Here is a 55735-nt window from a genome sequence, read left to right as displayed (position 1 = left end):
CGGGCCACCCGGCGAGGTCACTCCCCCAGCCTGATCCGGATGCCCACGGTCCGGTGCCCGGCCCCCCTCAGCCGGCCGCCCAGCAGACCGACCCGCGCGACGAGACCGTATTTGCGCTTCATCAGGTCGAGATAGTGGACGGTGTCCTGCTCGGCGGGCAGCTCGGCGACGCCCGGCACGGCCTCGCCCTTCGGGGTCCCCCGCCAGTCGCAGGGAGCGACGGTCACCCGGCCGCCGTTGCGGATCCGTTTGACCTTGCCGGCGTCGGCCGCGCTCCACACGGCCAGGCAGTCCCCGTCCCTCATCACCCACACCGGAGTGGGCACGGCCCGCCCGTCCCGGCGGAACGTCGTGAGAAGTACGTACCTGGAGGCCGCCAGTCGCTCAAGTGGGCTGCCCGGTAAGGACGCCGACCCGGAGTATGGGATGCTCATCACGCTAGACTAACTGGTTAGTTACCTCATCTGCATCACCCCCGCCGCGAACCGTCGCGGCGTCCGTCCCGACGACGAGGAGCGCCACGTGCTGAAGTTCGCCTGGGCCGTGCTCGCCGGATTCGCCCTGGGCACCCCGGCCGTGCCCTTCGGCCTCTCGCTCTCCCTCGCCCCTCCCCTCGCCCTCACCGCCGTGCTCCTCGGCGCCGCCGGGTGCCTGCTGTCCGCCGTCCTCGCGACCGACTGGCTGCGTACGCGATGGTCGGCCCGGCGCGCCGAGCGACGCCCCGTCACCGCCGTTCCGCCACGCGGGAATCGCCGCAACCGCCTCGACGGCGCCACCGGTCGGCGGGCCCGGCGCGTGGTGGACCGGTACGGCGTGATCGGCTTCGGCATCATCGGGCCGGCGCTCTTCGGCACCTGGGGATCGGCCCTGCTGGGCACGGCGCTGGGCCTGCCCCGGTGGCGGCTGATCGGCTGGCTCATGGCGGGCGTCACCCTGTGGTGCACGGTCCTGCTGCTCGCCTCGGAGGCGCTGATCGAGGCCCTCGGACTGTGGTGACGAGTCCGCGCACACCCCGCTCCTGACCTGCCACGACCATGATCCCCGCACCCCGGTGAGGCCCTTGGGCCGCCTGTAGCATGACGCCCATGTCCCGAGCCGAGGCCACGAAGGCGCGCATCCTCCACGCGGCGACCGAGGAGTTCGCGGCGTACGGGATCGCGGGAGCGCGCGTCGACCGGATCGCCAAGGCCGCCTCGGCGAACAAGAACCTCATCTACGTCTACTTCTGCAACAAGGACGGGCTCTTCGACGCCGTCTTCGACGCGCATGTCGGACGGGGCCTGGAGAGGGTGCCCTTCACGCCGGACGACCTGCCGGACTACGCCGGGCGCCTGTTCGACTTCTACCAGGAGCACCCCGAGGTGCTCCGCCTCGCCACCTGGCACCGACTGGAACGCGGCGCCGCCGCGGAACGGGAACCCGCCGTCGCCGAGTCGGCGCGCGGCGACAAGCTCGCCTCGCTGGAGGCGGCGCAGCAGGCCCGAGGGGGCACCCCGGCCTTCACCCCGGCCACCCTCCTCCCCCTCGTCCTGGCCCTCGCCTCGGCCTGGAGCCCGACGAACGCCGCGAACCCGCCGACGACGGCCACCCCGTCACCGAACACGACGGAATGCCGCACCGCGATCATGGAAGCCGTACGCCGCCTCCTGTGAGGCGCCGCCCCCGTCCGCCGTCACTCGCCCGCCCCGCGACCGGGGGGGGACAGGCAACCACCGCTCCCACCGGAGGGGCGTCCGTGAACCGCGGATCGGGATCACGGCTGCGCCAAGGGCGTGAACCGTCCAGGTGACGCGGGCGTGTCGCTGCGGGATCCCGGAGCAGGAAAGTGCACCGTGGGAACGAAGAAGCCCGCAGTCACAGGAAAATCCTTCCTGCGGCCACGGGCCGGGGTGGGGCGGGTGGGACTCGAACCCACGGCCGACGGATTATGAGTCCGCTGCTCTAACCGGCTGAGCTACCGCCCCCGACGTTGACGCGCGTACAAGTGTGCGCGCCGTCTGCCGCAGCATAGCCGCTCATACGATCTCCTGCTCCCGAAGATCGGGACGAACGGTGCTGCTCGACCATGAAGACCGCGGAGCGGAACGTATGGTTCCCGGGAACGCGAAAAAGGACCCCTGAGGGTCCTTTTTCGCTCTGCTCCCCCGACTGGACTCGAACCAGTAACCCTCCGGTTAACAGCCGAATGCTCTGCCAATTGAGCTACAGGGGATCGCGCTCCCCCGACTGGACTCGAACCAGTAACCTGCCGGTTAACAGCCGGCTGCTCTGCCAATTGAGCTACAGGGGATTGCTGCGGTGCATCGAACGGTCCTGCCCGGGGCCTCCCGGGCGGCGGTCGCTCGCTGCGAGACATACATTAGCGCAAGCAGGGGGGTGCTCCGCCAATCGGTTCCCCAGGGCATCCCCAGGACCCTCCAGGGAAGGATCGCAGCGTGCGGTACAAGCTGACGTTCGCCGCGGGTCTCGCGCTCGGTTACGTGATCGGTACGCGGGCGGGACGCGAGCGGTACGAACGGATGAAGAAGGCGGCGAAGGACTTCGCGCGGAACCCGGCCGTGCGGAACGCCGCCGAGTCGGCCGCGCAGACCGGCCGGCAGTACGCCGGGAAGGCGGCGCACGTGGTGGGCGACAAGGTGGGCGACCGCCTGCCGTCCTCCGTCACCGACCGGGTGTCCGCCCTGCGCGGACGCGCTCACGTCAACGGGCAGGTCACCGAGAACGACGAGTGGGGCGGCACCAGCAACACCTGACCCGTAACCGCCCCGCGTGCGGCAGAATCGGGTGTCATGGGGATAGTCGCCGGACTCGACAGTTCTTCGGACGCCACGCGCATCGTCGTCTGTGACACCGACACGGGAGCCGTACTGCGGCAGGGGCATGCCCCGCACCCGGTCGACGCCAAGGCCACCGACGTCGACCCGCAGGCCTGGCTGCTCTCGCTCGGGGAGGCCGCGACCGGCGGCCTCCTCGAGGGGGTGGAGGCCATCGGCGTCTCCGCGCAGGCGCACGGCGTCGTGCCGCTCGACGACCGGGGCGGCCTGGTGCGGCCCGCGCTGGTCGGCAACGACAAGCGGGCCCAGGTCGCCGCCGCCGACCTCGTCGAGGCGCTCGGCGGGCGCGACGCGTGGGCCGAGGCCGTCGGCACGGTTCCGCAGGCCGGGCTGCCGGTCGCGAAGCTGCGCTGGCTGGCCCGTGCCGAACCCGAGCAGGCGCGGCGGATCGCCGCCGTCCTCCAGCCGCACGACTGGCTGGTCTGGCAGCTCCTCGGCCGCCCCGCCCGCCGCACCACCGACCGCGGCGCCGCCTCCGGCACCGGCTACTGGTCCGCCCGCACCGGCGCCTACCGCCCCGACCTCGTCGAGCTGGCGCTCGGGCACACCGTCGCCCTGCCCGAGGTGCTGGGCCCCGCCGAGCCGGCCGGCACCACCCCCGAGGGGCTGCTGATCTCCGCCGGCACCGGCGAGACCATGGCCGCCGCCTTCGGGCTCGGGCTCGGCGCCGGCGACGCCGTCGTCTCGCTCGGTGCCTCCGGCTCCGTCATGGCCGTCCACCACGAGGCGCTGGACCGGCCGGGCGCCGCCGTCACCTCGTACGCCGACGCCACCGGCATGCACCTGCCGGTCGTCTCGGTCACCAACGCCGTCCGGACCCTGCGCGGCACCGCCGAGATGCTGGGCGCGGAGTCGCTGGACGAACTCTCCGCACTCGCGCTGAAGTCCACACCGGGCGCCTCCGGCCTGGTGCTCCTCCCCTACCTGGAGGGCGAGCGCACCCCGAACCTGCCGCACACCGCCGGCACCCTCACGGGGCTGCGCCGCGAGTCGATGAAGCCCGAGCACCTGGCGCGGGCCGCCTTCGAGGGCATGCTGTGCGGGCTCGCCGACGCCCTGGACGTGGTGCGCGGCCGCGGGGTCGAGGTCCGGCGGATCTTCCTGCTCGGTGCCGCCGCCTCGCTGCCCGCCGTCCAGGCCCTGGCGCCCGCGCTCTTCGGCGCGCAGGTCGTCGTCCCCCAGCCGGCCGAGTACGCGGCGCTGGGCGCCGCCCGCCAGGCCGCCTGGGCGCTGGGCGTGGCCCGCGGCACCCTCGGCCCGTCCGCTCCCCCGGCCTGGCAGGGCGCCGCCGCCCAGATCCTGGAGCCGGGCGAGGAGCGGCCGGCGGGCCGGGCGGTGCGCCAGCAGTTCGCGGCGGCGCGGGACCAGATCCACCCGGGCGCCTTCGACGCCTGACGGCACGGGGCGAGGGTCGAGGGGCGCGGGGCGGGGGTCGCGGAGCGGTTCGTAAAGTCTTGGCCAGGGCTTGGGCGAGGGCCCGGAACGGAGTCGTAACGGTTCGCGCCCTCGGGCGATAGTGGGAACCGTGCTCATAAGACTTCTCCGAACCCACCTGCGACCGTATCGAAAACCCATCGCCCTGCTCGTCCTGCTCCAGTTCCTCGCGACCTGCGCGAGCCTCTATCTGCCGACCCTGAACGCCGACATCATCGACAAGGGCGTCGTCAACGGGGACACCGGCTACATCCTGCGGTTCGGCGCGCTGATGATCGGCGTCTCCGTGATCCAGGTGCTGTGCAACATCGGCGCCGTCTACCACGGCGCGCGCACCGCGTCCGCCGTCGGGCGGGACGTGCGCGGCGCGATCTACGACCGGGTGCAGTCCTTCTCCGCGCGGGAGCTGGGGCAGTTCGGCGCGCCGTCGCTGATCACCCGGACGACCAACGACGTCCAGCAGGTCCAGATGCTGGTGCTGATGGCGTTCACCCTGATGGTCTCCGCGCCCATCATGTGTGTCGGCGGCATCGTGATGGCCCTCGGCCAGGACGTTCCGCTCTCGGGCGTGCTGCTCGCGGTGGTGCCGGTGCTCGGCATCGCGGTGTCGCTGATCGTGAAGCGGATGCGGCCGCTGTTCCGGACCATGCAGGACCGCCTCGACACGGTGAACCGGGTGCTGCGCGAGCAGATCACCGGCAACCGGGTGATCCGCGCGTTCGTGAAGGACGGGTACGAGGAGGAGCGTTTCCGCGGCGCCAACCACGAGCTCACCGACGTGTCGATGGCGACCGGCCGGCTGATGGCGCTGATGTTCCCGACCGTGATGACCGTCGTGAACGTGTCCAGCGTGGCCGTGGTGTGGTTCGGCGCCCACCGCATCGACAGCGGCGGGATGGAGATCGGCGCGCTGACCGCCTTCCTCGCCTATCTGATGCAGATCGTGATGGCGGTCATGATGGCCACCTTCATGTTCATGATGGTGCCGCGCGCCGAGGTCTGCGCCGAGCGGATCGAGGAGGTCCTGGGCACGTCGACGAGCGTGGTGCCGCCGGCCGAGCCGGTGACGGCGCTGGACCGGCGCGGGCACCTGGAGGTCAGGGCGGCCGACTTCCGCTACCCGGGCGCCGAGGAGTCGGTGCTCCAGGACGTGGAGCTGGTGGCGCGGCCGGGCGAGACCACGGCGATCATCGGCTCGACCGGCTCCGGCAAGTCGACCCTGCTGGGCCTGGTGCCGCGGCTGTTCGACGTGACCGGCGGCGAGGTGCTGGTCGACGGCGTCGACGTGCGGCGGCTCGACCAGGCGCTGATGGCGCGGACGGTCGGGCTCGTGCCGCAGAAGCCGTACCTGTTCTCGGGGACGGTGGCGTCGAACCTGCGGTACGGCAACCCGGACGCGACCGACGAGGAGCTGTGGCACGCGCTGGAGGTGGCGCAGGCGGCCGACTTCGTACGGAGTCTGGAGCACGGCCTGGACGCCCCGGTGGCGCAGGGCGGCACCAATGTGTCCGGCGGCCAGCGGCAGCGGCTCGCGATCGCGCGGACGCTGGTCCAGCGGCCGGAGATCTACCTCTTCGACGACTCGTTCTCGGCGCTCGACTACGAGACGGACGCCCGGCTGAGGGCGGCGCTCTCCGAGGAGACGGCGGACGCGACCGTGGTGATCGTCGCGCAGCGGGTGTCGACCATCCGGGACGCCGACCGGATCGTGGTCCTCGACGAGGGCCGGGTCGTGGGCACCGGGCGGCACCACGAGCTGATGGCGGGGAACGAGACGTACCGGGAGATCGTGCTCTCCCAGCTGACCGAGGCGGAGGCGGCCTGATGGCGGGTCCTGGCGGACGCATGATGGCGGGCGGCACCCCCGGTGAGCGCTCCATGGACTTCAAGGGCTCCTCGAAGCGGCTGCTGCGGCAGCTCGCGCCGGAGCGCGCCGCGCTGTGGGTGATGCTGGTCGCCGGTGTGCTCTCGGTGGCCGGAGCGGTGGTCGGGCCGAAGGTGCTGGGCATGGCCACCGACCTGGTCTTCGCGGGCGTGGTCGGCCGGCGGATGCCCGAGGGCGTGACCAAGGCCGAGGCGCTGGCGAAGCTGCGCGCGGACGGCGACGGCGGCATGGCCGACATGCTCTCCGGGGTCGACTTCACGCCCGGGCGTGGCATCGACTTCGGCGCGGTCGGCGGGGTGCTGCTCGTCGCGCTCGGAGTGTACGTGGTGGCGGGGCTGCTGATGCTGGTCTCCACCCGGCTGTCGATCAAGGTGATCAACCGGACCGTGTACCGGATGCGGGAGGACGTGCAGACGAAGCTGTCGCGGCTGCCGCTGTCGTACTTCGACCGGGCGAAGCGCGGCGAGGTGCTGTCGCGGGCGACCAACGACCTCGACAACGTCGGGCAGACGCTCCAGCAGTCGATGGGGCAGCTCATCAACTCGCTGCTCACGATCGTCGGCGTGCTGGCGATGATGTTCTGGATCTCGCCGCTGCTCGCGCTGGTGGCGCTGGTGACGGTACCGGTGTCGGTGGTGGTGGCGGCGCGGATCGGCAAGCGCTCGCAGCCGCACTTCGTGCAGCAGTGGAAGTCCACGGGCGCGCTCAACGCGCACGTGGAGGAGATGTACACCGGGCACACCCTGGTGAAGGTCTTCGGCCGGCAGGACGAGGCGGCTAAGGGCTTCCGGGAGCAGAACGAGGCGCTGTACGAGGCCGGGTTCAGGGCGCAGTTCACCAGCGGCATGATGCAGCCGGTGATGTTCTTCGTCTCGAACATCAACTACGTGCTGGTGGCGGTGGTCGGCGGTCTGCGGGTGGCGAGCGGCACGCTCTCCATCGGTGACGTGCAGGCCTTCATCCAGTACTCGCGCCAGTTCTCGATGCCGCTGACGCAGGTGGCGTCGATGGCGAACCTGGTGCAGTCGGGCGTCGCCTCGGCGGAGCGGATCTTCGAGCTGCTCGACGCCGAGGAGCAGGAGCCGGACGCGCCGCTGTCGGAGCGGCCGCATGACTTCAAGGGCAAGGTCGCCCTGGAGCACGTCTCCTTCCGCTACGAGGCCGACAAGCCGCTCATCGAGGACCTGTCGCTCACGGTGGAGCCGGGGCAGACGGTCGCGATCGTCGGCCCGACGGGGGCCGGCAAGACGACGCTGGTCAACCTCCTCATGCGGTTCTACGAGGTGACCGGCGGCCGGATCACGCTGGACGGCACGGACATCGCGTCGGTGTCCCGGGCGGAGCTGCGCGCCGGGATCGGCATGGTCCTCCAGGACACCTGGCTCTTCGGCGGGACGATCGCCGAGAACATCGCCTACGGCGCGCCCCGCGAGGTGACCCGGGCGGAGGTCGAGCGGGCGGCGCGGGCGGCCCACGCCGACCGTTTCGTCCGGACCCTGCCGGAGGGGTACGACACGGTGGTGGACGACGACGGCGCGGGGGTCAGCGCGGGCGAGAAGCAGCTGATCACCATCGCCCGGGCGTTCCTGTCGGACCCGGTGATCCTGGTCCTCGACGAGGCGACGAGCTCGGTCGACACCCGGACCGAGGTGCTGATCCAGAAGGCGATGGCCCGGCTGGCCCAGGGCCGGACGTCCTTCGTGATCGCGCACCGGCTCTCCACGATCCGGGACGCGGACGTGATCCTGGTGATGGAGAACGGGTCGATCGTGGAGCAGGGCACCCACGACGAGCTGCTGGTCTCGGGCGGCGCCTACGCCCGCCTGTACGCGGCGCAGTTCGCGGAGGCGGTCGCGGAGGTCGACTGACCAGGTGTCCGTCCGGTCCGCGGAGGGCCCGTGCCGGAGGCGGCGCGGGCCCTTCGCGCGTCCTCAGTCGAGGTAGCCGCGGAGCTGGTCGGCGTAGGTGTGGTCGCGGAGCTTGCCGAGGGTCTTGGACTCGATCTGGCGGATGCGCTCGCGGGTGACGCCGAACAGCTGCCCTATCTCCTCCAGGGTGCGGGGGCGGCCGTCGTCGAGGCCGTAGCGGAGCTGGACGACCTTGCGTTCGCGCTCGCCGAGGGTGGAGAGGACGTCCTCCAGGTGCCGGCGGAGCAGCAGGAAGGCGGCGGACTCGACGGGCGAGGCGGCGTCGCCGTCCTCGATGAGGTCGCCGAGGTCGACGTCCTCCTCCTCGCCGACGGGGGTGTGCAGGGAGACGGGCTCCTGGGCGAGCCGCAGGACCTCGACGACCCGCTCCGGGGTGAGGTCGAGGTGGGCGGCGACCTCCTCGGGGGTGGGCTCGTGGCCGCGCTCCTGGAGCAGGTGGCGCTGGACCCGGATGACCCGGTTGATCAGTTCGACGACGTGGACGGGGACGCGGATGGTCCGGGCCTGGTCGGCGAGGGCCCGGGACATCGCCTGGCGGATCCACCAGGTGGCGTAGGTGGAGAACTTGTAGCCGCGGGCGTAGTCGAACTTCTCGACGGCCCGGATGAGGCCGAGATTGCCCTCCTGGACGAGGTCGAGCATGGTCAGGCCGCGGCCGACGTACCGCTTGGCGACGGAGACGACGAGGCGGAGGTTGGCCTCGATGATCTTCCGTTTCGCGATCCGGCCGAGGACGACGAGCCGGTCGAGGTCGTACGCGAGCTGGGAGTCGAGGTCGGGGGTGCGGGCCAGTTTCTCCTCGGCGAAGAGACCGGCCTCGACGCGGCGGGCCAGTTCGACCTCCTCCTCCGCGGTGAGGAGCGGGATGCGGCCGATCTCGCGGAGGTACTGGCGGAAGAGGTCGGCGGAGGGGCTGTTGCCGCCGGGGTCACTGGTGCGGCGCCGCTGGGCGGGGACCTCGTGGAGCGGGGGCAGTTCGTCCGGTTCGGTGGTCTGGATCTCGGTCTGCACGGGGGGCGACCTCCAGGAGGGGGCGGAACGACACCGTCACCCAGCCCAGTGTGGGGTACGACACATCGCCGCCACGAGGGGCGTGCGATGACTTTTTGGATCCGCGCGGTGACCGAGCGTGGGTCAGAGGGCGGCGGCGCCGTGGTTGCGGAGGGACTGTCCGTACTGGGTGAGGACCCAGAGCTCGTTCTGGACGGCGGCGGCCTTCTCGGGGTCGCCGTGGGCGCCGAGGCGGGCGAGGGAGCCCTGGACGTCGCGGATGCGCCGGTCGACGGCGCGGAGGCGGACCTGGACGAGCTGGGCGCCGGCGTACACCTCGTCGACGGTCTTGGCGAAGACCGTCTCGACGGCGAGTTCGGTGACGAGGGCGCGGACCGTGTCGTTCGGCGCGGCCTCGCGGACGGCGTCGAGGTAGTCGGCGGGGGCCCCGTCGGCGCCGCCGGCGTCCTGGACGCACTGGCGGACGGCGGCGTAGGGCGGGGCGGTGAATTCGTCGATCCCGTAGGCGTCGAAGGCCGGGGAGACGAGGGCCGGGTACTGGAGGGCGAGCTTGAGGAGTTCGCGCTCGGTGCGGTGGGCGGGGCTGCGCAGGTTGAGCGCGGGTCCGGCGGGGCCGCTGGGGGCCTGGACGTCGTGGTACGAGCGCTGCTGCCGGCCGTCGCCGCGCTGGTGGCCGCCGCCCTGCTCCTTGCCGCCGCCGCGCTGCCAGCGGGCGATCTGGGCGACCCGGCGGACGACGAACTGGGTGTCGAGGATGCCGACGAGGCCGGCGAGCTGGACGGCGACCTCGTGCTGCGAGGCGACGTTCTTGATCTTGGCGACGACGGGGGCGGCCTCGTCCAGGGCGGCGGCCCGGCCCGCCGGGGTGTCCAGGTCGTACCGGTTCACGATCTGGCGGAGGGCGAACTCGAAGAGGGGGGTGCGGGGCTCGACGAGGTCGGCGACGGCGTCGTCGCCCTTGGCGAGGCGCAGTTCGCAGGGGTCCATGCCGTCGGGGGCGATGGCGATGTACGTCTCGGCGGCGAACTTCTGGTCGTCCTCGAAGGCCCGTAGGGCGGCCTTCTGGCCGGCCGCGTCGCCGTCGAAGGTGAAGATCACGCGGGCGGAGCCGTTGTCCATGAGGAGCCGGCGGAGGATCTTGATGTGGTCGCCGCCGAAGGCGGTGCCGCAGGTGGCGATGGCGGTGGTGACGCCGGCCAGGTGGCAGGCCATGACGTCGGTGTAGCCCTCGACGACGACGGCCCTGCTGGTCTTGGCGATCTCCTTCTTGGCGAGGTCGATGCCGTAGAGGACCTGGGACTTCTTGTAGACCGGGGTCTCGGGGGTGTTGAGGTACTTGGGGCCGTTGTCGTCCTCGCGCAGGCGGCGGGCGCCGAAGCCGACGATCTCGCCGCCGACGTCCCGGATGGGCCACATGAGGCGGCCGCGGAAGCGGTCGATGGGGCCGCGGCGGCCTTCCTGGGAGAGGCCGGAGACGATCAGCTCCTTGTCGGAGAAGCCCTTGCCGCGGAGGAAGCGGGTGAGGTGGTCCCAGCCGGCCGGGGAGTAGCCGACGCCGAAGTGTTCGGCGGCGGCCTGGTCGAAGCCGCGCTCGGCGAGGAACTTGCGGCCGATCTCGGCCTCGGGGGAGGCGAGTTGGCCGGCGTAGAACTCCGCGGCGATCTTGTGGGCCTCGATCAGGCGGATGCGTTCGCCGCGCTGGTGGCCGGGGTTGTAGCCGCCCTCCTCGTAGCGGAGGGTGATGCCCGCCTTGGCGGCGAGGCGCTCGACCGTCTCCGAGAAGGAGAGGTGGTCGATCTTCATCACGAAGGCGATGGTGTCGCCGCCCTCCTGGCAGCCGAAGCAGTGGAAGAGTCCCTTGCTGGGGCTGACCTGGAAGGAGGGCGACTTCTCGTCGTGGAAGGGGCAGAGTCCCTTGAGGTTCCCGCCGCCTGCGTTGCGGAGCTGGAGGTACTCGGACACCACGGAGTCGATCGGGACCGCGTCCCGGACCGCCTTCACGTCGTCATCGTTGATCCTGCCTGCCACGCAGGCAAGTGTACGGGGGTCCGGGGGTCACCCCCCGGGAGTGTCGCCGCCGGGGTCAGAGGAGGGTTTCCAGGGCCACCGAGGGGTCGCTGAGGGCGTCCGGGTCGACGGTGGCGCGGGAGCGGATGAGCTTCTGGATCGGGTCCGTGACGTCCCACACGTTCACGTTCATGCCGGCGATCACCCGGCCCTCGCTCAGCCAGAAGGCGATGAACTCGCGCTTGCCGGTGTCGCCGCGGACCACGACCTGGTCGTAGGAGCCGGGCGGGGCCCAGCCGGAGTACTCCATGCCGAGGTCGTACTGGTCGGTGAAGAAGTACGGAACCCGGTCGTAGGAGACGTCCTGGCCGAGCATGGCGCGGGCGGCGGCGGGGCCGCCGTTGAGCGCGTTGGCCCAGTGCTCGACGCGGATCCGGTGGTGGAGCGAGGGGTGCTCGAAGGCGGCGACGTCGCCGGCGGCGTAGATGTCGGGGTCGGAGCTGCGCAGCGAGGCGTCGACGGCGATGCCGCCGCCGTCGGCGCGGTCGACGAGGGCGAGGCCGGCGTTCTCGGCGAGGACGGCGCGGGGGGAGGCGCCGATGGCGACGAGGACGGCGTGGGCGGGGTGCTCCTCGCCGTCGTCGGTGCGGACGGCGAGGACCATGCCGTCCTGGCCGGTGATCTCGGTGATGCGGGCGCCGAAGTGGAAGCGGACGCCGTGCTCGGTGTGGAGGTCGGCGAAGAGCTGGCCGAGCTCGGGGCCGAGGACGCGGTGGAGCGGGGTGGGGTCGGCCTCGACGACGGTGACCTCGGCGCCGTAGGTGCGGGCGGCGGCGGCGACCTCCAGGCCGATCCAGCCGGCGCCGGCGATCACCAGGTGGCCGTTGTCCCGGCCGAGGGCCTTGAGCTCGTCGCGGAGCCGCTCGGAGTGGGAGAGCCGGCGCAGGTGGTGGACGCCGGCGAGGCCGGTGCCGGGGATGTCGAGGCGGCGGGGCTCGGAGCCGGTGGCCAGGAGCAGCTTGTCGTAGCGGATGACGGTGCCGTCGCCGAGGCGGACGGTGCGGGCGTCCCGATCGATGGCGGTGACGGTCTGCCCGAGGTGGAGCTCCACGTCGTGGGCGGCGTACCAGGCGGGTTCGTGGACGAGGGCGGAGTCCCGGTCCTTCTTGCCGAGGAGGTGGCCCTTGGAGAGCGGGGGGCGTTCGTAGGGGTGGTCGCGTTCGTCACCGATGAGGATCACCCGGCCGTTGAAGCCCTCCGCGCGGAGCGTCTCCGCCGCCTTGGCACCGGCCAGGCCCCCGCCGACGATGACAAAGGTCTGATCTGCGTCGACCACGTTGATTCCTCCTCGTTGCGACCGGTTCTCTACGCTACGCCTCCGGGCCGGGCCCGGGTGGCACCGCCCCTGGACGTGCATGCGAGGGTCCCGCACGGCGCCGGAAGGCGAAAGGGGGCCCGCGAGCCCTAGGTTCGCGGGGTACGGAGGCGGGCGTGGAGGGCTCGGGCGGAGGCGTCGGTGAGGGAGGCGATCTGGTCGACGATCACCCGCTTGCGGGAACGGTCGTCGGGCGCGGCGGCGAAGAGGGAGCGGAACTGCGGTTCGAGTCCGTCGGGGGCGCGGGCGACGAGCGCCTCGGCGAGCTCCCAGACGACGACGCGCTGGTCGGCGCGGAGCGCTTCCTGCTCGGCGCGCTGGATGACGTACCGGTCGGCGACGGCCTTGAGGACGGCGCACTCGTTGCGCGTGGCGCGGGGGACGACGAGTTCGGCGCCGTAGCGGGTGAGGCGGCCGGTGCCGTACGCCTCGCGGGTGGCGCCCTCGGCGGCGAGGCAGAAGCGGCCGATGAGCTGGCTGGTGGCGTCCTTGAGGCGGGCCTGGGCGGTGGCGGAGCCGTCGTAGGCGTGCGGCCACCACTCCTGGTCGACGAGCCGGTCGAGGGCCTCGGCGAGTTCGGCGGGGTCGGTGTCCTCGGGGACGTAGCGGCCGAGGGCGACGGCGAAGACGTCGGCGCGCTCGGGCTCGGCGTGGAGGAGGTTGGGGTCGATGTGGCCGGCGTGCAGGCCGTCCTCGAAGTCGTGGACGGAGTAGGCGACGTCGTCGGACCAGTCCATGACCTGGGCCTCGAAGCACTTGCGGTGGGCGGGGGCGCCCTGCCGGATCCAGGCGAAGACGGGCAGGTCGTCCTCGTACACGCCGAACTTCGGCGAGCCGGGGTCGGTGGGGTGCCCGCCGCGCGCCCACGGGTACTTGGTGGCGGCGTCGAGGGTGGCGCGGGTCAGGTTGAGGCCGACGCTGACGAGCTCGCCGTCGGCGTCCTTCACGAAGCGCTTGGGCTCGATGCGGGTGAGGAGGCGGAGCGACTGGGCGTTGCCCTCGAAGCCGCCGCAGTCCTTGGCGACGTCGTTGAGCGCCTGTTCGCCGTTGTGCCCGAAGGGCGGGTGGCCCATGTCGTGGGAGAGGCAGGCGGCTTCGACGAGGTCGGGGTCGCAGCCGAGGGCGGCGCCGAGCTCGCGGCCGACCTGGGCGCACTCCAGGGAGTGGGTGAGCCGGGTGCGGGGGCTGGCGTCCCAGGCGTGCCCCCTGGTGCCGGGGGTGACGACCTGGGTCTTCCCGGCGAGGCGGCGCAGGGCGGCGGAGTGCAGCACGCGGGCGCGGTCGCGCTGGAACGCGGTGCGACCGGGTAGTTTGTCGGGCTCCGTCACCCAGCGCTCGGTGGCGTCGGGGTCGTACCCGGGGGTCTCGCTGGTGCCGTCGTAGCCTGCCATGCCTCGACGGTAACCGGAGGGACCGACAAAGGGGTTCAGATGGCCGCGAGTTCCCGCGCGGGGGTGGCGGGGCGGGTGGTGCGGGCACCGTCGTAGCGACGCAGGACGAGGCGGGCGAGGGCGGGGTGGGCGCCGAGCGGGTCGGCGGCGATCCAGGGGGCGTGGGCGGCGGCGCGGGCGGCGAAGAGGCCGGGGGCGGTGAAGCAGGAGGCGACGGCGATCCGGTGGCGGCCGCGGGCGGTGAGGGCGGCGACGGCCTCGGGGACGGTGGGGGCGGCGGCGGAGGCGTACGCGGCGACGACGGGCACCCCGCCGAGGCGTTCGCCGAGGGCGGCGCCGATCCGGCGGAGGGTGGCGGCGGAGCGGGGGTCGCGGGAGCCGGCGGAGGCGAGGACGACGCCGGTGGCGGCGGAGGCGGAGTCGGCGGGGGTCCAGCCGGCCTCGGCGAGCCGGTCGGCGAGGGCCTCGACGAGGAGCGGGTGCGGGCCGAGCGGTTCGGCGGCGCGGGCGCGCAGGCCGGGGACGGCGGCGAGGGCGGCGGGCAGGTCGTGGGTGACGTGGTGCCCGGGGGCCAGGAGCAGCGGTACGAGGACGGCCTCGCGGCCCTCGGCGGCGAGCGCCGCGAGGGTGTCGTCGAGGAGCGGCGCGTTCAGCTCGATGTGGGCGAGGCGGACGTCGAGGCCGGGGCGGAGCTCGCGGACCCGGGTGAGGAGGCGGGCGAGGGTGGCACGCGCGCGGGGATCGCGGCTGCCGTGCCCGACGGCCACGAGGGCGGGGGCGGGGCGGCGACCGGGGGGCTGTGCGGACGAGTGCATGGGCGGCGGACCTCCTGCTCGGGGTTCCCCGCCGGGGCGTCGAACGGACGCACCCGGCGGAGCTGGAGTCCGAGCTGCTGCGCGATCCGCCCCAGCAGGGCGGCGGCGTCCGCGAACGTGCTGTCCGGCTCCGTCATGGACCGATCCTGACGCCAGCACGTTGCCTCCCCGTTGCGCGCCGGTCACGGCTCTTCTCCAGGAGCGCGCGGTGACCGCACACGGGTGTTTCGCCGCCCTCACGCGCGCGTGGGGCGGGATGTCAGGGACCGGGGCTCAGCCCGCGGGGCGCCACACGTAGCGGACGTCGGGCTCCCGCTCCTCGTTGCGCCCGCCGTCGGTGTGCTCGGCGGCGGTGAAGCCGTGCCGCTCGTAGAAGCGCCGCGCGGGGGCGTTGACCTGGAAGGTCCACAGTTCGAGCCCGGTCGGGCTGCGCCGCTTGGCCAGGTCCACGAGGCGGTCGCCGATGCCCTGGCCGCGCCGGGGCGGGTCGACGTAGAGCTGGTCCAGGTCCTCGCCGTCGAGCACCATCATCGCGACGACCTCCCCGCCGGCGGTCGCCACCCAGGTCTCCCGCTCGGGAACGACCACGTGCCGGAGCCAGGAGCGGACCTCCTCGTCGGTGTGCGCCCTGCGGACGTCGGGGAGGGCGGCGGTGTAGGAGCGGAGCCAGACGTCGGCGACGGCGGTGGCGTCGGAGGCGTCCGCGCGGCGGAGGACGAGGTCGGTGATCACCGCCGGATCGTACGGAGGACGCACCCCTCCCCTCCCCTCTTTTTTCGTTCCGAATCACGGAATATCTTTTCCATTATGAGAATGTCCCCCGCGTCGCTCCCCCGGCGCGTCACCGCCGAGTTCACCGGCACCGCCGCCCTCGTCGCCGTGATCGTCGGCTCCGGCATCCGAGCCGACTCCCTCAGCCAGGACATCGGCGTCCGGCTGCTCGCCAACGCCACCGCCTCCGCCCTCGGCCTCGGGCTGCTGATCGCGCTCCTCGGACCGCTCTCCGGCGCCCACTTCAACCCCGTCGTCACCCTCTCCGAGTGGTGGTCGCGCCGCCGCGAGCGGGACACCGGCCGCGAGGTCCTGGCCTACGTCACCGCCCAGGTCGCCGGCGCCGTCGCCGGCGCGCTGCTCGCCGAGGCGATGTTCGGCCGCGCGCCCGGCTCCTGGTCCACCGAGCCGCGCGCCGCGCTCCACCTGCTGCTCGGCGAGGCGGTCGCCACCGCCGGGCTCGTCCTCGTCGTCCAGGGGCTGCGGCACATCGGCCGCCCCCAGCTGGCCCCGGTCGCGGTCGCCGGCTACATCGGCGCGGCGATCTGGTTCACCTCCTCCGGCTCCTTCGCCAACCCGGCGGCCACCGTCGGCCGCTCCCTCACCGACTCGTTCACCGGCATCGCCCCCGCCTCGGTGCCCGCCTACGCCGCCGCCCAGCTCCTGGGGATGCTGCTCGGCATGGGTCTGGCGAGTGTGCTGTACGGCACGGATCGGGCGGCGGGCGAACCGAAGGGGGCGACAGCGCGTCGGACGGGGTGACAGCCCGTCCCCGCCCCCTTGGAGGCACAGCCGATGCAGGTCCGGTTCCCCCGCACCGTCCGGGCCCGCCGCCGCGCCGTCCAGGCCGTGATGGCGGTCGCGGTCCTCGCGCTCGCCCCCGCGACCTGGATGCACACCGCCGCCGCGGGCAAGCTGCGGACGACCGCGGACGTGCCGGCCCGGGACGTCGCCGTGGTCTTCGGCGCCGGCCTGTGGGAGGGGCGCCCGACGCCGTACCTCGCCCACCGGCTCGACACCGCCGCCGAGCTGTACCGGACCGGCAAGGTGAAGGTCCTCCTGGTCACCGGCGACAACAGCCGGACCGAGTACGACGAACCGGGCGCCATGCGCGCCTACCTCGCCGCCCGCGGCGTCCCCGACGACCGGGTCGTCAGCGACCACGCCGGCTTCGACACCTGGGACAGCTGCGTCCGGGCCCGGAAGGTCTTCGGCGTCGAGCGGGCCGTCCTCGTCACCCAGGACTTCCACATCAAGCGCGCCGTGGCCCTCTGCGAGCGGGCCGGGGTGGCCTCGTACGGCGTCGGGGTCGCCGAACCGCACGACGCCGTCTGGTACTACGGCACCACCCGGGAGCTCTTCGCCGCGGGCAAGGCCGCCCTCGACGCCGCCGTCCGCCCCGACCCGCACTTCCTCGGCCCGCGCGAGCCCGGCGTCACCGAGGCGCTGGCCTCACCCGCCGCCGCGCGCTGACCTGAGCGGAGAGCACCGCGCCCGTAATACGGCACGCCGCCGCCCGTAACACGTACGACGCACGCTGGGCGACATGTCCGACGCCACCGCGGTCCCCACCCACTGCCCCTACTGCGCCCTGCAGTGCGGCATGAAGCTCCGCCCCACCGGCACGGCGGAGCTGCCCGCCGAGGTGGTCGAGCGGACCGACTTCCCCGTCAACCGGGGCGCGCTGTGCGGCAAGGGCCGCACCGCCCCCTCCGTACTCTCCTCCCGGGTCAGGCTCACCGAGCCCCTGGTCCGCCGCCCTGACACCGGGGCGCTCGAACCCGCCTCCTGGGAGGAGGCCCTCTCCGCCGTCGCCGAGGGGCTGCGCCGGACCCGCGCCGACCACGGCCCCGACGCCGTGGGGGTCTTCGGCGGCGGCGGACTCACCAACGAGAAGGCGTACACGCTCGGCAAGTTCGCCCGGCTCGTCCTCGCCACCTCGCAGATCGACTACAACGGGCGCTTCTGCATGTCCTCCGCGGCCGCCGCCCACCAGCGGGCCTTCGGCCTCGACCGGGGGCTGCCCTTCCCGCTGGAGGACATCCCGCGGACCGGCTGCGTGATCCTCGTCGGCTCCAACCTGGCCGAGACCATGCCCCCGGCGCTGCGCTATCTCACCGAGCTGAAGGAGAACGGCGGCAGGCTGATCGTCGTCGACCCGCGCCGCACCCGCACCGCCGAGCAGGCCGACCTCCACCTCGCCCCCCGCCCCGGCACCGATCTGGCGCTCGCCCTCGGCCTGCTCCACCTCGTGGTCGCCGAGGGCCGCGTCGACGAGGAGTTCGTCGCGGAGCGCACCTCCGGCTGGGAGGCCGCCCGGGCCGGCGCGATGGCCCACTGGCCCGAGCACGTCGAGCGGATCACCGGCGTCCCCGTGCCCGCCCTGCGCGAGGCCGTCGCGATGTTCTGCGACGCCCCGGACTCCATGGTGCTGACCGCGCGCGGCCCCGAGCAGCAGTCCAAGGGCACCGACACCGTCGGCGCCTGGATCAACCTCTGCCTCGCCACCGGACGGGCCGGCCGGCTGCTCTCCGGCTACGGCTGCCTCACCGGCCAGGGCAACGGCCAGGGCGGCCGAGAGCACGGCCAGAAGGCCGACCAGCTGCCCGGCTACCGCAAGCTCGACGACCCCGCCGCCCGCGCCCACGTCGCCGGCGTCTGGGGCGTCGCCCCCGAGACCCTGCCCGGACCGGGCCGCAGCGCCTACGAACTCCTCGACGCGCTCGGCGGCGAGGTGAGGTCCCTGCTGCTGATGGGCTCCAACCCGGTCGTCTCCGCGCCGCACGCGTCCCACGTCGAGGACCGGCTGCGCTCCCTCGACTTCCTCGCCGTCGCCGACGTCGTCCTCTCCGAGACGGCCGCCCTCGCCGACGTCGTCCTGCCGGTGGCCCAGTGGGCCGAGGAGACCGGCACCATGACCAATCTGGAGGGGCGGGTGCTGCTGCGCCGCCGCGCCCTCACCCCGCCGCCGGGCGTCCGCACCGACCTGGAGGTGCTGCACGCGCTCGCCAGGCTCCTCGGCCGGGAGAAGGGCTTCCCCACCGACCCCGAGGAGGTCTTCGACGAGCTGCGCCGCGCCTCCGCGGGCGGCCCCGCCGACTACTCCGGCATCAGCTACCGGCGGATCGAGGCGGAGGAGGGCGTCTTCTGGCCGTGCCCCGAGACCGGTCCCGGCGAGGACGGCCACCCGGGCACCCCCCGGCTCTTCCTCGACCGGTTCGCCACCGCCGACGGGCGGGCCCGCTTCGTACCGGTGACGCACCGGCCGGCCGCCGAGGAGACCGACGCCGACTACCCCGTGGTGCTCACCACCGGACGGGTCGTCGCCCAGTACCAGTCCGGGGCGCAGACCCGGCGGGTGGCGGAGCTGAACGCCGCCGCGCCCGGCCCGTTCGTGGAGCTGCACCCGCGGCTCGCGGAGCGGCTCGGGGTCGCGGAGGGCGAGCCGGTGACGGTGGTGTCCCGGCGCGGGCGGGCGGTGGCGCCGGCCCGGATCACCGGGGCGATCCGCCCGGACACCGTCTTCATGCCCTTCCACTGGTACGGGGAGGGGCGGGCGAACACGCTGGTGAACCCGGCGCTCGACCCGGTCTCCCGGATGCCGGAGTTCAAGGTGTGCGCGGTCCGTCTGGAGCGGGGCGCCGGCTGAACCAGTCGCCGCTCTCGATGACCGGGCCGAGCGGCGCGTCCGACGCGGCCAGGTACACCCAGGCGGACACCCGGACGCCGTCCCCGGTCCGTACGACGTCCATGGCCGCCCGCTCGTAACCGGCGGGCAGCTCCAGCCGGTCGAGCAGGCCGAACAGGTCGCCGTAGTCGCCGGAGGAGGGCGTGAGGAGGGTGCCGACCACCTCGCTCCCCCGCCCCGGGACGACGTACGGATAGCCCGGCCCGTCGTGCAGGACCGCCCCGGGCAGCACGGCGTCCGCCTCGTCGCCGATCCGGCCGGCGAGGAACCGGTCGTGGTTGTACCCGCCCGGGCGCAGCGTCCCGTACACGAAGAACGGGCGCTCCTCGTACGCGAGGGCTTCGGGCTCGACGGCGTCCTCGGTCTCCGCCTCGACCCAGCGGGCGTACGCCTCCGCGACCCGTGCCACCCGGGTGGCGACGATCTCGGGCGTCTCGTAGTCGTGGGCCGCGATCAGGTGCGCTTCGAGGGCCTGGTAGCGGGCCTCGGTGGTCTTGAGGACCACCTCCCACTCCTCGGTCGTCTCGATCGCGCCCCGCCAGTGGTAGACGGAGGTGACGGGCCCCGAGATCTGCGCGCACGCGGCGAGCCGGGCCTCGACGGCGCCGCGCGCCAGGGCCTCGGCCTTGGCGCGCGCGTCGGTGGTGGTGCGGACGGTGACGATCACGTCTCCACCGTAGGGGCGAACTGTGCCGCGTGCAGCCGGGCGTACGCGCCGCCGCGGGCGAGCAGCTCCTCGTGGGTGCCCTGCTCGGCGATGCCGCCGCCGTCCATGACGACGATGGTGTCGGCGTCCCGGATCGTGGAGAGCCGGTGGGCGACGACGAAGCTGGTGCGGCCGGCCCTGAGGGCGGACATGGCCCGCTGGACGTGGAGTTCGGTGCGGGTGTCGACGGAGCTGGTGGCCTCGTCGAGGACGAGGACGACCGGCTCGGAGAGGAAGGCGCGGGCCAGGGTGACGAGCTGCCGCTCGCCGGCGCTGAGGCCGCCGCCGTCCTCGTCGAGGACGGTGTCGTAGCCGTCGGGGAGGGTGCGGATGAACCGGTCGGCGTGGACGGCCTCGGCGGCGGCGGTGATCCGCTCGCGGGAGACCTCGCCGGGGACCCCGTAGGCGATGTTGTCGGCGATGGTGCCGCCGAAGAGCCAGGTGTCCTGGAGGACCATGCCGATGCCGGAGCGCAGCTCCTCCCGGTCCATCCGGGCGGTGTCGACGCCGTCGAGGAGGATCCGGCCGCCGGTGGGCTCGTGGAACCGGAGCAGCAGATTGACCAGGGTGGTCTTGCCGGCGCCGGTGGGGCCGACGAGGGCGACCGTGCGGCCGGGTTCGACGGTGAGGGAGAGGTCCTCGACGAGCGGCCGGCCGGGCTCGTAGCGGAAGGAGACGCGCTCGAAGACGACCCGGCCGCGCCGCTCGGCGGGCTTCTCGGGGACGGCCGGCCCCGGGGACTCCTCCTCGGCGTCGAGGAGGTCGAAGACCCGCTCGGCGGAGGCGATCCCGGACTGGAGGAGGCCGGCCATGGCGGCGACCTGGTTGACCGGGCCGTTGAACTCGTAGGAGTACTGGACGAAGGCCTGGACGTCGCCGACGGTGAGGGTGCCGCTCGCGACCTTGAGGCCGCCGAGGACGGCGATGAGGACGTAGGTGAGGTTGCCGACGAGGGTGACGGCGGGCTGGACGAGGCCGGAGACGACCTGGGCGCGCAGGCCCGCCCGGTACAGCTCCTCGCCGAGCTCGTCGAAGCGGCGGACCGCCTCCTCGCGGCGGCCGAAGGCGACGACCTCGGTGTGGCCGGTGATGGTCTCCTCGGTGTGGCCGCCGAGCTTGCCGGTGACCGCCCACTGCCGGACGAACTGGGGCTGGGCGCGGCGGGCGACGAGGGCGGCGAGGCCGAGCGAGACGGGGACGGTGCCGAGGGCGACGAGGGCGAGCAGCGGGGAGATCCAGACCATCATCGCGAGCACCCCGAGGAGGGTGAGCACGGCCCGCATCATCTGGCTGAGCGCCTGCTGGAGGGTCTGGGTGACGTTGTCGACGTCGTTGGTGGCGCGGGAGAGGACCTCGCCGCGCGGCTGTCCGTCGAGGTAGCCGAGGGGCAGTCGGGCGAGCTTGTGCTGGGTCCGCTCGCGCAGCCGGTGGCCGGCCCGCTGGACGACGTCGGTGACGAGCCGCTGCTGGGCCCAGGTGAGCAGGGAGGCGGCGGCGACGGCGGTGGCGGCAAGGGCGAGCTGCCGGGCGAGGGCCGTGAAGTCGACGCCGTACGGGCCCGCGGCGCCGGTGAGGACGAGGTCGGTGGCGCGGCCGAGGAGGAGCGGGACGAGGACGGTGAGGGCGACGGCGCCGGCGCCCGCGGCGAGGGCGGCGGCGAGCCGGGCCCGGTCGGGGGCGAGGGTGCGCAGCAGGCGGACGGCGGAGGCGCGGAAGTGGAGGGACCGTTCCAGGGAGGGGGTGCCGGGGGCGCCGGGACCGCCGCCCGGCTGGGGGGCGGGGCCGCGGCGGGCGGGGGCGGTGGGGGCGGTGCGCGTGGTGGGGCGGGGCGGGGTCGCGGTGCTCACGCGGCGGCCTCCTCGGTCGGCTGGGAGCGGACGATCTCCCGGTAGGTGGGGTTGGTCGCCAGGAGTTCCTCGTGGGTGCCGGTGCCGACGGCGCGGCCCCGGTCGAGGACGACGATCCGGTCGGCGTGGCGGATGGTGGAGACCCGCTGGGCGACGAGGACGACGGCGGCGTCCGCGGTCTCGCGGCGCAGGGCGGCGCGCAGCCGGGCGTCGGTGGCGTTGTCGAGGGCGGAGAAGGAGTCGTCGAAGAGGTAGACGCGGGGTCGGGCGACGAGGACGCGGGCGATGGCGAGCCGCTGCCGCTGGCCTCCGGAGAGGTTGGCGCCGCCCTGGGTGACGGGCGCGTCGAGCCCTTCGTCGAGCGCCCGGACGAAGCCGGCGGCCTGGGCGGTCTCCAGGGCGTGCCACAGCTCCTCGTCGGTGGCTCCGGGCTTTCCGTACCGCAGGTTGGAGGCGACGGTGCCGGCGAAGAGGTACGGCTTCTGGGGGACGAGTCCGACGGTGGCGGCGGTGAGCCCGGGGTCGAGGGCGCGGAGGTCGGTGCCGTCGAGGAGGATCCGTCCGGCGGTGGGGTCGAGGAGCCGGGGGACCAGGCCGAGGAGGGTGGACTTGCCGCTGCCGGTCGAGCCGATGATCGCGGTGGTCTCGCCGGGGGCGGCGTGCAGGGAGACGCCGCTGAGGACGGGTTCCTCGGCTCCGGGGTAGCGGAAGGTGACGTCCTCCAGGGCGAGCCGGCCGGAGCCGCCGCCGGGGAGGGCGCGGACGGGGTCGGCGGGCGGGGTGAGGGAGGGGGCGGTGTCGAGGAGTTCGCGGACGCGGGCGGCGCCGGCCTCGGCCCGGGGCAGGTGCATGAGGAGGAAGAGCGCCATCATCACGGACATGGCGGTCTGGAGGAGGTAGCCGAGGAAGGCGACGAGCGCGCCGGCCTGGACGGCGCCGGAGTCGATCCGGTGCGCGCCGGCCCAGATGAGGACGATGGTGGTGGTCTCCCAGACCAGGAGGACGACCGGGAACATGACGGCCTGGAGCCGGCCGGCCCGCAGGCCGGTGTCGAGGAGGGCCGCGTTGGCGGCGGCGAAGCGGGCGCGCTCGTGGCCGTCGCGGACGAAGGCGCGGACGACCCGGACGCCGGTGATCTGCTCGCGCAGGACGCGGGTGACCCGGTCGAGGTGCTCCTGCATGCCCCGGAAGAGGGGCCGCATGCGGAGCACGACGGCGCCGACGGCGAGGGTCATCACGGGGACGAAGAGCAGCAGGACCAGGGCGAGCGGCACGTCCTGGCGCAGCGCCATGGCGAGTCCGCCGACGCACAGCAGGGGGGCGGCGACCAGCATGGTGAGGGCGAGGACGGCGAAGGTCTGCACCTGCTGGACGTCGTTGGTGGCGCGGGTGATGAGGGAGGCGGTGCCGAAGCGGCCGCGTTCCAGGGCGGAGAACTCCTGGATCCGGCGGAAGACCTCGGAGCGCAGGTCGCGGGCGACGGCCAGGGCGATACGGGCTCCGGTGAAGGTGACGGCGGCGGCCGCGGCGGCCTGGAGGAGGGTGACGCCGGCCATGACGGCGCCGCCGGAGAGGATGCGGCCGGTGTCGCCGCGCAGGACGCCCTCGTCGATGACGCCGGCGTTGAGGGCGGGCAGGGTGAGGGAGGCGAGGCTCTGGAGAAGCTGGAGCAGGACGAGTAAGGCGAGCCGGGCGCGGTGCGGGCGGAGCCGTCCGGCGAGGAGTCGCAGCAGGGTCATGACGTCCCCTCAGGCGGCGTACGGGCGGGCGGACTTGGCTTCCTTGAGGGCGCGACCCCACCAGGCGAGCTGGTCGAGCATGAGCTTGGCGCCGTTGTCGGGTCCGGTCGGGTCCTTGAACCGGCCGTCCTCGTCGAACTGCCCGTGGGCGTTGGGCAGGACGACGCCGTCGCGGACGGTGACGGCGTGCATCTCGGCGTAGATCTGGCGGAGTTGTTCGACGGCGCGGATGCCGCCGGAGATGCCGCCGTAGGAGACGAAGCCGACGGGCTTGGCGCGCCACTCGGTGTAGTGACGGTCGATGAGGTTCTTCAGGGCGGCCGGGAAGGAGTGGTTGTACTCGGGGGTGAGGACGACGTAGGCGTCGGCGGCCTCCAGGACGGGGGTGATGCGGGCGAGTTCGGCGCTGACGGCGGGGTCGGGCCCGTAGGAGAGGGCGGTGGGGAGCCTGGTCTCGGCGAGGTCGACGACGGTGAGGGTGAAGTCGGGGCGCTCGGCGACGCGGGTGCGGAACCAGTCGGCGATGACGGGGGCGAAGCGGCCTTCGCGGTCGCTGGCGACGACGAGGGCGAGGGCGAGGGGGGCGGCGGGAGCCTCGGTGGAGGCGTTCGTGATGTCCATGTCGAGGATCGTGGTCCCTCAAGTTTGGTTGAGGTCAAGCGCGGATCTCCGGAAGCCGCCGGAGCCGGCTCCGGGGCTACGGTGACGCCATGACGACCTCGCCGCCGCCCGGCCCCGGCCCCGCCTCCGCCCACGTCGAGATCGACGGGGTCCCCGCCGCCGATCCGGGGGTGCTCGGTGCCGTGACGGGCGGGTACGGGCACTTCACGGCGATGCAGGTGCGCGACGGGCGGGTGAAGGGCCTCGGGCTGCACCTCGACCGCCTCGACCGGTCCACCCGCGAGCTGTTCGGCGCGCCGCTGCCCGGCGGGCGGGTCCGGGAGCTGCTCGGGCGGGCCGTCCGGGCGTCGGGGCGGCAAGACTCCTCGGCGCGGGTGTACGTGTACGAGGACGGGCCCGGCTTCCTGGTGGCCGTCCTCGTCCGGGAGGCGGCTCCCGACGGGCCCGGCGCGCCGCAGCGACTGCGGTCCGTCGACCACCTGCGCCCGGCGGCGCACCTCAAGCACGTGGGCGGCTTCGGGCAGAGGTACCACGGTGACGCGGCCCGGCGGGCGGGCTTCGACGGGGCGCTGCTGACCTCTCCGGCGGGCGAGGTGGCGGAGGGCGCGGTGTCCAACATCGCCTTCTGGGACGGCACTTCCCTGGTGTGGCCGACGGCCCCGCACCTGACCGGGATCACCATGGCACTGCTGGCGCCCCGGCTCCCGTCGGTCCACCGAGCGGTCATGCTGGACGAACTACCCTCCTTCCGGGCCGCCTTCACCGCCAACGCGCGCACGATCGCGCCGGTGACGGGCGTCGACGGGGTCGCGTACCCGGTGGACGGGGAGCTGATGGAGCGGGTCCTCGGCGCGTACGCGGACGTACCGGGCGAGAAGATCATTTCCGCGGACGGGGGCGGATCCGGCGGCTAACCTGCGGCCATGGTTCTCAAGAGGCTTTTCGGCGGCGGCATCCCGCTCGAAGTGGACACGATCATCGAGCCCGGCCCGGTGCGGCCCGGTGGCATGCTGCGCGGCGAGGTGGTGGTCCGGGCGCCCGAGCGGGACCTGGAGATCGAGTCCATACAGCTCCGGCTCGTCGCGAACGCGCCGCTCTTCCACAAGGGCGACGGGGACGGCGGGGGCAGCGGCGACACGATCGGACACCCCAGCGCCAGCGGCTGGTTCAAGCTGCGGAAGGGCCAGGAGAAGCGGGTCCCGCTGACGTTCCGGCTGAAGTGGGAGACCCCGGTGAACGACCTCCGGGGACAGGACCTCGGGGTCGTCATCGGCATCAGCACGGAGGTCGACGCGTCGGGCGTCAAGGCGCAGACGGACATGGACCCGGTGCGGGTGGAGGCGCTGCCGCTGCACGAGGCGGTCCTCGACGCGTTCACGGCGGAGGGGTACGCGGTCGAGGGCGCGCCGGTCCACGGAACGACGATCCCGGACGTCGAGCGGCACCTCTACGCGTGGCAGGGCGTCCGGCTCGTCCACCCGTCGCCCGCCGAGGGACGCCCGGGGAAGCTGGAGCTGACCTTCCACACCAACGCGGTGGGCAGCGAGATCTTCCTCCGGAAGCAGGGCGGGACGAAGTACTGGGACGAGAAGCCGCCCGCCCTGCGGTACGTGGCCGCCCACCACGAGGTCGGCACCCGTGACTTCGCGGCGGACGCGCGGCAGTGGCTGGCGGAGGCGGCCCTCCTGAAGGCCACCGCCCGCGACGACGACTGACCCCCCCGGCCCCGGTCCCGGTCCCGGGCCCCCGGCCGACGGCACCTGGCCCCTCCTGGTCCCAGGCCCCGGGCTCCTAGCCCCTCCCGGTCCCTGCCCCCGGCCCCTGGCTCCTCCTGGTCCCCGGCTTCCGGCTCCCGGCCCTCGGCCCTCGGCTCCCGGCTCCCGGCTCCCGGCTCCCGGCTCCCGGCTCCCGGCCACGGTGGACGACGACCGCTCCACCGGCCCCGCCCCCGGTGCGGCGGGGCCGGTGCCACCGTCCCGGCCACCGCTCCCGGTGCTGCGGCGGCGACCGAGCCCCCCGCCGCACCGGGGAGCGGCCCCCAGGGCCCCGCCGCCCGGTCCGCTCACCCGTTCGGCACGGGGTGCCGACTGACGGGATGACACCCTCTCCGACCTGCGGAAACCTCCGGATTCCAGTCGACGCGCCGTATCGGACGGCGCAATCCTGATGCCCCATCAGCAGGCGCGCCCCGCGCCGTGGCCGTTACCTCGGTCCTACGGAAGACCGAACGACCGCGCGCCCCGGAGGACCCCACCATGCGCCCCACTACCCGCCTGCTCACCGGAACCGCGCTGACGGTCGTCGCGCTCGGCGCGTTCGCCGCGCCGGCCGCGTACGCGAACAACGACGGCCCCCAGACGCTGGAGATCTACCCCTCCTCCGCCTCGCCCGGCACCACCGTCACCGTGAACACCCTCGCCTGCGGCAAGAACGGCCACGGCGTCGGCGACGCGAACTCGGTCGGCGCCGGCGAGTTCCGGCTCAGCCCCAGCACCCACAAGGAGGTCGTGGTCGGGCAGTTCACCCTGCCCCAGCACGCCAAGCCCGGCACCCACTGGATCTCGGTGGCCTGCGACAACGGGCGGACCGCCCGGGGCGAGCTGACCGTGAAGCACCGCGAGCCCAGCGGTCATGTGAAGACCGGTGTCGGCGGCAGTATCGGCCCCGACACCGCCCAGGTCACGGCGGGCGCGGCGGTGCTGGCCGCGGCTGCCGTCGGCGGTGTGTGGCTCATGCGGCGCCGGGCGAGCGGCGCCCAGGGCCACTGATCACACCGCCCCGCCCCGCCCCCGCCCGGCCTCCGCACACGGCCGGCCGGGGGCGGGGCCCATCCCCCTCCCCGAGTGAGGAAGCGACGTGAGCAACAGGAGCAAGGGCTGGGGGATCGCGGTGGCCGCCTGCGTCGGCCTCTGGCTCGTCCAGAACGGCTCGCAGGACGTCACTCCGCCCGTCCCGTCCGCCGCCCAGGCGTTCGCCGCCGGGCCCAGCGTGCACACCGACGCCGCCGCCGACCCGCTGCCGCCGTCCCCGCCGGTGCGGCTGCGCATCCCGGAGACGGACGTGGACGCCCCGATGACCCGGCTCGGCCTCGCCCCGAACGGCTCCCTGGAGGTGCCGCCCGCCGAGGACCGCAACCTGGCGGGCTGGTACGCGGACGGTGTCACGCCCGGCGCCGAGGGCACCTCGATCGTCGCCGGCCACGTCGACAACGCCGGCGGCCCGGCGGTCTTCTACACACTGGGCGCCCTGCGGAAGGGCCACCGGATCGAGATCGACCGGGAGGACGGCAGGACCGCGGTCTTCACCGTCGACGCCGTCGAGGTCTACGACAACGACGCCTTCCCCGACGAGAAGGTGTACGGCTCCACCGACCGCGCCGAGCTCCGGGTGATCACCTGCGGCGGCGGCTTCTCCGAGAAGAGCGGCGGCTACCAGGGGAACGTGGTGGCCTTCGGGCACCTCATCGGGGTGCGCTGAGCCGGTCTCACGCCCACTGGTCCCAGGCGAGCTTGGCGACCATCGAGAGCACCACGACCAGCAGCACGGCGCGGACGAAGCCGGAGCCCTTGCTGAGCGCCATCCGGGCGCCGACCATGCCTCCGGCCAGGTTGAAGGCGGCCATGAGCGCGGCCAGCTGCCAGTAGACGGTGCCGCTCAGGGCGAAGGTGACGAGCGCGCCCGCGTTGGTGCAGACGTTGACGATCTTGGCGGTGGCGGAGGCCGTGACCAGATCGAGGTGGAGGACGGCGGTCAGGGCGAGCACCAGGAAGGTGCCGGTGCCCGGCCCGAACAGGCCGTCGTAGAAGCCGATGCCGCCGCCGACGAGGACGATCGCCGTGACCATCCGGGCGCGGGTGAGCGGCGCCCGGTCCTCCTCCGCCGGCCGCTGCCCGAAGGTCGGCCTCAGGATGACGAAGGCGGCGACCGCCACGAGCACCACGATGATCAGCGGCCGGAGCACCTCCCGGCTGATCATCGTGACGAAGAGCGCGCCGAAGGACGAGCCCGCGAGCGCCGCGATCCCGACCCGTACCGCCGTCCACACCGGCACCTTCGTCCTGCGGGCGTAGGTGACCGCGGCGCCGGTGGTGCCGACGATCGCGACCGCCTTGTTGGTGCCGAGGACGAAGCCGTTGGCCGCGTTCGGCAGGGCGATCAGCAGCGCCGGCAGGAGCAGCAGCCCGCCGCCCCCGACCACCGCGTCGATCCAGCCGGCGACGAGTGCGGCCAGGCAGAGCAGGACGAGCGTGGTCAGGGTGATGTCAGGCATGGCAGCGAGCCTAGGGACGGGATCGTTGCCCCGTCCATCGATCACCTGATCATTGAGCAAGGTCTGAGCTTGCGTGCCCGGGCTCCCGGTCGGGGGCGGGCGGAGCCGCCGGTTCCACGGCCGTGAGCAGGGTCGCCGCGAGCGCCCCGGCGCCGAGGAGCGCGACCGCGAGGCGGCGGCGCAGCCGCTCCTCGGACGGGGGCTGGGGGCGGGCCCGGTGGCGCCGGGCCGCAGGGGCGGCGGCGGGGGCGGGGACGAAAGCCGGGGCAGGGGCGGGGGCGAAGACAGGGGCGAAAGCTGGGGCGGGGGCGAAGACCGGGGCGGGGACGGGGGCGAAAGCCGGGGCGGGGGCGGGGGCGCTGTTCACGGGCTCGGCTCCTCGAAGTTCTCGGTGTGGATGCGGGAGGCCGGGACCCCGGCCCTGACGAGGGAGGCGGTCGCCGCGCGGGCCATGGCGGGCGGCCCGCAGAGGTAGACGTCGTGGACGGCCAGGTCGGGGACGAGGGCGCGCAAGGCGCGCGGGGCCAGTGGGTCGTAGGAGGAGTCGGAGGGGCCGAGCAGGTAGTGGAGGGCGGCCCGGCGTTCACGGGCGATGGTCTCCAGCTCCTCGCGGAGCACGAGCCCGCCCTCGTCGGAGGCGCGGTAGAGGAGGGTCATGTCGCCGGGGCCGCCGGGCAGGGTCTCGAAGAGGGCCCGCAGCGGGGTGATCCCGACACCGCCGGCGAGCAGCAGAACCTTGCGGCGGGTCCGGCGGTGGGCGGTGAGCGCGCCGTAGGGGCCGGAGGCGAGGACGCGGGTGCCGGGGCGGAGCCGGCGGACCCGGCGGGTGTGGTCGCCGCGGACCTTCACGGTGATCCGGAGGGTGTCGTCGCGGACGGGCGCGGAGAGTGAGAAGGGCAGGGCGGTGGCCCACAGGCCCCGGCTGAGGAAGCGCCAGCGGAAGAACTGGCCGGGTTCGGCGCGCAGCCGGGCCACTCCCCTCCCCCGGACCAGGACGGAGACCACGCCGGGCGTCTCGTCGCGGACCTCGGCGACCCGCAGGTCGTGGCGGAGCGCGGCCCGGACGGGGACGACGAAGCGGTACCAGAGGAGCAGGACGGCGACGGTGGCGTGCGCCATCGACCAGAGCCAGCGGGTCAGGAGCCCGCCGGCGAGGTCGGGTCCCGCGAGCTGGTGGACGAAGCCGAGGGCGGCGGCCAGCAGGGCGCCGAGGTGGACGGCGTGCCAGGTCTCGTGGCGGATGCGGCGGCGGACGGCGCGGGCGGAGGTGATGCCGACCGCCGTGAAGAGGGCGGTGCCGGCGGTGGCGGCGGCGATCGCCCCGTAGGAGAGGAGGCCACCGGTGGCGGTGATCAGGTCGGTACGGGTGTGGACGGCGTAGCCGACGAGGGCGAGGACCGTGTGCGCGGCGATCAGGCCGAGGACGTACCGGCCGCCGCGCGCGTGCCAGCGGGCCAGCCGGTCGGCGCCGACGCCGTGCTCGACCGCCGGGATCCGGGCCATGAGGAGGAGCAGCACGAGGACGCCGTACCCGGCGAGCAGGCCGGTGAGATGGGCGCCGGTGGCGAAGAAGGCGTCGAGGCGGGCGGAGGGCCGGGCCTGTACGCCCCACAGCAGGGCGACGGCCCCGGCGCCGCCGACGATCCCGTCCCGCAGCCGCCCGGGCGCGAGCCGCGGGGCGGACACGGGGCGAGCGGGGGCGGGACGGGCGGGGGCGGGACGGGCGGGGGTCGCGCGGCGGGCCGCCGGACCCCGCCCCGGCCGGAGTCCGGGGCGCGGCGCGGGCGGCGCCCCGGCCGGCGCCACCGCCGGACCCGCGTCCTGCCGGCGGGCGGCGGGCCCGGGGCCGTACCCCTCCTGCGACGGGGGCGCGGGCGGCGGCGTCCGGTCGGCGGCGAGCGGGACGGGGACGCGGGCGTAGAGGGGGTGCTGGCGAGCCTCGGTGGTCACCTTCGGCACCCTAGGGGCGCCCGTATACGGGAATCCCGGGCTCGGCCGCGCCGCCGCCATCCTTAAGCCGGGCTTGAGCCGAGCCTGATCACGGCTTAACCACCCGGGCCCCTCACAGCGCGCCGGGCCGGTCTCGGAGATCAGCGTTCCGTACGGGAAACAGTCGGGATGCCGTCGGGAAACACCGGCCGCGCACCCTTCCGGGTATGAGTACACGGATCGTGGTGGTCGGAGGCGGAACGGCGGGCCTCCGCCTCGCCCAGCGCCTGCCGGTCACCCTCCTCGGCGAGGAGACGCACGCCCCGTACAACCGGGTGCTGCTCGCCGACGTCCTCGCCGGGCGGTACGCCCCCGAGGTCGTCGCCCTGCCCGAGCCCCGCGAGCCCGCGCGCCGCGGTGTGCGGGTGGTGGGGATCGACCGGGCGGCCCGGACGGTCGAGTGCTCCGACGGCGAGCTCGTCCCGTACGACCGGCTGGTCCTGGCCACCGGCTCGAACCCGGTGCTGCCGCCGCTGCGCGGTCTGCGCGGGGCGGTGCCGCCGGAGGGCGTGCACTCCTTCCGCACGCTCGACGACTGCCTCGCGCTGCGGGCCGCCGTCCGGCCCGGGATGCGGGCGGTCGTCATCGGCGGCGGGCTCCTCGGGGTGTCGGCGGCGCGGGCGCTCGCCGCGCTGGGCGCGGAGGTGGTCCTCACCCAGCAGGGCGAGGGCCTGATGGAGCGCCATCTGGACCCGCGGGCCTCCGCGCTGCTGCGGGAACACCTCGACGGGCTCGGCGTCGAGACGCACACCGAGTGCCGGGTCAGCGGTCTGCGGCAGCGGGACGGGGCGGTGACGGCGGTCGAGCTGGCCGACGGCTTCGTCCTGGACGCCCAGGTCGTGGTCCTGGCCTGCGGGGTGCGTCCCCGGGTCGCGCTCGCCCGCGAGGCGGGGCTCGACGTGCGGAGCGGCGTGGTCGTCGACGACGAGCTGCGCACCTCGGACCCGTACATCCACGCGATCGGCGACTGCGCCGAGCACGACGGGCGGGTCTACGGCCTGGCGGGCCCCGCGCTCGAACAGGCGGACGTCCTCGCGGACGTGCTGTCCGGTGCCGCGGGACCCCGCTACACGGGCACCCGGGCGCTCACCCGGCTGACCCTCGGCGGGGCGCAGCCGCTGGACCTCGCCGCCTTCGGCGAGGCCACCCCGCGGCCGGGGGACGACGTCGTCCAGCTGGCCGACGCGACCAAGGGCGCCTACCGCAAGGTCGTCGTCCGCGACAACCGGCTCGTCGGGGGCGTCCTCCTCGGCGATCTGGCCGCGGTCGGCGCGCTCGCCCGGGCCTGGGAGGGCGACGAAGCCCTCCCGGAGGCCCCTCTGCTGCACCTGCTCACCCACGACGGAGGCTCCTCATGACCACCCCCACCATCGTCCTGGTCGGCCACGGAATGGTCGGCCAGCGGTTCCTGGAGGCGCTCGCCGACCGGGGCGTCACCGAGCGGGCCCGGATCGTGGTCCTCTGCGAGGAGCCCCGCCCGGCGTACGACCGGGTCCAGCTGACCTCGTACTTCTCCGGGAGGACGCCCGACGACCTGTCGATGGTCGAGGACGGCTTCATGGAGCGGCACGGCATCGAGCTGTACACGGACGAGCCCGTCGTGGGCATCGACCGGGCGGCGCGGACGGTGACCGCGAGGTCGGGGCGGGTCGTGGCCTACGACCACCTGGTGCTGGCCACCGGCTCGTACCCCTTCGTGCCGCCGGTGCCCGGCAAGGACGCCACCGGCTGTTTCGTGTACCGGACGATCGAGGACCTGCTGGCGATCGAGGAGTACGCGAAGACGGCGACGACCGGCGCCGTGGTCGGCGGCGGCCTGCTCGGTCTGGAGGCGGCCGGCGCGCTGAAGGGCCTCGGCCTCGCCACGCACATCGTGGAGTTCGCGCCGCGGCTGATGCCGGTGCAGGTCGACGAGGGCGGCGGCGCGGCGCTGCTGCGGACGATCGAGCGGATGGGGCTGACCGTGCACACCGGCACGGGCACCCAGGAGGTCGTGACGGCCGACGGTGCCGTGACCGGCATGAAGCTGTCGGACGGCACCGAACTCGCCACCGACCTCGTGGTGTTCTCGGCGGGCGTACGGCCCCGGGACCAGCTGGCGCGCGACTGCGGCCTGGACGTGGGCGAGCGCGGCGGCATCGCCGTGGACGAGCTGTGCCGCACCTCCGACCCGGCGGTCTTCGCGATCGGCGAGTGCGCGCTCGCCGCGGACGGGCGGGTCTACGGCCTGGTGGCGCCTGGCTACGAGATGGCGCTGACGGTGGCCTCGGTCCTCGCCGAGGAGGCGGGCGAGGAGACCGGGTTCACCGGCGCGGACCTGTCGACGAAGCTGAAGCTGCTCGGGGTCGACGTGGCCTCCTTCGGTGACGCGCACGGCGCCGCCGAGGGCTGCCTGGACGTCGTCTACTCGGACTCCCGGGCGGGCGTGTACAAGAAGCTCGTGGTGGACGCCGAGGGCCGGCTGCTCGGCGGCGTGCTGGTCGGCGACGCCGAGTCGTACGGGCTGCTGCGCCCGCTGACCGGGACGAAGCCGCCGGTCTCCCCCGAGCAGCTGGTCCTCCCGGCGGGGGCCGGTGCGCCGGTGGCGCTCGGCCCGTCGGCGCTGCCGGACGAGGCCGTCATCTGCTCCTGCCACAACGTGACCAAGCACGCGATCACCCAGTGCGCCTCGCTGCCCGAGGTGAAGAAGTGCACCAAGGCCGGTACGGGCTGCGGCAGTTGCGTGAAGGTGATCGAGAAGCTGCTGCCGAAGGCGGCCGACAAGGGGCTCTGCGGCTGCTTCCCCCACACCCGCAGCGAGCTCTACGAGATCGCCCGCACCCTGCGGGCGACCTCCTTCGCCGCCCTGCTCGACTCGCACGGGCGGGAGGGCGCGAAGGGCGGCGAGGGCTGCGAGGTGTGCAAGCCGACCGTCGGCTCGATCCTCGCGTCCCTCAACAACGGCTACATCCTCGACGGCGAGCAGGCCTCGCTCCAGGACACCAACGACCACCACCTGGCCAACCTCCAGCGCAACGGCTCCTATTCGGTGGTCCCCCGCATCCCCGGCGGCGAGATCACCCCGGAGAAGCTGATCGTGATCGGCGAGGTGGCCCGCGACTACGGCCTCTACACGAAGATCACCGGCGGTCAGCGGATCGACCTCTTCGGCGCCCGCGTCGACCAGCTCCCGGCGATCTGGACCCGGCTGGTGGACGCCGGTTTCGAGTCCGGGCACGCGTACGGCAAGGCGCTGCGCACGGTGAAGTCCTGCGTGGGGCAGACCTGGTGCCGCTACGGCGTGCAGGACTCGGTGAGGATGGCGATCCAGCTGGAGCTGCGCTACCGGGGACTGCGCGCGCCGCACAAGCTGAAGTCGGCGGTCTCCGGCTGCGCCCGCGAGTGCGCGGAGGCCCAGTCGAAGGACTTCGGCGTGATCGCGACGGCGAACGGCTGGAACCTGTACGTGGGCGGCAACGGCGGCGCGACCCCGCGCCACGCGGACCTGCTCGCCCAGGACCTGTCGGACGCCGAACTGATCCGGCTCATCGACCGGTTCCTGATGTTCTACATCCGGACGGCGGACCGCCTGGAGCGGACGTCGGTCTGGCTGGAGCGCCTGGAGGGCGGGCTCGACCACCTCCGGGACGTGATCGTGAAGGACTCGCTGGGCCTGTGCGGCGAGCTGGAGGCGCTGATGGCGGCGCACGTCGCCGACTACCAGGACGAATGGGCGCAGACCCTGGACGACCCCGAGCGGCTGCGCCGGTTCGTCTCCTTCGTCAACGCGCCGGAGACCCCGGACCCGACGGTGCGGTTCGTGCCGGAGCGGGACCAGATCAAGCCGGACCTCACGATCCTGACGATCGGCACCCTGGAAGGAGCCACTTCCCGATGAAGACACCGACGACTCTCGAACTCTCCCCGGCGCCCGACGCCTGGATGGCGGTCTGCGAGGAGGCCCGGCTGACCCCGGGCCGGGGCCTGGCGGCGCTGCTGCCGGACGGCCGGCAGGCGGCGGTCTTCCGGGACCGCGAGGGGCGGGCGTACGCGATCGACAACCGCGATCCCTTCACCGGGGCGCAGGTGCTGTCCCGGGGGCTGATCGGCTCGGCGGACGGGCGTCCGTTCGTGGCCTCGCCGCTCCTGAAGCAGCGCTTCGACCTGGAGACCGGGCGGTGCCTGGACGACGACGAGGTGGCGGTGGCGGTCTACCCGGTCCGCACGGTCTAGCTTGACCGATCGTTCCAGAAAGGCGTACTATCCACGACGTGGCCAGGACCAAGGAATTCGATCCCGGGGCCGCGCTCCAGGCGGCACTCGACCTGTTCTGGGCGCGCGGCTACGAGGCGACGTCGATGGCGGACCTCGTGGAGCACCTCGGGATCGGCCGGGCCAGCATCTACGCGACCTTCGGCAACAAGCACGAGCTGTACCTGAAGGCGCTGGACCATTACCTGGAGACCCGGGACCCCGGGCTCGTCGAGGAGCTGTCCGCGCCGGGCCCGGCGCTGCCGGCCGTGCGGGCCGTCGTCCGCCGCTTCGCCGCCGAGGCGACGGCGGAGGGCGTGCGCCTGACCGGCTGCTTCGTCACCAATTCGGCGGCGGAACTGGCCCCGCGCGACCCGGTGGTGGCCCGCCGGGTCGAGCTGAGCTGGGAGCAGGTCGAGACGCTGCTGCACGCGGCGCTCGCCCGGGCCCGCGCGCAGGGCGAGCTACCGGAGGGCCGCGATCCGCGGACCCTCTCCCGGATGCTCCTGGTCCTGCTCCAGGGGATCCGGGTGGTCGGCAAGGCGTCGACGGACCCGGCCAGGGTGCGGGACGCAGCGGAGGAGGCCCTGCGGCTGCTCGACTGAGCGGCCGCCGGACGGGCGCCCTTGCGGGGGCGCCTTTTTTCGGGGCTCATTCTGGAATGTACGGTCAAGTACAACTGATACGGGGGGACGGCATGACGACGTACGAGGGGGCCGCGGCGCCCGTCGCACCGGTGGACCACGGGGGTGCCCGCCGGGGGTTCGCGCTGCTCGGGACCGTGCAGGCGACGCTCGTCTTCACGCTCGCCTCGCTCGCCGTGCCGCTCCCCCTGATCGGCGCCGAACTCGGCCTGGACCGGGGCCGGCTGATCCTCCTCAGCGCCGCGTACGGGCTGACCTTCGCCGGACTCCTGCTGCTCGGCGGACGGCTCGCCGACCGGTACGGAGCGCGGCGGGCGCTCACCGCCGGGCTGCTCCTCTTCGCCGCCGCCTCCGCGCTCGCCCCGCTCGCCCCCGGATACGGCACGCTGCTCGGCGCCCGCTTCGCGCAGGGCGCCGGCGCCGCGCTCGTCGCCCCGGCCGCGATGGGCGTGCTGCGCGCACTCCACCCCGAACCGGGCGCGTACGGAAGGGCGATGGGCACCTGGGGCGGCCTCTCCGTGCTCGGCGCCACCGCCGGGAACCTGCTCTCCGGCGTGATCACCGCCGCCGCCTCCTGGCGCGCCTCCTTCGCCGTGCCGGTCGCCGTCGCACTCGTCGCCCTGTTCCTCGCGCCCCGGCTGCTGCCCGCCACCCCGCCCGGCACCGACCGCTCGCCGGACCTGCCGGGCGCCCTGCTCGCCACCGCGGGGATCGTCCTGACCAGCACCGGCCTCGTGCTCACCGACGCCCACCCGTGGGGCTCCGCGCCCGTCCTCGTACCGCTGCTCACCGGCCTCGCCCTGCTCGCCGGCTTCGCCCGCGCCGCACACCGGGCCGCCGACCCGCTGCTGCCGCCGGACTTCCTGCGCGACCGGCGGCGGCTCCTCGGCCTCGCCGCCATCGCGCTCACCGCCGCCGGTACGGCCACCGTCTTCGTGCTGCTGTCGCTCGACCTCCAGCGGGAGCGCGGCTGGTCGGCCCTGCTCACCTCGGCCGCCTTCGTCCCCTTCGCCGCCGCGCTGCTGGGCGCGGGACGGCTCGCGGGACCGCTCATCGGACGGTACGGGCCCGGACGGGTCACCGCCGCCGGGCTCGGCACGGCCGGAGCCGGACTGGCCCTGCTCGCGGCGGGCGCCGGCGACCCCGCCACCCCGTACGCCCAGGGCCTGCTGCCCGGGCTGCTCCTGCTGCCGGCCGGCGGGGCGCTCTCCTTCGCGGCCGCCGCCGTCCTCGCCACCGAGCGGGTGCCGGCCGACCGGGCCGGGCTCGCCGGCGGTGTCCTCAACACGGCGATGGAGCTCGGACCGACCGTGGTCTTCGCCACCCTGCTCACCCTCGGCGGCTCCGCCGCGCCGCTCGCCGCGGCGGCCGGGCTCTTCGCCGCCCTCGCCCTCCTGACCTTCCGCCTCGCCACGTGACCTTTCTTCCCAGGGGAGTTCCCATGTCCGCTCGTTTCACCGGCCGCGTCGTCCTCGTCACCGGTGCCGGTTCCGGCCTCGGCCGGGAGATCGCCCGCGCCTTCGCCGCCGAGGGCGCGAGGGTGGTGGCCGCCGGACGCACCGCGTCGGCGCTCGACGCCACCGTGGCCCTGATCGAGGCCGAAGGCGGTACCGCGACCGCCGTCACCGCCGACGTCACGAGCCCCGCGTCCACCCGCGCGCTGGTCCGGAGCGCGGTGGAGACGTACGGCGGGCTCGACGTCGCCGTGAACAACGCGGGGATCTTCCGGGGCGGCCACAGCGCGGCCGACTTCCCCCTCGACGACTGGCGGGCCCTGCTCGACACCAACGTCACCGGCGTCCTGAACGCCCTCCAGGCCGAGGTCGCCCACATGCGGGCGCACGGCGGCGGCGCGATCGTCAACATCTCGTCCAACCTGGGCCCGCACGTCCGGATCCCCGGCCTCTTCGGCTACCAGGTCTCCAAGGCGGCCGTCTCGGCGCTCACCCGCGCCGCGGCCCGCGACCACATCGCCGACGGGGTGCGGATCAACGCGGTCAGCCCGGGCGCGTCGGAGTCCGCGATGTCCCTGCTGCCGGGCGAGACGGAGGCGGAGCGGGAGGTCCGGATGAAGGAGCAGTCGCCGCTCGGCCGGATCTCCTCGGCCGCCGAGGTGGCGGCGGCGGTGCTGTACCTCGCGTCGGACGCGGCGGGATCCGCCGTCGGCACGGACCTGGTGGTCGACGGCGGCGTCTCCGCCTGAGCCCCGCCTGAGCCCCGCCGGGGCCCGGCCCCCCGGGGCTCAGCCCTGCGCGGTCATGTCCATCCAGAAGACCTCCCAGTGGTGGCCGTCCGGGTCGGCGAAGGAGCGGCCGTACATGAAGCCCATGTCCATGGGCTCCTTCGCCGGGCTGCCGCCCACCTCCAGGGCGCGGTCGGCCAGCTCGTCGGCCTTCTCGCGGCTCTCGGCGTTCAGCGTGAGCAGCACCTGGGTGGCGGCGGAGGCGTCGCCGACCCGCTTGCCGGGCGCCGTGAAGCCGGCGAACTTCTCCTCGGTGAGCAGCATGACGAAGATGGTGTCGCTGATCACCACACAGGCGGTGCTGTCGTCGCTGAACTGCGGGTTGATCGTGTACCCGAGCTTCTCGTAGAAGCCGCGGCTCGTGGCGAGGTCCTTCACGGGCAGGTTCACGAAGATCATCTGCGGGGCCATGGCGTGTTCTCTCTTCTCCGTCGTGCTGTGCGGTGCTGTCGAGAGGTAAGACGGACCGGCCGGCCCGAACTCATCGCTCCCCGGAGAAGTTTTTTCGCTCAGGCCGCCGTGCGCAGCGCGAGCGCCGCCAGCGGGACGAAACCGCCGGTCCCGCCGGTGGCCGCCTCGGCCTCCGCGCCGGGGCCGCCCAGCCGCTTCATCATCGAGACGGAGATCCGCTCCCCCGTCGACTTGGCCCGGTCCGCGAGCGGTCCCCGGTGCAGCCCGTCGACGGTGGCGTGCCAGAGCTGCACCCAGCGCCCGAAGTGGGCGGGACCGAGGGGGCGGGCGGAGTGCAGCGCGGCGTGCGGGCCGAAGGCGTCCCGCCCGTAGGCGGCGGTACGGAAGAGGGCCCGCTCCCAGAAGTCGGTGATGCGCGGCAGATGGACCTCCAGGTCGGTGCCGGCGACCTCGGTGAAGAAGGGGCCGATGAGGGGGTCGGCGAAGGCGGCCGTGTAGAAGCGGCGCAGCAGCGTGTCGAGGTCGTCGCGGCCGCCGATGTCGGTGAGCTCCCGGTTCTCGCGCATGGGCCCAGTCTGCCGGGCCGTCCGCGCCTCCCCCAGTGCCGAAGGTCCCGGCCGCGGCGGCTGACCGCGCCCCGTCCGGCGGAGCGGCGGCGGCCCGCCCCGTACCCGCCCCCTCCCCGTCACCGCTTGTTGATGCTCAGTCAACTCTGGGCTCCTAGGTTCACTCTCCGCGCGGCCCCGCCGCTGACCGTGCGGCGGGAGGTCACCACACCCCTGGAGAGAACACGTGGAGCGACGCAGTTTCCTGCGTGGAGCGGTCATCGGCACGTCGGCGGCCGCCTTCGGCGGCACCCTGATGGCGGGCGCGGCCTACGCGGCACCCGCCCAGCCCGGCACCGGCCCCTACGGGGCCCTCGGCGCGGCGAACGCGAACGGCATCATGCTGCCGTCCGGGTTCACCAGCCGGATCGTCGCCCGCTCGGGACAGACCGTCCCCGGCACCTCGTACACCTGGCACAACGCCCCCGACGGCGGCGCCTGCTACACCGACGGCACCGGCTGGATATACGTCTCCAACTCGGAGATCAACCCGAGCGGCGGCGCGAGTGCGCTGCGGTTCAACGCGTCCGGCACCGTCACCGGCGCCTACCGCATCCTGTCCAACACCCGCCAGAACTGCGCGGGCGGCAAGACCCCGTGGAACACCTGGCTCTCCTGCGAGGAGGTCAGCCTCGGGTACGTCTACGAGGCCGACCCGTACGGCGTGAACGCGGCCGTCCGCCGGGACGCCATGGGCCGCTTCAAGCACGAGGCCGCCGCCGCCGACCCGGTCCGCAAGGTGATCTACCTGACCGAGGACGAGTCCAGCGGCTGCTTCTACCGCTTCGTCCCGACCACCTGGGGCAACCTCGCCTCCGGCACCCTCCAGGTCCTCGTCGCCGGCACGGCCGCCTCCGGCTCCTTCACCTGGCAGAACGTGCCGGACCCGGACGGCTCGCCGACCACCACCCGCACCCAGGTCTCCGGCGCGAAGAAGTTCAACGGCGGCGAGGGCTGCCACTACGCCGACGACAAGGTCTGGTTCACCACCAAGGGCGACAACCGCCTCTGGCAGCTGAACCTCGTGAACAACACCTACGAGCTCGCCTACGACGACTCCCTGGTGCCCGGCGGCGCCGCCCCGCTCACCGGCGTGGACAACGTCACCGGGACCTCCTCCGGCGACCTGTACATCGCCGAGGACGGCGGCAACATGGAGATCTGCCTGATCACGCCGGACGACGTCGTGTCGCCGTTCCTGCGGATCACCGGCCAGTCCGGCTCCGAGATCTGCGGACCGGCCTTCTCCCCCGACGGCAGCCGGCTGTACTTCTCCAGCCAGCGCGGCACCACCGGCAGCTCCTCGGGCGGCATCACCTACGAGGTGACCGGCCCGTTCCGCGCGTAGCAGCGCTCCACGCCGCGCCGCTGGGCCCCGCCCCCGCCGAGGAGGGCGGCGCCCAGCGGCGTCAGCGTGTGCAGCACCGCGTTCCCGTGCCGCAGGGTGGCGATCAGACCCGCCTCCCGCAGCACCCCCGTGTGCTGGCTGGCCGAGGCGAGCGACACCCCGGCCCGCCGGGCCAGCTCGCTCGTCGTCCCGCCGTCCCCGATGGCCCGGAGGACCTCCGCCCGCGTCTGGCCCACCAGCTTCGCCAGTGAGGACACACCCGGCGGGCGGACCGTCGGCGACTCCCCGTGCGTCACCGGGTAGACCAGCACCGGCGGCAGCGCCGGGTCCCGCAGCATCACCGGCGTCCCCCGGCAGAAGTACGAGGGCTGGAGCAGCAGCCCCCGCCCGTCCAGGTGCACGTCCCGGTCGACCGGGTAGGACGCCTCCAGGACCGGCGCCCGCCAGGTCAGCATCGGCGGCAGCGAGTCGAGCAGCTCCTCCGCGCCGCCGTCCAGGACGGCCCGGCCCTTGCACGCCCTGTCCGCCTCCACGCGGGCCTGGATGTGCGGCCAGTACGGCTCCACGGCCGCCCGGTGGTAGCTGCGCAGCGCCCCGAGCAGCCGGTCGAAGGGCTCCGGGCCGCCGTCGGCGAGGGCCCGCAGCGAGTGCGGCACCGTACGGCCGCCCGACCGGTCCGCCGCCAGCAGGGAGAGTTCCGAGCGGAGCCGGCCGGGCGCGGTCGCGCGGAGCGCCTGGAGGCCGTCGTCGAGGCCGTGCAGGCCCTCCGCCGGGGTCAGGAAATCAGGGAAATAGCCGCGGCTCGGGACGAGGGCGGCCAGCAGCCGGGTCTCACCGCCGAGCCGCGCCCTCGTTTCCGTGCGCCATCCGCCGAACACCACCGGGCCGCGCCGGTCCCTTAAACGGTGAAAGCTGAGAATCGTTTCCCACAGGACGTCAGGACGGGCGGCGATCCGCACCCCCGCCAGATCGTCCGCGGTGAAATGAATACGAAGCATGAAGTCCCCACCTGTGCACTCGCAACCACCCCGCGGTCGAGTATGCACACCATCACTGCACGTTACCAGGGTGTTTCAGCCACAGATGAAAAGCATCGCGGCGAACACGGCCCAACGGAAATGCTGTGCAGGTCGGGCAGGAAACCTTCAGGACCGAGGTGACGTGGTGAAGACCGTGGGGGGCTTTGCCCGTCCGGCGGCGGTCGGCGAGGGTTGCGGCTCACCTGCCCGACACGTGAAAAAGGGTGCGGCCCCCGGGTGGGGATCCGGGGGCCGCAGCCGAAACGGCCGCAAACACAGACGTTCAATTTCCAATAATTCAATGCGGACGTAATTGCGCATGAATCTGACGTGAAAACGACGGGACGGACACCTCCGCACAAGGTGTCCGTCCCGTCTCTTTCGGATCCGGGACCGCCGTCCGTCGGTGAGGGTTCGAAGGGATGACCGACAGCGGTCCCGGGGGCTTCGCGGGGCCCCCGGGCCCCTCGGGTCAGCGGCTGTCGCTGCCCTTCGACTCGGCGGCCGCGCGGCCCGCCTCCAGACGCGCCACCGGGATCCGGAACGGCGAGCAGGAGACGTAGTCGAGGCCGACCTCGTGGAAGAAGTGCACCGACTCCGGGTCGCCGCCGTGCTCGCCGCAGACGCCGAGCTTGATGTCCGGGCGGGTGGCCCGGCCGGCCTCGACCGCGGAGCGGACCAGCGCGCCGACGCCGTCCTTGTCGATGGTCTCGAAGGGGCTGACGCCGAAGATGCCCTTCTCCAGGTACGCGGTGAAGAAGCTGGCCTCCACGTCGTCGCGGGAGAAGCCCCAGACCGTCTGGGTGAGGTCGTTGGTACCGAAGGAGAAGAACTCGGCGGCCTCGGCGATCTGGCCGGCGGTGACGGCCGCGCGGGGCAGCTCGATCATGGTGCCGAGCGCCAGCTTCAGCTCCACGCCCGTCTCCGCCACGACCTCGGCGATGACCCGCTCGGCGTCCTCGCGGACGATCTCCAGCTCCTGGACGGTGCCGACGAGCGGGATCATGATCTCGACGCGCGGGTCGCCCTTCGCGTCGATCCGCTGGGCGGCGGCCTCGGCGATCGCCCGGACCTGCATGGTGAACAGACCGGGGATGACCAGGCCGAGGCGGACGCCGCGCAGACCCAGCATCGGGTTCTGCTCGTGCAGCCGGTGCACGGCCTGGAGCAGGCGCAGGTCGTTCTCGTGCGGCTCCTTGCGGGACTCGGCGAGGGCGACGCGCACCGACAGCTCGGTGATGTCGGGCAGGAACTCGTGGAGCGGCGGGTCGAGCAGGCGGACCGTGACCGGCAGCCCGTCCATCGCCTCGAAGAGCTCGACGAAGTCGGTCTTCTGGAGCGGCAGCAGGGCCTTGAGGGCCTCGTCGCGCTCGGCGTCGGTGTCGGCCAGGATCAGGCGCTCGACGTACTGGCGGCGCTCACCGAGGAACATGTGCTCGGTGCGGCACAGGCCGATGCCCTGCGCGCCGAAGCGGCGGGCGCGGGAGGCGTCCTCGGCGTTGTCGGCGTTGGCGCGGACCCGCAGCCGGCGGACGCGGTCGGCGTAGGCCATGATCCGGTGGACGGCCTGGACCAGCTCGTCGGCGTCGTCGGCGCCGGCGTGCATCCGGCCCTCGAAGTACTCGACCACCGGGGACGGTACGACGGGTACCTCACCGAGGTAGACCTTGCCGGTGGAACCGTCGATCGAGACGACGTCGCCCTCCTCGATGACCGCGCCGGAGGCGGTGGTCATGCGGCGGCGCTTGGTGTCGACCTCCAGCTCCTCGGCCCCGCAGACACAGGTCTTGCCCATGCCGCGGGCGACGACGGCGGCGTGCGAGGTCTTGCCGCCGCGCGAGGTCAGGATGCCCTCGGCGGCGATCATGCCGTCCAGGTCGTCCGGGTTGGTCTCGCGGCGGATCAGGATGACCTTCTCGCCGGAGCGGGACCACTTGACGGCCGTGTACGAGTCGAAGACGGCCTTGCCGACGGCGGCGCCCGGGGAGGCGGCGATGCCGCGCCCGATCTGCTCGACCTTCGCGTCCTCGTCGAACTTGGGGAACATCAGCTGGGCCAGCTGGGCGCCGGTGACGCGCTGGAGCGCCTCGGCCTCGTCGATCAGGCCCTGGTCCACCAGCTGGGTCGCGATGCGGAAGGCGGCACCGGCGGTGCGCTTGCCGACGCGGGTCTGGAGCATCCAGAGCTGGCCGCGCTCGATGGTGAACTCGATGTCGCAGAGATCCTTGTAGTGGGTCTCCAGCGTGTTCATGATCTGCATGAGCTGGTCGTACGACTTCTTGTCGATCGACTCGAGGTCGGCCAGCGGCACCGTGTTGCGGATGCCGGCGACGACGTCCTCGCCCTGCGCGTTCTGGAGGTAGTCGCCGTAGACGCCCTCGTGGCCGGAGGCGGGGTCGCGGGTGAAGGCGACGCCGGTGCCGGAGTCCGGGCCGAGGTTGCCGAAGACCATCGAGCAGACGTTGACGGCGGTGCCGAGGTCGCCGGGGATGCGCTCCTGGCGGCGGTACAGCTTCGCGCGGTCGGTGTTCCACGAGTTGAAGACGGCCTCGATGGCGAGGTCCATCTGCTCGCGCGGGTCCTGCGGGAAGTCGCGGCCGGTCTCGGCCTTCACGATCGCCTTGAAGTGCTCGACGACCCCGCGGAGGTCGGCGGCGTCCAGGTCGGTGTCGCTGGCGACCTGCTTGGCGGCCTTGGCCTCGTCGAGGGCGTCCTCGAAGAGCTCGCCCTCGACGCCGAGGACGGTCTTGCCGAACATCTGGATGAGCCGGCGGTACGAGTCCCACGCGAAGCGCTCGTTGTCCGCCTGGCGGGCGAGGCCGTTCACGGACTCGTCGGAGAGGCCGATGTTGAGGACCGTGTCCATCATGCCGGGCATGGAGAACTTGGCGCCCGAGCGGACCGAGACGAGCAGCGGGTCGTCGGCCTGGCCGAGCTTCTTGCCCATCTGCCGCTCGAGGGCGTCGAGGTGGGCGGAGACCTCGTCGCGCAGGGCGACGGGCTCCGAGCCGGACTCGAGGTAGACCTTGCACGCCTCGGTGGTGATCGTGAAGCCCGGGGGGACCGGAAGGCCGAGGTTGGTCATCTCGGCGAGGTTGGCCCCCTTGCCACCGAGCAGGTCCTTCAGGTCCCTGTTGCCCTCGGTGAAGTCGTACACGAACTTCTGATCATTGTTTTCCGACACGGGTCTCGACTCCTCGACGACTCGGTTGGCTGCCCTGACGGCGAGGAACATACCCAGATCGAAGGCTTCTGGGGAGGTACGCCTACCGGTCACACGGTCGTAACCACCCGTCCGCCCCCACTTCGAAAGTTACCGAGGCGAAGCTTCCGCTTTCACGCCCCGAAGCCCGCTTGACCCAATCCAGGGAATAGACGCTCACATGAGCGCCCACATCGCCCATTTGCGTTCAACTCTTGAACACAAAAGGGGTGGCACCCGGTGCCACCCCTTCAGGCGGTGCAGTTGCTCGTAACATGCTCATCTGAGCACCACCCCCCTCAGGGGTGGCGAGGATCACTCCCTCGAAAGGCCGAAAATCTCAGCCGCCGGACGTGTCCAGCTCCGCGTCCTCGCTCACTCCGGCGCAGTCGTAGGGGTCCTTCAGCCAGCCGTCCGGCAGGACAACCCGGTTGTTTCCGGACGTACGACCCCGAGGGCCGTCCGCGCCCGCCGGCCACGGCTGGTCCAGATCCAGCTCGCTCAACTGAGCGCGCAGCTCGTCCAGGGAGGAGGTGACCGCGAGCCGCTTCCGCATCTCCGAACCGACCGCGAACCCCTTCAGGTACCAGGCCACGTGCTTGCGGAAGTCGATGACACCGCGCGACTCGTCACCGATCCACTCCCCGAGCAGCGTCGCGTGCCGCACCATCACGTCGGCGACCTCCCGCAGCCCCGGGGTCCGGTACCCGCCGGTGCCCTCCAGGCCCGCCACGAGGTCCGAGAAGAGCCACGGCCGGCCCAGGCAGCCGCGGCCGACGACCACGCCGTCGCAGCCGGTCTCGCGCATCATCCGCACGGCGTCGTCGGCCGACCAGATGTCGCCGTTGCCCAGCACCGGGATCTCCGGCACGTGCTCCTTGAGCCGCGCGATCGCGTCCCAGTCGGCCGTACCGCCGTAGTGCTGCGCCGCCGTCCGCCCGTGCAGGGCGATGGCCGTGACGCCCTCCTCGACGGCGATCCGGCCCGCGTCGAGGTAGGTGATGTGGTCGTCGTCGATGCCCTTGCGCATCTTCATGGTGACCGGCAGGTCGCCGGCGTTCGTCACGGCCTCGTGGAGGATCGCGCGCAGCAGCGGGCGCTTGTACGGCAGCGCCGAGCCGCCGCCCTTGCGGGTCACCTTGGGCACCGGGCAGCCGAAGTTCAGGTCGATGTGGTCGGCGAGGTCCTCGTCGACGATCATCCGCACCGCCTTGCCGACGGTGACCGGGTCCACCCCGTACAGCTGGATCGAGCGCGGCTGCTCCGTCGCGTCGAACCGGATGAGCTGCATGGTCTTCTCGTTGCGCTCCACCAGCGCCCGGGTCGTGATCATCTCGCTCACGAAGAGGCCCTTGCCACCGCTGAACTCGCGGCAGAGGGTCCGGAAGGGGGCGTTGGTGATGCCGGCCATGGGCGCGAGCACCACCGGCGGCTGCACGACGTGGGGGCCGATGGAGAGGGGGGAGAACGCGGTCATGGAGTCCATTGTCCCGCACCGCGGAACGGGCCGGACGGGCGCACGGGCACGGCCCGCAGGGGCTTGTGGCCCGGGCGGCGGCGAGCGGGCGTCCGGCGCGCCGCGCGAGTGGCACAGGGTGCCGCGGCGGCACTGCCGCCGCCGCGGGTGCCGGAGACCCTTCACTCCTCGACGGCGGGGGCTCGCCGGGCGGAAGCGCCGGGTGTACGGGGCGGGCGACGGGCCCGAGCGGCGGGCCGAGCCGCCGGGGCACGGCGGAGGGCCGGGCCCGGGGTACGGCGATAGGTGCGGGGCACGACGGAGGGCCCGGGGTGCGGCGGAGGGTGCGGATACGGCGGAGGGCCCGGGGCGCGGCGGAGGGTGCGGGTACGGCGGAGGGCCCGGGCCGCGGGTGGCGGTCCGGGCCCTCCGTACGGGCGACTACTCGGTGGTGGTGTCCTGGGTGCGCTCGCGCATCTTCTTCAGGAGGTCCTGCTTCTTCTCCTCCGCGGAGCGGCGGTCGGCGGCGCGGCTCTGTCCGGCGCCGTGCTGTTCGGCGCGGGACAGCTTCTTGCGCTGTCCGCCGACGCCGAGGAGGTTGTTGCGGCTCTTCGCCATGGGGGTCTCCCCTTCGATGAGGTGGGCGGTGGTCGGTGGATCGGCCTGCGCGCCGCTCTCACTCGTAGATCGGGAGGTGAGCAAACATGCCCGCACCGTACCGGGGCCGCGCGCGCCGGTGCATCCGGTTTTCCGGCACACCCCGGGGGTCGAATGACAGATATTGAAATCTGTCATCAGTCATGTCATGGTGGAAGGGCACCCCTCCCCTCCTCCCCTCAGGAGACCGCCATGCTTCCCACCCGCACCCTCGGCACCACCGGCCCCGCCGTCTCCGCGCTCGGTCTCGGCTGCATGGGGATGTCCGCCCTCTACGGCGAGGCCGACCGGGCCGAGTCGATCGCGACGATCCACGCGGCCCTGGAGGCCGGCGTGACCCTGCTCGACACCGGCGACTTCTACGGCATGGGCCACAACGAGCTGCTGATCGCCGAGGCCCTGCGCACCGCGCCCGCCGGACTCCGCGAGAAGGCGCTGACCAGCGTGAAGTTCGGCGCGCTGCGGACCGTCGAGGGCGGCTTCACCGGCTACGACGGCCGCCCGGCGGCGGTGCGGAACTTCGCCGCGTACTCGCTCCAGCGGCTCGGCACCGACCACATCGACGTCTACCGGATCGCCCGCGTCGACCCCGACGTGCCGATCGAGGAGACCGTCGGCGCCATCGCCGGGCTGGTCGAGGCGGGGCACGTCCGGCACATCGGCCTCTCCGAGGTCGGCGCGGACACCCTGCGCCGGGCCGCGGCCGTGGCCCCGATCGCCGACCTCCAGATCGAGTACTCGCTGGTCTCCCGGGGCATCGAGGAGAAGATCCTGCCGACCGCCCGCGAGCTGGGCATCGGCGTCACCGCGTACGGCGTGCTCTCGCGCGGCCTGATCAGCGGCCACTTCACCCGCGACCGGGCGCTCGCCCCCGGCGACTTCCGCGGCATGAGCCCCCGCTTCCAGGGCGAGAACCTGCACCGGAACCTCGACCTCGTGGACCGGCTGCGGACCGTCGCCGAGGCCAAGGGGGTCTCCGTCGCCCAGATCGCGATCGCCTGGGCCCTGTCCCGGGGCGAGGACGTCGTGCCGCTGGTCGGCGCCCGCACCCGGACCCGGCTCACCGAGGCGCTGGGCGCGCTGGATGTGGTCCTCGACGCCTCCGACCTCGCCGCGATCGAGCGGGCCGTGCCCGCGGGCGCCGCGGCCGGCGAGCGCTACCCGGAGGCCCAGATGGCCCACCTGGACAGCGAGCACTGACGGGTACTGTCGGTCCATGGCCGCCACCGAGACCCTCACCGCCGAACGCATCCTCGAAGCCACCGAGGAGGTGTTGCGGCGGTACGGCCCCGCGAAGGCCACGGTGGTGGACGTGGCACGGGCGCTCGGCGTGAGCCACGGCAGCGTCTACCGCCACTTCCGCACCAAGGCGGCCCTGCGCGAGGCGGTCACCGAGCGGTGGCTGGAGCGGAACGTGATCGAGCTCCGTCCGTACGCCGAGGGCCCCGGGCCCGCCGACGAGCGGCTGAGCGGCTGGCTGCGCCACCTCTTCGCGCTCAAGCGGCAGAAGGCGGGCGGCGACCCCGAACTGATGGCCACGTACATGGTGCTCATCGGCGAGAACAGCGCGGTCGTCGACCGGCACGTGGACCACCTCGTGGAGCAGATCGCCGCCATCCTCGCGGACGGCGTCCGCGAGGGGGTCCTCGCCGCCGCGGACCCCGGCCTCACCACCACCGCCCGGGCCGTCTTCGACGCCACCGACCGCTTCCACGACCCGGCGCACGCCGCCGACTGGTCCGCGCCCGGCATCGAGTCCGCCTTCGAAGCGGTCCTCTCCCTCGTCCTCAGGGCGCTGCGCCGGGCCTGAGGCACCGGCACCCGCGTACGGGGAAGCCCCCGGTCCGAGACTCGGACCGGGGGCTTCCCGCGTGCGGGCGGAGGGTCAGCAGCCGATGAGGCGGCTGGCGAGGTAGCCCTGGATCTGGTCGAGGGAGACCCGCTCCTGCTTCATGGTGTCGCGCTCGCGCACGGTCACCGCGTCGTCCTCGAGGGTGTCGAAGTCGACGGTGATGCAGAACGGGGTGCCGATCTCGTCCTGGCGGCGGTAGCGGCGGCCGATGGCGCCGGCGTCGTCGAACTCGATGTTCCAGTTCTGGCGCAGGTCCGCCGCGAGGCCCTTGGCCTTCGGGGAGAGCTGCGCGTTGCGGGAGAGCGGCAGGACGGCGGCCTTGACCGGGGCCAGGCGGTGGTCGAGGCGCAGCACGACGCGCTTCTCCATGACGCCCTTGGCGTTGGGCGCCTCGTCCTCGGTGTACGCGTCCAGGAGGAAGGCGAGCATGGTGCGGCCGACACCGGCGGCGGGCTCGATGACGAACGGCGTGTAGCGCTCGCCGGTCTCCTGGTTCAGGTACGTCAGGTTGGCGCCGGAGGCCTTGGAGTGGGCGCTCAGGTCGTAGTCGGTGCGGTTGGCGACGCCCTCCAGCTCGCCCCACTCGCTGCCGCCGAAGGAGAAGCGGTACTCGATGTCGGCGGTGCGCTTCGAGTAGTGGGAGAGCTTCTCCTGCGGGTGCTCGAACCAGCGCATGTTCTCCTCGCGCAGGCCGAGGTTGGTGTACCAGTTCCAGCGCTGCTGCATCCAGTACTCCTGCCACTCCTCGTCCTCGCCCGGCTTGACGAAGAACTCCATCTCCATCTGCTCGAACTCGCGGGTCCGGAAGATGAAGTTGCCCGGAGTGATCTCGTTCCGGAAGGACTTGCCCATCTGCGCGATGCCGAACGGGGGCTTCTTGCGCGAGGTCGTCTGCACCTGGGCGTAGTTGGTGAAGATGCCCTGGGCGGTCTCGGGGCGCAGGTAGGCGACGGAGCCGGAGTCCTGGGTCGGGCCGAGGTGGGTGGAGAGCAGGCCCGAGAAGTTCTTGGGCTCGGTGAAGGTGCCCTTGTTGCCGCAGTTCGGGCAGTTGAGGTCGGTCAGGCCGTTCTCGGGGAGGCGGCCGTGCTTCTCCTCGTACGCCTCCTCCAGGTGGTCGGCGCGGAAGCGCTTGTGGCAGGAGGTGCACTCGGTCAGGGGGTCGGTGAAGGTGGCGACGTGACCGGACGCCTCCCAGACCTCGGTCGCCAGGATGACCGACGAGTCGATGCCGACGACGTCCTCGCGCGCGGTGACCATGTAACGCCACCACTGGCGCTTGATGTTCTCCTTGAGCTCGACACCCAGCGGTCCGTAGTCCCAGGCGGCACGCTGACCGCCGTAGATCTCGCTGCACGGGTAGACGAAGCCACGGCGCTTGCTCAGGCTGACGATGGTGTCGATCTTGTCGGCGGCCACGGTGCTCTCTTCATTACGACGACGAAGTGCGAATGCCACAGGTTACCGGCGCCCGCACCCTCCGTATCAAATCGGTTCGGTGGCCGGCGGCCCCGCGGGCCGCGTGGCCGGGACCACAGCTCCGGCAATTGACAACCGTTTCCAATTTTGTTGAAAATGAGTGTCATGAACGTACGCCGTCTGATACCCACCACCGCCGTCGCCGGAGCCGTCACCCTCGGACTCGTCACCCTCTCCGCCTGCGGCGGAAGCTCCTCGGCCGCCGACAAGGGGACGGACGGCAAGCTGGACGTCGTCGCGTCGTTCTACCCCGTGCAGTACCTCGCCGAGCAGATAGGCGGCGGCCACGTGGCCGTCCAGACCCTGACCAAGCCCGGCGTCGAGCCGCACGACCTGGAGCTCAAGCCCCGGCAGATCGGCGAGCTCTCCGACGCCGACGTCCTCCTCTACCTCAAGGGCGTCCAGCCCGCCGTCGACAAGGCCATCGACCAGGCCGGCGTGAAGCACACCGTCGACGCCGCGACCCTCACCACCCTCGAGTCCCACGGCGCCTCGGCCGGCGAGGGCCACGACCACGCCCACGAGGGCGAGGAGTCCCACGAGGGCCACGAGGGCGAGTCCCACGAGGGCCACGACCACGGCTCCGAGGCCGGCACCGACCCGCACGTCTGGCTCGACCCCGTGAAGTACGCCGAGGTCGCCAAGGGCGTCGGCGCCGCCTTCGCCGAGGCCGACCCGGACCACGCCGCCGACTACGAGAAGAACACCGCCGCCCTGGTGAAGAGGCTCGGCGAGCTGGACACCGCCTTCGAGACGGGCCTGAAGAACACCGGGACCCGCACCTTCATCACCACCCACTCCGCCTTCGGCTACCTCGCCGAGCGCTACCACCTGGAGCAGGAGGGCATCACCGGCATCGACCCCGAGTCCGAGCCGAGCCCCGCCCGCATCAAGGAGCTCCAGGACATCGCGAAGGCCGACAAGGTCTCCACCGTCTTCTTCGAGACCCTCGCGAGCGACAAGACCGCGAAGACCCTCGCCGGCGACACCGGTCTCAGGACCGACGTGCTCGACCCGCTGGAGGGGATCACGGACAAGTCCCGGGGCGACGACTACTTCGAGGTCATGCAGTCCAACCTCGCCGCGCTGAAGAAGGCCCTCGGCGCCAAGTGACCACAGCACAGCAGGAGGCACCCGTGAGCGACGAGCCCGTCATCTCCGTCCGCGGCGCCACGGCGGCCCTCGGCGCCCGCCCCGTCCTCCGGGGCGTCGACCTCACCGTCCGGCGCGGTGAGGTCGTCGCCCTGCTCGGCGCCAACGGCTCCGGAAAGTCCACCGCCGTCCGCGCGGTCATCGGCCAGGTCCCGCTGACCGGTGGCACCATCGAGCTCTTCGGCACCGAGCGGAAGCGGTTCCGCGACTGGGCCCGGGTCGGCTACGTGCCCCAGCGCACCACCGCCGCCGCCGGCGTCCCCGCCACCATCCGCGAGGTCGTCTCCTCCGGCCGGCTCTCCCGCCGGAAGTTCGGCTTCGCCACCAGGGCCGACAGAGCCGCCGTCGACCGGGCCATCGAGCTCGTCGGCCTCACCGACCGGGCCGGGGACTCCGTCTCCGCGCTCTCCGGCGGCCAGCACCAGCGGGTGCTCATCGCCCGCGCGCTCGCCTCCGAGCCCGAGCTCCTGATCATGGACGAGCCGATGGCCGGCGTGGACCTCGCCAGTCAGGAGGTGCTCGCCACGACCCTGCGCGAGCAGGTCGCCGGCGGCACCACCGTCCTCCTCGTCCTGCACGAGCTGGGCCCGCTGGAGCCCCTCATCGACCGCGCGGTCGTCCTGCGCGACGGCTGCGTCGTCCACGACGGCCCGCCGCCCGAGGGCGTCGGCCAGCACGCGCTGCCCGGCCACGACCACGTACATCCGCACGCGGCCGGCGAGCCGCTCCGCACGGGACTGCTGACCTGACCATGGACTTCCTCGAACCCGCCTTCATGCAGCGGGCGCTGCTCGCGGCCGTGCTCGTCGGCATCACCGCGCCCGCCGTCGGCATCTACCTCGTCCAGCGCCGCCAGGCCCTGATGGGCGACGGCATCGGGCACGTCGCCATGACCGGTGTCGGCCTCGGCTTCCTGCTGAACGCGAGCCCGATCTGGATGGCCACCGCCGTCGCCGTCGCCGGCTCGGTCGCGATGGAGCTGATCAGGGCGTACGGCAAGACCCGCGGCGACCTCGCGCTCGCCCTGCTCTTCTACGGCGGCATGGCCGGCGGCGTCCTGCTGATCAACCTCTCGCCGACCGGCTCCAACGCCAACCTCAGCACCTACCTCTTCGGCTCGCTCTCCACGGTCTCCACCGAGGACGTCACCGCGATCAGCGTTCTCGCCGCCTTCGTGGTCCTCGTCACCGTCGGCCTGCGCAAGCAGCTCTTCGCGGTCAGCCAGGACGAGGAGTTCGCCCGCGTCACCGGCCTGCCGGTCCGGCTGCTCAACCTGCTGATCGCGGTCACGGCCGCGGTCACCGTCACCGTCGCCATGCGGGTCGTCGGCCTGCTGCTGGTCAGCGCGCTGATGGTCGTGCCGGTGGCGGCGGCCCAGCAGCTGACGAAGTCCTTCCGGGCCACCTTCGTGCTCTCGGTGGCGACCGGCATCACGGTCACCCTGGCCGGCACGGTCACCTCCTACTACCAGGACGTCCCGCCCGGCGCGACGATCGTTCTGTACGCGATCGGGGTCTTCGTCCTGCTGACGCTGCTGGCCTCCCCGCTCGCCGGGCGACGGGCCCGGGCCGCCGCGGCCGCCGCGGTCGAGGGGTGCGACACCTCCCTCCCGGCGGGCCGGAAACCGGCCGACGACGTCAAGGTCTGAGCCGGGAGGGACCGGGACCGCCCTCGGGGTGGAAGGGGACTGGCAGAATGAGGGGGGCAACGGAATCATCTAGGAGGCCCCCGTGGCGACGGCAGGACCCCCCGTACGCGGCCGCTCCACCAGGCAGCGCGCCGCCGTGGCGGCAGCGCTGAGCGAGGTGGACGAGTTCCGCAGCGCCCAGGAGCTGCACGACATGCTCAAGCACCGCGGCGACTCCGTCGGCCTCACCACCGTCTACCGCACCCTCCAGTCCCTGGCGGACGCGGGCGAGGTGGACGCGCTGCGCACCAGCGACGGCGAGACCGTCTACCGCCGCTGCTCGTCGGACGACCACCACCACCATCTGGTCTGCCGCGCCTGCGGCAAGGCCGTGGAGGTCGAGGGCCCGATGGTCGAGCAGTGGGCCGAGGCGGTCGCCGCCGAGCACGGCTTCGTGAACGTGGCGCACACCGTCGAGATCTTCGGCACCTGCGCGGAGTGCGCGGCGAAGTGAGCTGAGACCTGACATACGCGGGGGCCGTACCGGACGATTCCGGTACGGGCCCCCGCGCGCGGGGCCTCGTCAGGCCTTGTCGAGGACGGCCAGGTCGGCCGGGTCCACCCCGCCGAAGCGGCGGTCGCGCTGGGCGAACTCGACGCAGGCGCGCCACAGGTCCCGGCGGTCGAAGTCGGGCCAGAGCACGTCCTGGAAGACCATCTCGGCGTACGCGCTCTGCCAGATCAGGTAGTTGGACGTGCGCTGCTCGCCGCTGGGGCGCAGGAAGAGGTCCACGTCCGGCATGTCCGGGTAGTAGAGGTACTTCTGGATCGTCTTCTCGGTGATCTTCGACGGGTCGAGCCGGCCGGCCTTCACGTCCTCGGCGAGCGCCTGCGCGGCGTCCGTGAGCTCGGCGCGGCCGCCGTAGTTCATGCAGAAGTAGAGCGTGAGCCTGGTGTTGTCCTTGGTCTGCTCCTGGGCGATCTGGAGCTCCTTGGCCACGGACTTCCACAGCTTGGGCATCCGGCCGACCCAGCGGACCCGGACGCCGAGGGAGTCGAGCTGGTCGCGGGACTTGCGGATGAAGTCGCGGTTGAAGTTCATCAGGAAGCGCACCTCCTCGGGCGAGCGCTTCCAGTTCTCGGTGGAGAAGGCGTACAGGGAGATCGATCCGACGCCCATCTCGATGGCGCCCTGGAGGACGTCGAGGACCTGCTCGGCGCCGACCTTGTGGCCCTCGGTGCGGGGCAGTCCGCGCTCCTTGGCCCAGCGGCCGTTGCCGTCCATGACGATCGCGACGTGTTCCGGCACGAGCTCGGACTGGAGCTTCGGCGGGCGGGCGCCGGACGGGTGCGGCTCGGGGGTGCTGTACTCCCGGCGCTGGCGCCCGAGGAGTCGTGCGATGGCCATGGCGTGGTCTCTCCTAGCTTTTCTCTACGTACCGCAGGGAGCGCAGGCCGCGCTCCAGGTGCCAGTGCAGATAGGCGGACACGAGTCCGCTGCCCTCCCTGACGTGACGCGGCTCGCACGCGTCCGCCGTCGCCCAGTCGCCGGTGAGCAGCGCGCTGAGCAGGCCGATGGCCTCCGCCGAGGGTACGACGCTTCCGGGCACCCGGCAGTCGCCGCATATGACGCCGCCCGCGGCCACCGAGAAGAACCGGTTGGGGCCGTCGAGTCCGCACTTGGCGCAGTCCGAGAAGGAGGGCGCGTAGCCGTTGACGGCGAGGGAGCGGAGCAGGAAGGCGTCGAGGATGAGATGGGGGGCGTGCTCGCCCCGGGCGAGGGTCCGCAGCCCGCCGACGAGCAGCAGGTACTGCTGCACGGCCGGTTCGCCCTCGTGGTCGGTGAAGCGCTCCGCGGTCTCCAGCATGGCGGTGCCGGCGGTGTAGCGGGCGTAGTCGGTGACGATGCCGCCGCCGTACGCGGCGATGGTCTCGCTCTGGGTGCAGAGCGGCAGCCCGCGTCCGATCAGCTCGCTCCCGCGGGCGAAGAACTGCACGTCCACGTGGGAGAAGGGTTCGAGGCGCGCGCCGAACTTGGACTTGGTCCGGCGCACCCCGCGCGCGACGGCGCGGACCCGGCCGTGGCCGCGGGTGAGGATCGTGATGATGCGATCCGCTTCGCCCAGCTTCTGGGTGCGCAGCACGATGCCGTCGTCGCGGAACAGACTCATGGGCCCCATTCTCCCGTACGCGGGGCCGCTCCCGGGCGCCCGTGCGGATCCGGGACGCCGGAGCGGGCGGTGGGCCCGGTCACACCGGGGCCGGGGCGGGTGCGGCGGAGGGGGCCGGGGGGTCAGGGGACCTCTCCGCGGCTGCGGGCGTTGGCGTGGGCGGTGGCGGCGCTGAGGCGCTCCGCCGAGGTGGCCTCGCGGACCTCTTCGGGGGCCACGTCCCACTCGCGCCCTCCGCCGAGCGGGCGGACCTGGACGTAGGGCCCCTCGTGGCCCATCACTCTCGCGACCCGCCCGGTGCGGATCTCCACGACGTACGCCCCGATCGGCAGTGCCATGACCGGCCCTCCTCCCCGGCGGTCCGGGTCCGGCGGGGCCGGCCGGGTCCGCCGTGCGGTGTCCCTTGCGAGCGAGCGGCCGCGGGGACGGCGGGGCCGCGGGCCGGACGCCGGGGCCGGCGGGGATCGCCTCCGTGCCGTTCCCGCGGTTCTCCGGCTCCGCGTGCCGCGCCGCTCCGACTTCCCCCGTGGTCGTTCTCTCCTGGTGTCTTCCTTCACCAACGTATGCCTTTCTGAATCCATTTCCCCCTTCCCCACTCCCGGCCGGTCGGTGATCCGTAGAATCGTCGGACGCACCAAGGGAGTTCGGGACGTTCCCGCACGCCACCGGGGCGGGATGTTCGAGCGGAGAATTCGATTCACGGCCGTCGGGTCGGGCGTGGAATCGGCGAAGTACCGTAAATCCGGGGGATTCTCGAACGGCCGTCCTGATGCGTCGGGGAATTGTTCTCCGGGGTCCCGTGTTTTCGCTCCGGCGCACGCCGGGGCGCGTGAAGGGGGCGCGCGGAACGGGCCCGTCCGGAACCCGCCGCGGGAGCCCGGACGTGGTGCGGGGCGGGCCGGTGCCCCTACGATCGGCGCGGGAGCGTCGCCCTGTCGCCCGGAGGCGCCCCGGGACCGAAGCGACGGCGGCGGAGGAAGACGGACGATGACGGCCACCCCCTCTCTGGTCCTGCGCGGTGGCGAATCGGTTCTCCGCTTCGCGGGCGGGCCCGTGACCCTGCACCGCGTGGACAAGGAGCACCACATACCGCTGGCGGCGATCTCCTTCGTCCACGCCGAGGGCCGCTCCCTCGCCATCGTCCTGACGGCGTCGGGCACGAACGAGCCGACCATCTACCGGGTCACCGACGTCGACGAGGCCGACGCGCTCGCCTTCGCGGAGGCCGTCACCGCGGCCCTGCCCGAGGCTCCGGCCCCCGACGGCGCCGAGCTCGTGACCACCCGCGCCCCTGAGCCCCCGCGCACCCGCCGTCCGGCGGCGGCGGTCGTC

Annotated in this window: 50 protein-coding genes, 3 tRNA genes and 2 pseudogenes (1 of these 55 only partly in view); 27 read left to right on the top strand and 28 right to left on the bottom strand. The window is 73.2% G+C overall.

The genetic code is table 11. The annotated features are described in order from the left end of the window. Nucleotides 1–17: 17 nt before the first annotated feature. Nucleotides 18–434, bottom strand: coding sequence for a PPOX class F420-dependent oxidoreductase (locus ACF1BN_RS06255; protein ID WP_392330377.1), 417 nt, complete (start codon nt 432–434; stop codon nt 18–20). Nucleotides 435–522: 88 nt separating this feature from the next. Here ACF1BN_RS06255 and ACF1BN_RS06250 point away from each other — a divergent pair, with 88 nt between their 5' ends. Together ACF1BN_RS06250 and ACF1BN_RS06245 are read left to right on the top strand one after the other, a co-directional pair. Beyond that, nucleotides 523–996 (top strand): hypothetical protein, encoded by a 474-nt coding sequence (locus ACF1BN_RS06250; RefSeq protein ID WP_392330376.1) that lies wholly within the window; start codon nt 523–525, stop codon nt 994–996. A gap of 89 nt (nt 997–1085) precedes the next feature. Then, on the top strand, nt 1086–1652 hold the full coding sequence (locus ACF1BN_RS06245) for a TetR family transcriptional regulator (protein WP_392330375.1): 567 nt from the start codon (nt 1086–1088) through the stop codon (nt 1650–1652). Between the two features lie 238 nt (nt 1653–1890). Here the strand turns inward: ACF1BN_RS06245 and ACF1BN_RS06240 are convergent. From ACF1BN_RS06240 to ACF1BN_RS06230, 3 genes are all read right to left on the bottom strand, one after another. After that, nucleotides 1891–1964, bottom strand: a tRNA-Ile gene (locus ACF1BN_RS06240). Between the two features lie 175 nt (nt 1965–2139). Beyond that, a tRNA-Asn gene (locus tag ACF1BN_RS06235) sits at nt 2140–2212 on the bottom strand. 5 nt (nt 2213–2217) lie between these two features. Then, nucleotides 2218–2290, bottom strand: a tRNA-Asn gene (locus ACF1BN_RS06230). 145 nt (nt 2291–2435) lie between these two features. Here ACF1BN_RS06230 and ACF1BN_RS06225 point away from each other — a divergent pair. The 4 genes from ACF1BN_RS06225 to ACF1BN_RS06210 all read left to right on the top strand — a co-directional run bounded on the left by ACF1BN_RS06225 (nt 2436) and on the right by ACF1BN_RS06210 (nt 8021). Next, complete coding sequence (locus ACF1BN_RS06225; protein WP_392330374.1) at nt 2436–2753, top strand: YtxH domain-containing protein; 318 nt, start codon at nt 2436–2438, stop codon at nt 2751–2753. A gap of 36 nt (nt 2754–2789) precedes the next feature. Then, nucleotides 2790–4229, top strand: coding sequence for an FGGY family carbohydrate kinase (locus ACF1BN_RS06220; protein WP_392330373.1), 1440 nt, complete (start codon nt 2790–2792; stop codon nt 4227–4229). Nucleotides 4230–4359: 130 nt separating this feature from the next. Further along, nucleotides 4360–6093: an ABC transporter ATP-binding protein gene (locus ACF1BN_RS06215; RefSeq protein ID WP_392330372.1), complete on the top strand. Its 1734-nt coding sequence runs from the start codon at nt 4360–4362 to the stop codon at nt 6091–6093. After that, nucleotides 6093–8021, top strand: coding sequence for an ABC transporter ATP-binding protein (locus tag ACF1BN_RS06210; RefSeq protein WP_392330371.1), 1929 nt, complete (start codon nt 6093–6095; stop codon nt 8019–8021). Before ACF1BN_RS06215 ends, ACF1BN_RS06210 begins: the two co-directional genes overlap by 1 nt. 63 nt (nt 8022–8084) lie before the next feature. Here the strand turns inward: ACF1BN_RS06210 and ACF1BN_RS06205 are convergent, their stop codons facing one another. From ACF1BN_RS06205 to ACF1BN_RS06180, 6 genes are all read right to left on the bottom strand, one after another. Further along, nucleotides 8085–9092, bottom strand: coding sequence for an RNA polymerase sigma factor (locus tag ACF1BN_RS06205; protein WP_392330370.1), 1008 nt, complete (start codon nt 9090–9092; stop codon nt 8085–8087). A gap of 123 nt (nt 9093–9215) precedes the next feature. Further along, nucleotides 9216–11120: a DNA primase gene (dnaG, locus tag ACF1BN_RS06200; RefSeq protein WP_392330369.1), complete on the bottom strand. Its 1905-nt coding sequence runs from the start codon at nt 11118–11120 to the stop codon at nt 9216–9218. Nucleotides 11121–11175: 55 nt separating this feature from the next. Further along, entirely contained in the window at nt 11176–12435 is a 1260-nt protein-coding gene (locus ACF1BN_RS06195; protein ID WP_392330368.1) for an NAD(P)/FAD-dependent oxidoreductase, read from the bottom strand. Nucleotides 12436–12563: 128 nt separating this feature from the next. Beyond that, nucleotides 12564–13865, bottom strand: coding sequence for a deoxyguanosinetriphosphate triphosphohydrolase (locus ACF1BN_RS06190; RefSeq protein ID WP_392330367.1), 1302 nt, complete (start codon nt 13863–13865; stop codon nt 12564–12566). A 35-nt stretch (nt 13866–13900) separates the two neighbouring features. Next, nucleotides 13901–14680: a sirohydrochlorin chelatase gene (locus ACF1BN_RS06185; RefSeq protein ID WP_392330366.1), complete on the bottom strand. Its 780-nt coding sequence runs from the start codon at nt 14678–14680 to the stop codon at nt 13901–13903. Between the two features lie 273 nt (nt 14681–14953). After that, complete coding sequence (locus ACF1BN_RS06180; RefSeq protein ID WP_392330497.1) at nt 14954–15409, bottom strand: GNAT family N-acetyltransferase; 456 nt, start codon at nt 15407–15409, stop codon at nt 14954–14956. 78 nt (nt 15410–15487) lie between these two features. Between ACF1BN_RS06180 and ACF1BN_RS06175 the strand changes: the two genes are divergently transcribed. The 3 genes from ACF1BN_RS06175 (at nt 15488) to ACF1BN_RS06165 (ending at nt 19100) form a co-directional block, all read left to right on the top strand. Then, nucleotides 15488–16213 carry an aquaporin gene (locus ACF1BN_RS06175; protein ID WP_392330365.1) on the top strand — a complete coding sequence of 242 codons (726 nt, stop codon included), beginning with the start codon at nt 15488–15490 and terminating at the stop codon, nt 16211–16213. 33 nt (nt 16214–16246) lie between these two features. Beyond that, nucleotides 16247–16924, top strand: a complete 678-nt coding sequence (locus tag ACF1BN_RS06170; protein WP_392330364.1) for a vancomycin high temperature exclusion protein — start codon at nt 16247–16249, stop codon at nt 16922–16924. A gap of 73 nt (nt 16925–16997) precedes the next feature. After that, nucleotides 16998–19100 (top strand): molybdopterin oxidoreductase family protein, encoded by a 2103-nt coding sequence (locus ACF1BN_RS06165; RefSeq protein WP_392330363.1) that lies wholly within the window; start codon nt 16998–17000, stop codon nt 19098–19100. On the opposite strand, the pseudogene ACF1BN_RS06160 reads toward ACF1BN_RS06165, so the two are convergent. The 5 genes and pseudogenes from ACF1BN_RS06160 to ACF1BN_RS06140 all read right to left on the bottom strand — a co-directional run. Next, nucleotides 19060–19443: pseudogene (locus ACF1BN_RS06160) on the bottom strand (gamma-glutamylcyclotransferase family protein); the annotation flags it as partial. The gene ACF1BN_RS06165 and the pseudogene ACF1BN_RS06160 overlap by 41 nt on opposite strands. A gap of 57 nt (nt 19444–19500) precedes the next feature. After that, nucleotides 19501–19806, bottom strand: a pseudogene (gene cutA / locus ACF1BN_RS06155) (divalent-cation tolerance protein CutA); the annotation flags it as partial. Next, a complete protein-coding gene (locus tag ACF1BN_RS06150) occupies nt 19803–21692 on the bottom strand; it encodes an ABC transporter ATP-binding protein (protein WP_392330362.1) in 1890 nt (629 codons plus the stop codon). The pseudogene cutA and the gene ACF1BN_RS06150, both read right to left, overlap by 4 nt. Continuing rightward, the gene (locus ACF1BN_RS06145; RefSeq protein WP_392330361.1) at nt 21689–23431 is read right to left on the bottom strand and encodes an ABC transporter ATP-binding protein; all 1743 of its coding nucleotides are present in this window, start codon (nt 23429–23431) and stop codon (nt 21689–21691) included. Before ACF1BN_RS06145 ends, ACF1BN_RS06150 begins: the two co-directional genes overlap by 4 nt. Nucleotides 23432–23440: 9 nt before the next feature. Continuing rightward, on the bottom strand, nt 23441–24052 hold the full coding sequence (locus tag ACF1BN_RS06140; protein WP_392330360.1) for an NADPH-dependent FMN reductase: 612 nt from the start codon (nt 24050–24052) through the stop codon (nt 23441–23443). Between the two features lie 89 nt (nt 24053–24141). Between ACF1BN_RS06140 and ACF1BN_RS06135 the strand changes: the two genes are divergently transcribed. The 4 genes from ACF1BN_RS06135 to ACF1BN_RS06120 all read left to right on the top strand — a co-directional run bounded on the left by ACF1BN_RS06135 (nt 24142) and on the right by ACF1BN_RS06120 (nt 27529). Beyond that, nucleotides 24142–24966, top strand: coding sequence for an aminotransferase class IV (locus ACF1BN_RS06135; RefSeq protein WP_392330359.1), 825 nt, complete (start codon nt 24142–24144; stop codon nt 24964–24966). Between the two features lie 9 nt (nt 24967–24975). Next, nucleotides 24976–25767 (top strand): sporulation protein, encoded by a 792-nt coding sequence (locus tag ACF1BN_RS06130; protein WP_392330358.1) that lies wholly within the window; start codon nt 24976–24978, stop codon nt 25765–25767. A 540-nt stretch (nt 25768–26307) separates the two neighbouring features. Further along, nucleotides 26308–26820 (top strand): hypothetical protein, encoded by a 513-nt coding sequence (locus tag ACF1BN_RS06125; RefSeq protein ID WP_392330357.1) that lies wholly within the window; start codon nt 26308–26310, stop codon nt 26818–26820. 88 nt (nt 26821–26908) lie between these two features. After that, the gene (locus ACF1BN_RS06120; RefSeq protein ID WP_392330356.1) at nt 26909–27529 is read left to right on the top strand and encodes a class F sortase; all 621 of its coding nucleotides are present in this window, start codon (nt 26909–26911) and stop codon (nt 27527–27529) included. 7 nt (nt 27530–27536) lie between these two features. On the opposite strand, the gene ACF1BN_RS06115 is transcribed toward ACF1BN_RS06120, so the two are convergent. From ACF1BN_RS06115 to ACF1BN_RS06105, 3 genes are read right to left on the bottom strand one after another with little or no spacing between them, the layout of a single operon-like run. After that, nucleotides 27537–28322 (bottom strand): sulfite exporter TauE/SafE family protein, encoded by a 786-nt coding sequence (locus tag ACF1BN_RS06115; protein WP_392330355.1) that lies wholly within the window; start codon nt 28320–28322, stop codon nt 27537–27539. A gap of 49 nt (nt 28323–28371) precedes the next feature. Beyond that, the gene (locus tag ACF1BN_RS06110) at nt 28372–28689 is read right to left on the bottom strand and encodes a hypothetical protein (RefSeq protein ID WP_392330354.1); all 318 of its coding nucleotides are present in this window, start codon (nt 28687–28689) and stop codon (nt 28372–28374) included. Beyond that, complete coding sequence (locus ACF1BN_RS06105) at nt 28686–30008, bottom strand: ferric reductase-like transmembrane domain-containing protein (RefSeq protein WP_392330496.1); 1323 nt, start codon at nt 30006–30008, stop codon at nt 28686–28688. The genes ACF1BN_RS06110 and ACF1BN_RS06105 overlap by 4 nt, the downstream gene beginning before the upstream one ends. A 470-nt stretch (nt 30009–30478) precedes the next feature. Here ACF1BN_RS06105 and ACF1BN_RS06100 point away from each other — a divergent pair, with 470 nt between their 5' ends. The 6 genes from ACF1BN_RS06100 (at nt 30479) to ACF1BN_RS06075 (ending at nt 37388) form a co-directional block, all read left to right on the top strand. Further along, a complete protein-coding gene (locus ACF1BN_RS06100) occupies nt 30479–31669 on the top strand; it encodes an NAD(P)/FAD-dependent oxidoreductase (RefSeq protein ID WP_392330353.1) in 1191 nt (396 codons plus the stop codon). Then, on the top strand, nt 31666–34188 hold the full coding sequence (gene nirB / locus ACF1BN_RS06095; protein WP_392330352.1) for a nitrite reductase large subunit NirB: 2523 nt from the start codon (nt 31666–31668) through the stop codon (nt 34186–34188). The genes ACF1BN_RS06100 and nirB overlap by 4 nt, the downstream gene beginning before the upstream one ends. Beyond that, entirely contained in the window at nt 34185–34523 is a 339-nt protein-coding gene (gene nirD / locus ACF1BN_RS06090) for a nitrite reductase small subunit NirD (RefSeq protein WP_392330351.1), read from the top strand. The genes nirB and nirD overlap by 4 nt, the downstream gene beginning before the upstream one ends. A gap of 38 nt (nt 34524–34561) precedes the next feature. Next, on the top strand, nt 34562–35146 hold the full coding sequence (locus tag ACF1BN_RS06085; protein ID WP_392330350.1) for a TetR/AcrR family transcriptional regulator: 585 nt from the start codon (nt 34562–34564) through the stop codon (nt 35144–35146). A 92-nt stretch (nt 35147–35238) separates the two neighbouring features. After that, nucleotides 35239–36603 (top strand): MFS transporter, encoded by a 1365-nt coding sequence (locus tag ACF1BN_RS06080; protein WP_392330349.1) that lies wholly within the window; start codon nt 35239–35241, stop codon nt 36601–36603. 23 nt (nt 36604–36626) lie between these two features. Next, nucleotides 36627–37388 (top strand): SDR family NAD(P)-dependent oxidoreductase, encoded by a 762-nt coding sequence (locus ACF1BN_RS06075; RefSeq protein WP_392330348.1) that lies wholly within the window; start codon nt 36627–36629, stop codon nt 37386–37388. Between the two features lie 39 nt (nt 37389–37427). Here ACF1BN_RS06075 and ACF1BN_RS06070 read toward each other — a convergent pair whose 3' ends face one another. Together ACF1BN_RS06070 and ACF1BN_RS06065 are read right to left on the bottom strand one after the other, a co-directional pair. Next, on the bottom strand, nt 37428–37838 hold the full coding sequence (locus ACF1BN_RS06070; protein WP_392330347.1) for a VOC family protein: 411 nt from the start codon (nt 37836–37838) through the stop codon (nt 37428–37430). A 98-nt stretch (nt 37839–37936) separates the two neighbouring features. Then, on the bottom strand, nt 37937–38404 hold the full coding sequence (locus ACF1BN_RS06065) for a group III truncated hemoglobin (protein WP_392330346.1): 468 nt from the start codon (nt 38402–38404) through the stop codon (nt 37937–37939). Nucleotides 38405–38630: 226 nt separating this feature from the next. Between ACF1BN_RS06065 and ACF1BN_RS06060 the strand changes: the two genes are divergently transcribed. Continuing rightward, a complete protein-coding gene (locus tag ACF1BN_RS06060; RefSeq protein ID WP_392330345.1) occupies nt 38631–39791 on the top strand; it encodes an alkaline phosphatase PhoX in 1161 nt (386 codons plus the stop codon). Here the strand turns inward: ACF1BN_RS06060 and ACF1BN_RS06055 are convergent. From ACF1BN_RS06055 to ACF1BN_RS06040, 4 genes are all read right to left on the bottom strand, one after another. Further along, nucleotides 39761–40789 carry an ArsR/SmtB family transcription factor gene (locus tag ACF1BN_RS06055; RefSeq protein WP_392330344.1) on the bottom strand — a complete coding sequence of 343 codons (1029 nt, stop codon included), beginning with the start codon at nt 40787–40789 and terminating at the stop codon, nt 39761–39763. The genes ACF1BN_RS06060 and ACF1BN_RS06055 overlap by 31 nt on opposite strands. A 493-nt stretch (nt 40790–41282) precedes the next feature. Further along, the gene (gene ppdK, locus ACF1BN_RS06050) at nt 41283–43994 is read right to left on the bottom strand and encodes a pyruvate, phosphate dikinase (RefSeq protein ID WP_392330343.1); all 2712 of its coding nucleotides are present in this window, start codon (nt 43992–43994) and stop codon (nt 41283–41285) included. 358 nt (nt 43995–44352) lie between these two features. Continuing rightward, nucleotides 44353–45489 (bottom strand): tRNA dihydrouridine synthase DusB, encoded by a 1137-nt coding sequence (dusB, locus tag ACF1BN_RS06045; protein ID WP_392330342.1) that lies wholly within the window; start codon nt 45487–45489, stop codon nt 44353–44355. Nucleotides 45490–45909: 420 nt separating this feature from the next. Next, on the bottom strand, nt 45910–46086 hold the full coding sequence (locus tag ACF1BN_RS06040; protein ID WP_392330341.1) for a DUF6243 family protein: 177 nt from the start codon (nt 46084–46086) through the stop codon (nt 45910–45912). A gap of 231 nt (nt 46087–46317) precedes the next feature. Between ACF1BN_RS06040 and ACF1BN_RS06035 the strand changes: the two genes are divergently transcribed. Next, a complete protein-coding gene (locus ACF1BN_RS06035; protein WP_392330340.1) occupies nt 46318–47325 on the top strand; it encodes an aldo/keto reductase in 1008 nt (335 codons plus the stop codon). A gap of 16 nt (nt 47326–47341) precedes the next feature. Next, nucleotides 47342–47935 carry a TetR family transcriptional regulator gene (locus tag ACF1BN_RS06030; protein ID WP_392330339.1) on the top strand — a complete coding sequence of 198 codons (594 nt, stop codon included), beginning with the start codon at nt 47342–47344 and terminating at the stop codon, nt 47933–47935. Between the two features lie 75 nt (nt 47936–48010). On the opposite strand, the gene ACF1BN_RS06025 is transcribed toward ACF1BN_RS06030, so the two are convergent. Next, nucleotides 48011–49393, bottom strand: a complete 1383-nt coding sequence (locus ACF1BN_RS06025; RefSeq protein WP_392330338.1) for a glycine--tRNA ligase — start codon at nt 49391–49393, stop codon at nt 48011–48013. Between the two features lie 165 nt (nt 49394–49558). On the opposite strand from ACF1BN_RS06025, the gene ACF1BN_RS06020 reads away from it, so the two are divergent. The 4 genes from ACF1BN_RS06020 (at nt 49559) to ACF1BN_RS06005 (ending at nt 52746) form a co-directional block, all read left to right on the top strand. After that, nucleotides 49559–50566, top strand: coding sequence for a metal ABC transporter substrate-binding protein (locus ACF1BN_RS06020; RefSeq protein ID WP_392330337.1), 1008 nt, complete (start codon nt 49559–49561; stop codon nt 50564–50566). A 23-nt stretch (nt 50567–50589) separates the two neighbouring features. Continuing rightward, on the top strand, nt 50590–51354 hold the full coding sequence (locus ACF1BN_RS06015) for a metal ABC transporter ATP-binding protein (protein ID WP_392330336.1): 765 nt from the start codon (nt 50590–50592) through the stop codon (nt 51352–51354). Between the two features lie 2 nt (nt 51355–51356). Next, nucleotides 51357–52253, top strand: a complete 897-nt coding sequence (locus ACF1BN_RS06010; RefSeq protein ID WP_392330335.1) for a metal ABC transporter permease — start codon at nt 51357–51359, stop codon at nt 52251–52253. Nucleotides 52254–52335: 82 nt separating this feature from the next. Further along, on the top strand, nt 52336–52746 hold the full coding sequence (locus ACF1BN_RS06005; protein WP_360307538.1) for a Fur family transcriptional regulator: 411 nt from the start codon (nt 52336–52338) through the stop codon (nt 52744–52746). Nucleotides 52747–52815: 69 nt separating this feature from the next. Here ACF1BN_RS06005 and ACF1BN_RS06000 read toward each other — a convergent pair whose 3' ends face one another. The 3 genes from ACF1BN_RS06000 to ACF1BN_RS05990 all read right to left on the bottom strand — a co-directional run bounded on the left by ACF1BN_RS06000 (nt 52816) and on the right by ACF1BN_RS05990 (nt 54741). Continuing rightward, entirely contained in the window at nt 52816–53640 is an 825-nt protein-coding gene (locus ACF1BN_RS06000; RefSeq protein ID WP_392330334.1) for an isoprenyl transferase, read from the bottom strand. Between the two features lie 13 nt (nt 53641–53653). Continuing rightward, complete coding sequence (gene recO, locus ACF1BN_RS05995) at nt 53654–54403, bottom strand: DNA repair protein RecO (RefSeq protein WP_390066792.1); 750 nt, start codon at nt 54401–54403, stop codon at nt 53654–53656. Nucleotides 54404–54525: 122 nt separating this feature from the next. Then, nucleotides 54526–54741, bottom strand: a complete 216-nt coding sequence (locus tag ACF1BN_RS05990; protein WP_392330333.1) for a hypothetical protein — start codon at nt 54739–54741, stop codon at nt 54526–54528. 649 nt (nt 54742–55390) lie between these two features. Here ACF1BN_RS05990 and ACF1BN_RS05985 point away from each other — a divergent pair. Continuing rightward, on the top strand, nt 55391–55735 hold the 5' portion of the coding sequence (locus ACF1BN_RS05985; protein ID WP_392330332.1) for a hypothetical protein. The gene runs 141 nt beyond the window's last position; the window shows 345 of its 486 coding nt (coding positions 1–345); the start codon lies at nt 55391–55393; its stop codon lies beyond the right edge, outside the window.

The sequence above is a fragment of the Streptomyces sp. NPDC014861 genome, assembly GCF_043081625.1.
In the GTDB taxonomy this organism is placed as follows: domain Bacteria; phylum Actinomycetota; class Actinomycetes; order Streptomycetales; family Streptomycetaceae; genus Streptomyces.
This window is presented reverse-complemented; position numbering and strand designations above follow the sequence as displayed.

What these genes read in the sequence shown, in the direction of transcription:
- ACF1BN_RS06255 (WP_392330377.1), bottom strand. Translation starts at nt 434, where the DNA reads ATGAGCATCCCATACTCCGGGTCGGCGTCCTTACCGGGCAGCCCACTT.
- ACF1BN_RS06245 (WP_392330375.1), top strand. Translation starts at nt 1,086, where the DNA reads ATGTCCCGAGCCGAGGCCACGAAGGCGCGCATCCTCCACGCGGCGACC.
- ACF1BN_RS06220 (WP_392330373.1), top strand. Translation starts at nt 2,790, where the DNA reads ATGGGGATAGTCGCCGGACTCGACAGTTCTTCGGACGCCACGCGCATC.
- ACF1BN_RS06210 (WP_392330371.1), top strand. Translation starts at nt 6,093, where the DNA reads ATGGCGGGTCCTGGCGGACGCATGATGGCGGGCGGCACCCCCGGTGAG.
- ACF1BN_RS06190 (WP_392330367.1), bottom strand. Translation starts at nt 13,865, where the DNA reads ATGGCAGGCTACGACGGCACCAGCGAGACCCCCGGGTACGACCCCGAC.
- ACF1BN_RS06185 (WP_392330366.1), bottom strand. Translation starts at nt 14,680, where the DNA reads ATGCACTCGTCCGCACAGCCCCCCGGTCGCCGCCCCGCCCCCGCCCTC.
- ACF1BN_RS06175 (WP_392330365.1), top strand. Translation starts at nt 15,488, where the DNA reads ATGAGAATGTCCCCCGCGTCGCTCCCCCGGCGCGTCACCGCCGAGTTC.
- ACF1BN_RS06170 (WP_392330364.1), top strand. Translation starts at nt 16,247, where the DNA reads ATGCAGGTCCGGTTCCCCCGCACCGTCCGGGCCCGCCGCCGCGCCGTC.
- ACF1BN_RS06165 (WP_392330363.1), top strand. Translation starts at nt 16,998, where the DNA reads ATGTCCGACGCCACCGCGGTCCCCACCCACTGCCCCTACTGCGCCCTG.
- ACF1BN_RS06145 (WP_392330361.1), bottom strand. Translation starts at nt 23,431, where the DNA reads ATGACCCTGCTGCGACTCCTCGCCGGACGGCTCCGCCCGCACCGCGCC.
- ACF1BN_RS06140 (WP_392330360.1), bottom strand. Translation starts at nt 24,052, where the DNA reads ATGGACATCACGAACGCCTCCACCGAGGCTCCCGCCGCCCCCCTCGCC.
- ACF1BN_RS06135 (WP_392330359.1), top strand. Translation starts at nt 24,142, where the DNA reads ATGACGACCTCGCCGCCGCCCGGCCCCGGCCCCGCCTCCGCCCACGTC.
- ACF1BN_RS06130 (WP_392330358.1), top strand. Translation starts at nt 24,976, where the DNA reads ATGGTTCTCAAGAGGCTTTTCGGCGGCGGCATCCCGCTCGAAGTGGAC.
- ACF1BN_RS06125 (WP_392330357.1), top strand. Translation starts at nt 26,308, where the DNA reads ATGCGCCCCACTACCCGCCTGCTCACCGGAACCGCGCTGACGGTCGTC.
- ACF1BN_RS06115 (WP_392330355.1), bottom strand. Translation starts at nt 28,322, where the DNA reads ATGCCTGACATCACCCTGACCACGCTCGTCCTGCTCTGCCTGGCCGCA.
- ACF1BN_RS06100 (WP_392330353.1), top strand. Translation starts at nt 30,479, where the DNA reads ATGAGTACACGGATCGTGGTGGTCGGAGGCGGAACGGCGGGCCTCCGC.
- nirB (WP_392330352.1), top strand. Translation starts at nt 31,666, where the DNA reads ATGACCACCCCCACCATCGTCCTGGTCGGCCACGGAATGGTCGGCCAG.
- nirD (WP_392330351.1), top strand. Translation starts at nt 34,185, where the DNA reads ATGAAGACACCGACGACTCTCGAACTCTCCCCGGCGCCCGACGCCTGG.
- ACF1BN_RS06080 (WP_392330349.1), top strand. Translation starts at nt 35,239, where the DNA reads ATGACGACGTACGAGGGGGCCGCGGCGCCCGTCGCACCGGTGGACCAC.
- ACF1BN_RS06075 (WP_392330348.1), top strand. Translation starts at nt 36,627, where the DNA reads ATGTCCGCTCGTTTCACCGGCCGCGTCGTCCTCGTCACCGGTGCCGGT.
- ACF1BN_RS06070 (WP_392330347.1), bottom strand. Translation starts at nt 37,838, where the DNA reads ATGGCCCCGCAGATGATCTTCGTGAACCTGCCCGTGAAGGACCTCGCC.
- ACF1BN_RS06065 (WP_392330346.1), bottom strand. Translation starts at nt 38,404, where the DNA reads ATGCGCGAGAACCGGGAGCTCACCGACATCGGCGGCCGCGACGACCTC.
- ACF1BN_RS06055 (WP_392330344.1), bottom strand. Translation starts at nt 40,789, where the DNA reads ATGCTTCGTATTCATTTCACCGCGGACGATCTGGCGGGGGTGCGGATC.
- dusB (WP_392330342.1), bottom strand. Translation starts at nt 45,489, where the DNA reads ATGACCGCGTTCTCCCCCCTCTCCATCGGCCCCCACGTCGTGCAGCCG.
- ACF1BN_RS06040 (WP_392330341.1), bottom strand. Translation starts at nt 46,086, where the DNA reads ATGGCGAAGAGCCGCAACAACCTCCTCGGCGTCGGCGGACAGCGCAAG.
- ACF1BN_RS06035 (WP_392330340.1), top strand. Translation starts at nt 46,318, where the DNA reads ATGCTTCCCACCCGCACCCTCGGCACCACCGGCCCCGCCGTCTCCGCG.
- ACF1BN_RS06030 (WP_392330339.1), top strand. Translation starts at nt 47,342, where the DNA reads ATGGCCGCCACCGAGACCCTCACCGCCGAACGCATCCTCGAAGCCACC.
- ACF1BN_RS06020 (WP_392330337.1), top strand. Translation starts at nt 49,559, where the DNA reads ATGAACGTACGCCGTCTGATACCCACCACCGCCGTCGCCGGAGCCGTC.
- ACF1BN_RS06010 (WP_392330335.1), top strand. Translation starts at nt 51,357, where the DNA reads ATGGACTTCCTCGAACCCGCCTTCATGCAGCGGGCGCTGCTCGCGGCC.
- ACF1BN_RS06000 (WP_392330334.1), bottom strand. Translation starts at nt 53,640, where the DNA reads ATGGCCATCGCACGACTCCTCGGGCGCCAGCGCCGGGAGTACAGCACC.
- recO (WP_390066792.1), bottom strand. Translation starts at nt 54,403, where the DNA reads ATGAGTCTGTTCCGCGACGACGGCATCGTGCTGCGCACCCAGAAGCTG.
- ACF1BN_RS05990 (WP_392330333.1), bottom strand. Translation starts at nt 54,741, where the DNA reads ATGGCACTGCCGATCGGGGCGTACGTCGTGGAGATCCGCACCGGGCGG.